General features: G+C 33.8%; 43 protein-coding genes and 1 pseudogene (1 of these 44 only partly in view). 26 read left to right on the top strand and 18 right to left on the bottom strand.

The annotated features are described in order from the left end of the window. Nucleotides 1-503: ISL3 family transposase (locus tag ACQKIM_RS08985; RefSeq protein WP_427542186.1), on the top strand; the 503-nt coding region annotated here is incomplete at its 5' end. Nucleotides 504-549: 46 nt separating this feature from the next. Here the strand turns inward: ACQKIM_RS08985 and ACQKIM_RS08980 are convergent. Then, entirely contained in the window at nt 550-681 is a 132-nt protein-coding gene (locus ACQKIM_RS08980; protein WP_427542183.1) for a hypothetical protein, read from the bottom strand. A 428-nt stretch (nt 682-1,109) separates the two neighbouring features. On the opposite strand from ACQKIM_RS08980, the gene ACQKIM_RS08975 reads away from it, so the two are divergent. The 4 genes from ACQKIM_RS08975 (at nt 1,110) to ACQKIM_RS08960 (ending at nt 4,156) form a co-directional block, all read left to right on the top strand. After that, nucleotides 1,110-1,877 (top strand): class I SAM-dependent methyltransferase, encoded by a 768-nt coding sequence (locus tag ACQKIM_RS08975; RefSeq protein WP_427542180.1) that lies wholly within the window; start codon nt 1,110-1,112, stop codon nt 1,875-1,877. A 714-nt stretch (nt 1,878-2,591) separates the two neighbouring features. After that, complete coding sequence (locus ACQKIM_RS08970) at nt 2,592-3,074, top strand: RNA polymerase sigma factor (RefSeq protein WP_427542177.1); 483 nt, start codon at nt 2,592-2,594, stop codon at nt 3,072-3,074. A 4-nt stretch (nt 3,075-3,078) separates the two neighbouring features. Beyond that, nucleotides 3,079-3,741 carry a zf-HC2 domain-containing protein gene (locus tag ACQKIM_RS08965; protein ID WP_427542174.1) on the top strand — a complete coding sequence of 221 codons (663 nt, stop codon included), beginning with the start codon at nt 3,079-3,081 and terminating at the stop codon, nt 3,739-3,741. Between the two features lie 259 nt (nt 3,742-4,000). After that, nucleotides 4,001-4,156: a hypothetical protein gene (locus ACQKIM_RS08960; protein ID WP_162832712.1), complete on the top strand. Its 156-nt coding sequence runs from the start codon at nt 4,001-4,003 to the stop codon at nt 4,154-4,156. 71 nt (nt 4,157-4,227) lie between these two features. Here ACQKIM_RS08960 and ACQKIM_RS08955 read toward each other — a convergent pair. Continuing rightward, nucleotides 4,228-4,403: pseudogene (locus ACQKIM_RS08955) on the bottom strand (IS1595 family transposase); the annotation flags it as partial. Nucleotides 4,404-4,698: 295 nt separating this feature from the next. Here ACQKIM_RS08955 and ACQKIM_RS08950 point away from each other — a divergent pair. The 5 genes from ACQKIM_RS08950 (at nt 4,699) to ACQKIM_RS08930 (ending at nt 9,366) form a co-directional block, all read left to right on the top strand. Next, nucleotides 4,699-5,586 (top strand): AraC family transcriptional regulator, encoded by an 888-nt coding sequence (locus ACQKIM_RS08950; RefSeq protein WP_427542171.1) that lies wholly within the window; start codon nt 4,699-4,701, stop codon nt 5,584-5,586. Nucleotides 5,587-5,881: 295 nt separating this feature from the next. Continuing rightward, a complete protein-coding gene (locus ACQKIM_RS08945; RefSeq protein ID WP_427542168.1) occupies nt 5,882-6,244 on the top strand; it encodes a hypothetical protein in 363 nt (120 codons plus the stop codon). A 727-nt stretch (nt 6,245-6,971) separates the two neighbouring features. Continuing rightward, a complete protein-coding gene (locus tag ACQKIM_RS08940) occupies nt 6,972-7,532 on the top strand; it encodes a GNAT family N-acetyltransferase (RefSeq protein ID WP_427542165.1) in 561 nt (186 codons plus the stop codon). Nucleotides 7,533-8,189: 657 nt separating this feature from the next. After that, nucleotides 8,190-8,690 carry a DUF4275 family protein gene (locus ACQKIM_RS08935; RefSeq protein WP_427542162.1) on the top strand — a complete coding sequence of 167 codons (501 nt, stop codon included), beginning with the start codon at nt 8,190-8,192 and terminating at the stop codon, nt 8,688-8,690. Nucleotides 8,691-8,844: 154 nt separating this feature from the next. Beyond that, complete coding sequence (locus ACQKIM_RS08930) at nt 8,845-9,366, top strand: general stress protein (protein WP_427542195.1); 522 nt, start codon at nt 8,845-8,847, stop codon at nt 9,364-9,366. A 418-nt stretch (nt 9,367-9,784) separates the two neighbouring features. On the opposite strand, the gene ACQKIM_RS08925 is transcribed toward ACQKIM_RS08930, so the two are convergent. From ACQKIM_RS08925 to ACQKIM_RS08900, 6 genes are read right to left on the bottom strand one after another with little or no spacing between them, the layout of a single operon-like run. Next, a complete protein-coding gene (locus ACQKIM_RS08925; RefSeq protein ID WP_427542159.1) occupies nt 9,785-10,939 on the bottom strand; it encodes a hypothetical protein in 1,155 nt (384 codons plus the stop codon). After that, complete coding sequence (locus tag ACQKIM_RS08920) at nt 10,929-12,260, bottom strand: F390 synthetase-related protein (RefSeq protein WP_427542192.1); 1,332 nt, start codon at nt 12,258-12,260, stop codon at nt 10,929-10,931. Before ACQKIM_RS08920 ends, ACQKIM_RS08925 begins: the two co-directional genes overlap by 11 nt. A 22-nt stretch (nt 12,261-12,282) precedes the next feature. Further along, complete coding sequence (locus ACQKIM_RS08915; RefSeq protein WP_427542156.1) at nt 12,283-13,119, bottom strand: MBL fold metallo-hydrolase; 837 nt, start codon at nt 13,117-13,119, stop codon at nt 12,283-12,285. Further along, the gene (locus ACQKIM_RS08910; protein ID WP_427542153.1) at nt 13,112-14,110 is read right to left on the bottom strand and encodes an NAD-dependent epimerase/dehydratase family protein; all 999 of its coding nucleotides are present in this window, start codon (nt 14,108-14,110) and stop codon (nt 13,112-13,114) included. The genes ACQKIM_RS08915 and ACQKIM_RS08910 overlap by 8 nt, the downstream gene beginning before the upstream one ends. Further along, on the bottom strand, nt 14,111-15,271 hold the full coding sequence (locus tag ACQKIM_RS08905; protein WP_427542150.1) for an ATP-grasp domain-containing protein: 1,161 nt from the start codon (nt 15,269-15,271) through the stop codon (nt 14,111-14,113). Beyond that, nucleotides 15,261-16,259, bottom strand: a complete 999-nt coding sequence (locus ACQKIM_RS08900; RefSeq protein WP_427542147.1) for a beta-ketoacyl-ACP synthase III — start codon at nt 16,257-16,259, stop codon at nt 15,261-15,263. Before ACQKIM_RS08900 ends, ACQKIM_RS08905 begins: the two co-directional genes overlap by 11 nt. A gap of 392 nt (nt 16,260-16,651) precedes the next feature. Here ACQKIM_RS08900 and ACQKIM_RS08895 point away from each other — a divergent pair, with 392 nt between their 5' ends. The 4 genes from ACQKIM_RS08895 to ACQKIM_RS08880 all read left to right on the top strand — a co-directional run bounded on the left by ACQKIM_RS08895 (nt 16,652) and on the right by ACQKIM_RS08880 (nt 19,573). Then, entirely contained in the window at nt 16,652-16,852 is a 201-nt protein-coding gene (locus ACQKIM_RS08895; protein ID WP_427542144.1) for a hypothetical protein, read from the top strand. Nucleotides 16,853-17,097: 245 nt separating this feature from the next. After that, entirely contained in the window at nt 17,098-17,571 is a 474-nt protein-coding gene (locus ACQKIM_RS08890) for a GNAT family N-acetyltransferase (protein WP_427542141.1), read from the top strand. A 182-nt stretch (nt 17,572-17,753) separates the two neighbouring features. After that, entirely contained in the window at nt 17,754-18,236 is a 483-nt protein-coding gene (locus ACQKIM_RS08885) for a hypothetical protein (RefSeq protein WP_427542138.1), read from the top strand. Nucleotides 18,237-18,847: 611 nt separating this feature from the next. Further along, complete coding sequence (locus ACQKIM_RS08880; RefSeq protein WP_427542135.1) at nt 18,848-19,573, top strand: metallophosphoesterase family protein; 726 nt, start codon at nt 18,848-18,850, stop codon at nt 19,571-19,573. Nucleotides 19,574-19,614: 41 nt separating this feature from the next. On the opposite strand, the gene ACQKIM_RS08875 is transcribed toward ACQKIM_RS08880, so the two are convergent. Together ACQKIM_RS08875 and ACQKIM_RS08870 are read right to left on the bottom strand one after the other, a co-directional pair. Beyond that, nucleotides 19,615-19,917: a hypothetical protein gene (locus tag ACQKIM_RS08875; protein ID WP_427542132.1), complete on the bottom strand. Its 303-nt coding sequence runs from the start codon at nt 19,915-19,917 to the stop codon at nt 19,615-19,617. Between the two features lie 151 nt (nt 19,918-20,068). After that, the gene (locus ACQKIM_RS08870; protein ID WP_427542129.1) at nt 20,069-21,073 is read right to left on the bottom strand and encodes a hypothetical protein; all 1,005 of its coding nucleotides are present in this window, start codon (nt 21,071-21,073) and stop codon (nt 20,069-20,071) included. Nucleotides 21,074-21,475: 402 nt separating this feature from the next. Between ACQKIM_RS08870 and ACQKIM_RS08865 the strand changes: the two genes are divergently transcribed. The 5 genes from ACQKIM_RS08865 (at nt 21,476) to ACQKIM_RS08845 (ending at nt 25,434) form a co-directional block, all read left to right on the top strand. Continuing rightward, nucleotides 21,476-21,838 carry a BlaI/MecI/CopY family transcriptional regulator gene (locus ACQKIM_RS08865; RefSeq protein WP_427542126.1) on the top strand — a complete coding sequence of 121 codons (363 nt, stop codon included), beginning with the start codon at nt 21,476-21,478 and terminating at the stop codon, nt 21,836-21,838. A 10-nt stretch (nt 21,839-21,848) separates the two neighbouring features. Beyond that, on the top strand, nt 21,849-23,138 hold the full coding sequence (locus tag ACQKIM_RS08860) for a M56 family metallopeptidase (RefSeq protein WP_427542123.1): 1,290 nt from the start codon (nt 21,849-21,851) through the stop codon (nt 23,136-23,138). Nucleotides 23,139-23,557: 419 nt separating this feature from the next. Further along, entirely contained in the window at nt 23,558-23,971 is a 414-nt protein-coding gene (locus ACQKIM_RS08855) for a YugN family protein (protein ID WP_427542120.1), read from the top strand. Nucleotides 23,972-24,137: 166 nt separating this feature from the next. Continuing rightward, the gene (locus ACQKIM_RS08850; protein WP_427542117.1) at nt 24,138-24,308 is read left to right on the top strand and encodes a hypothetical protein; all 171 of its coding nucleotides are present in this window, start codon (nt 24,138-24,140) and stop codon (nt 24,306-24,308) included. A 55-nt stretch (nt 24,309-24,363) separates the two neighbouring features. Next, nucleotides 24,364-25,434, top strand: coding sequence for a PQQ-dependent sugar dehydrogenase (locus ACQKIM_RS08845; RefSeq protein WP_427542115.1), 1,071 nt, complete (start codon nt 24,364-24,366; stop codon nt 25,432-25,434). A 96-nt stretch (nt 25,435-25,530) separates the two neighbouring features. On the opposite strand, the gene ACQKIM_RS08840 is transcribed toward ACQKIM_RS08845, so the two are convergent. The 8 genes from ACQKIM_RS08840 to ACQKIM_RS08805 form a co-directional block, all read right to left on the bottom strand. Beyond that, a complete protein-coding gene (locus ACQKIM_RS08840) occupies nt 25,531-26,223 on the bottom strand; it encodes a hypothetical protein (protein ID WP_427542112.1) in 693 nt (230 codons plus the stop codon). A gap of 278 nt (nt 26,224-26,501) precedes the next feature. Next, the gene (locus tag ACQKIM_RS08835) at nt 26,502-27,362 is read right to left on the bottom strand and encodes a DUF6612 family protein (protein WP_427542110.1); all 861 of its coding nucleotides are present in this window, start codon (nt 27,360-27,362) and stop codon (nt 26,502-26,504) included. Nucleotides 27,363-27,759: 397 nt separating this feature from the next. Next, nucleotides 27,760-28,044: a cytochrome aa3 quinol oxidase subunit IV gene (gene qoxD / locus ACQKIM_RS08830; protein WP_004226585.1), complete on the bottom strand. Its 285-nt coding sequence runs from the start codon at nt 28,042-28,044 to the stop codon at nt 27,760-27,762. After that, nucleotides 28,044-28,643 carry a cytochrome aa3 quinol oxidase subunit III gene (gene qoxC / locus ACQKIM_RS08825; RefSeq protein ID WP_313373117.1) on the bottom strand — a complete coding sequence of 200 codons (600 nt, stop codon included), beginning with the start codon at nt 28,641-28,643 and terminating at the stop codon, nt 28,044-28,046. Before qoxC ends, qoxD begins: the two co-directional genes overlap by 1 nt. 1 nt (nt 28,644) lies before the next feature. Next, nucleotides 28,645-30,588: a cytochrome aa3 quinol oxidase subunit I gene (gene qoxB, locus ACQKIM_RS08820; RefSeq protein WP_427542105.1), complete on the bottom strand. Its 1,944-nt coding sequence runs from the start codon at nt 30,586-30,588 to the stop codon at nt 28,645-28,647. A gap of 27 nt (nt 30,589-30,615) precedes the next feature. After that, a complete protein-coding gene (qoxA, locus tag ACQKIM_RS08815) occupies nt 30,616-31,548 on the bottom strand; it encodes a cytochrome aa3 quinol oxidase subunit II (protein ID WP_427542102.1) in 933 nt (310 codons plus the stop codon). A 787-nt stretch (nt 31,549-32,335) separates the two neighbouring features. Continuing rightward, nucleotides 32,336-33,178 (bottom strand): DUF2785 domain-containing protein, encoded by an 843-nt coding sequence (locus ACQKIM_RS08810; protein ID WP_427542099.1) that lies wholly within the window; start codon nt 33,176-33,178, stop codon nt 32,336-32,338. Nucleotides 33,179-33,428: 250 nt separating this feature from the next. Beyond that, nucleotides 33,429-33,893, bottom strand: a complete 465-nt coding sequence (locus tag ACQKIM_RS08805; RefSeq protein ID WP_427542096.1) for a hypothetical protein — start codon at nt 33,891-33,893, stop codon at nt 33,429-33,431. Nucleotides 33,894-34,236: 343 nt separating this feature from the next. Here ACQKIM_RS08805 and ACQKIM_RS08800 point away from each other — a divergent pair, with 343 nt between their 5' ends. The 7 genes from ACQKIM_RS08800 to ACQKIM_RS08770 form a co-directional block, all read left to right on the top strand. Further along, entirely contained in the window at nt 34,237-35,226 is a 990-nt protein-coding gene (locus ACQKIM_RS08800) for a CDC27 family protein (RefSeq protein WP_427542093.1), read from the top strand. 112 nt (nt 35,227-35,338) lie between these two features. Continuing rightward, nucleotides 35,339-36,628, top strand: a complete 1,290-nt coding sequence (gene tig, locus ACQKIM_RS08795) for a trigger factor (protein ID WP_427542090.1) — start codon at nt 35,339-35,341, stop codon at nt 36,626-36,628. 685 nt (nt 36,629-37,313) lie between these two features. Then, nucleotides 37,314-38,585, top strand: coding sequence for an ATP-dependent protease ATP-binding subunit ClpX (clpX, locus tag ACQKIM_RS08790; protein WP_427542087.1), 1,272 nt, complete (start codon nt 37,314-37,316; stop codon nt 38,583-38,585). A 234-nt stretch (nt 38,586-38,819) separates the two neighbouring features. Beyond that, nucleotides 38,820-41,144 (top strand): endopeptidase La, encoded by a 2,325-nt coding sequence (gene lon / locus ACQKIM_RS08785; protein ID WP_427542084.1) that lies wholly within the window; start codon nt 38,820-38,822, stop codon nt 41,142-41,144. 4 nt (nt 41,145-41,148) lie between these two features. Continuing rightward, on the top strand, nt 41,149-41,730 hold the full coding sequence (gene yihA / locus ACQKIM_RS08780; protein ID WP_427542081.1) for a ribosome biogenesis GTP-binding protein YihA/YsxC: 582 nt from the start codon (nt 41,149-41,151) through the stop codon (nt 41,728-41,730). Nucleotides 41,731-42,096: 366 nt separating this feature from the next. Further along, nucleotides 42,097-42,270, top strand: a complete 174-nt coding sequence (locus tag ACQKIM_RS08775) for a YjfB family protein (RefSeq protein WP_283869002.1) — start codon at nt 42,097-42,099, stop codon at nt 42,268-42,270. Between the two features lie 165 nt (nt 42,271-42,435). Continuing rightward, nucleotides 42,436-43,190, top strand: partial view of a hypothetical protein gene (locus tag ACQKIM_RS08770; protein ID WP_427542078.1) — the 5' portion only. The gene runs 922 nt beyond the window's last position; the window shows 755 of its 1,677 coding nt (coding positions 1-755); its start codon is at nt 42,436-42,438; its stop codon lies off the right edge, out of view.

The raw sequence follows: 43,190 nt of genomic DNA, 5'->3' as shown, positions 1-43,190 counted from the left end.
GTTACGTAACTGAAGCGCTTCAAGCAGTACGAAAATCCGTTCAAAAGCAGCTAGCACCGTATGCTAAAAAGGACCTTAAGCAACACTTCCGAATTATTGGTAAACGACGTGATCAATTGAAGAATGATGAAAAAAATAGCCTACACCGACTGCTTCAATACGCTGAAATCCTACATCAAGTCTACAGTTGGAAAGAAACCTTTATCGAATGGTACGACTGTAGCTCCACGTATGAACTAGCGAAAAAAGGCTTCGAACGTTGGTTGACGCAAGGTACTACAATCAAGCATCCAGCCGTGGAATCCTGTCTGTTAACGATGCGCAATTGGCAAGAAGAAATCTGTAATTATCATCAATTACGCTTTACTAATGCAGCAGTAGAAGGGAAAAATAATCTCATTAAAGCGCTGCAAAGACGCCATTTTTTCACGCGCAATCTGCAGCACTATAAAGAGACAATTTTACTAGAATGCAACGCCGAATGGATTCAGTATGGCTCTTAGTCAAGCACATGTTTTGGTGAAGAGCCATAAAAAACAGACAACTTTGTTAGTTATCTGTCTCACGATCTGAATTGGACTGTTTAGCTTGTTCAATGACTTCCTCAAAGGCTGCTTTAATTTCCTCAATCGTATAACCAGCTTCCAGTAATTCTTGAGTTGTTTGTTCTAGTTTGTTCATTTTGAAATCCTCATTTATATTTTATCTATCTCCAACATTAATAATATTGAAGTTTACTAGGAATATCAAAAGAGCCGTATTTTTAGGGGCGTATAGTAAGGCTGTAGAGCGTTCCGATAGGAAGTTGAGTAAATCATCTTATATAGAAGAAACTCCTAATAAAGAGCGTCCAGTGCCTTTCTATAATTGGCTTAATGAACGTGATTGGCGTACACAAATAAATAGTAGACCAAACATAGATAATTGGCTGGAGTGGTAAATGGAAATAGTTATCCATATAAAAATTAAATGAGGTATTATTAAACTAGGAAGCAGTTTAATTAAATAAGATATAACTATATTTGAACTATTAATTTCAATTGTTCTATAAGGGCATTTCATTTTCTTGTATTAATAGTGTGGTAACAATATATTCGGAGGAAAATAAATTGGATAAACGATTTATATTTAATGAGGATGTAGGGAATTACGATAAATGGAGACCAACATATTGTGATGAATTATTTAAAGATATTTTGAATTATTCTCAAGTAGAGTATGGCAAAAAAATTATTGAAATTGGAATTGGCACAGGTCAAGCGACAAAACCTTTTCTGGATAAAGGCTGTGAATTAAAGGCAGTCGAATTAGGAAAAAACCTTGCAGACTATACTAAGTTAAAGTTTCGAGAATATGAAAATTTCAGGGTACATAATTCAGCATTTGAAGACTTTGTGTGTCCATATGAGAGTATAGACTTAATTTATTCAGCTACTGCATTTCATTGGGTTCCAGAAGAAAAAGGTTACCCTCGAGTCTCCAAATTATTAAAAAAAGATGGTACACTGGCATTATTTTGGAACAGACCATTTGTATCACGAGAAAACGATGAATTGCATAAGCAAATTCAAGGAATATACCAAAAATATAGACCTTCCAATACTAAAATAATAGAAAATGACACGAAGAAATATAACAACAGGTTTAAGACCATTGAATCTTATGGATTTAAGGATGTAGTGTTTAAGTTATATCATTTAACTCGAATATTTTCTTCGAATGACTACATTGCATTATTAAATACTTATTCTGACCATAGAAGTCTGCCTTATAATACAAAAATAATGTTAGAAAAAGAGATTAGAGAAGCGATTATAGATTTTGGGGATAAATTAAAGGTATACGATACGATTGATTTATATTTAGCAAGAAAATGATTTTTTCTTATTAAACTAACCAGGTGCTTTAATTAAATCATCCTTAAAAAGACCACTCCGTGAAGGGTGGTCTTAAAAGTAAGGTAAACAAAAGGTAAACATTATAGCTGCAAACCATTGATATATCAAGGTTTTAGTATGTCCTCCTGGGACGTCTAAAGGTTCAGATAGAACAAGTTTGAACCAAGTGAAAAGCGCTTCAAATCCTTTAGTATCAAGGGTTTGAAGCGCTTTTCCTTTTTTTGAGAATGCGTTTAAAAAAGGATAGAAAATGAAAAGTTTCTACACATTTTCTACACAAAAAAGGTATTACTAAATTGTTTCGTGACTGTTATTGAACTAAGCCGCAAAAGGTTAAGTGTAACTATTTGCATACAATTAGCCGAGCAGACTTCAAGGCAACCCATATTTCATTAATTTTTATTAATCAATTCTTTTTTAATCATTTAAATAGTGTTCCTAGAAAGGGCAGTTTAACGATGATAATTTATAATGTAGGATTATAAAAAAGTTTGATCATTTGTATTAAAGTTTTAGTCGTTTGAAAAGTAATAAATGTATTTATAAATGTTAGTTAATTTATTCAACAAACGGGCCATTTAATTGAATAAGTGAATATCTGCATCTGTTATAAAATTTTTTTAAAATGTTGTAACGAAATTAATAATTTTGTGATACATAGGTGAATGGCCAGACGGAAAAGGGAGGGTGGCAGTGGATAAGGACAATATATACCAAAATTATGGGGATTTTATTTTTAAATACTTGTTAACTTTGACAAACAACCTTGATTTAGCAGAAGAGCTAACTCAAGAAACATTTTATCAAGCGATTAAATCCATTAATAACTTTCACAATAATGGTAAAGCCAAGTTTTCCACATGGCTCTGTGCAATCGCTAAAAACATATGGCTGCAAGAATTAAACCATAAAAATAAAAACCAACAATTGAAGGACTCACTAAAAAGTAAACGCACAACATTTTACGACTTGGAAGATGAGTATATAAAAAACGAGGATAAAGTTATGTTTTTTAAAAAGGCTCATCAACTCAGTGAGGATAAACGAGAAATACTTTATTTAAGATTGTTGGGTGACTTATCGTTCAAAGAAATTGGTTCAATTTTTGAAAGGACGGAAAACTGGGCAAGAGTGACTTTTTATAGAGCAAAACTTGAAATCAGAAAGGATGAGTAGGGTTATGAAACATAGCGTATTTAAGGATTTGGCTCCTGCTTATATTGATAAATTAACAAGTGAAGAAACAAACGAACAGATAGAAAAACATATGGATCAATGTGAAGAATGCCGAAATTATTTAAATAAAATGAAGGGAGATTTATTTTCAGAAGATGAAAATGAGAGAAGAAAAGATAAAAGGAACATTGATTATTTTAAAAAGGTACGCTCCAAAAATAGAAAAAAGATCTTAGTTATCGTATCATCACTACTAGCAATGTTTCTTGCTCTGATAACTGCTTATTACTTTGTATTTGTGAATATGTGGCAAGCGAGTTCCAGTAATGTTGAAACAAACATTCAGAGTCAGGGCACGATGGCTACGCTCTTATTCAAAGCAAAAAAGGACAATCATTATATAATTTTAACAGATGCAAAAACAGATGAGGGATATACACATACTATATTTGTGTATGAAAAAAGGAACGATTTCTCTACCCCAGCAAAACTCCTAAAAGATGGGAGTGGCATTTCTTTCACATTTGCAGATGAAAACACATTATTACTGTACAATGGGAAGAAGAAGAAACTAACGGATGAAGATAAGGTAACTATACAATATAAAGATAAAACCGATGTAATACCCATAAAAGATTTATATGATAAAGGTAACGATGCTGAATGATTTAAAAATGGGATAGAAGTTATACTGCAAACGGGCGCATTTCTTTAATAAGGAATGTGAAGAATTTATCGGGCACAGAAATGTCCAAAGTGCTGCTACGATCTTTAAATTTAAATGTTGTTTTTATCTAGTAAATATGAACCCTCACAATCATTTTTCCTTATTTTTACAAAGGTCTTTTTGTGGTATTAATATATATTTGAAACTAAATGGTTAAAGTAGTCGTATAAGGTATTATAGATTAGAGGAGGTCGGAAAAATGGATTATACTAAAATCTATAATGAGGAACTGATTGCCTTAGTAAAAGAGAAAATAAAGTCCGTCGGTGAAATTAAAGCGGTGAAGTTTGTGAGAGAACAAACAGATATGTCCTTAATACAGGCAAAAAAATTTGTAGATTTTTGTAAAGAATAGACATAAAAATTAGAGTCACTAAACTGTGGCTCTAATTTTTATTAAAAGTATCTTCAATAGTCATTGAACTACTAAATAATAAACTTCGACAGACGTAAACTACGATATGTTTCTGTCATTTTTTTGTGCTTTCATTGCTATGACTATCTACAAATAAAAACTGCGCTAAGTAATTATCGAGGTATTTAGAATCAACACCTTTAAAAAGATTTATCCAATGTTTTAAACGTGAATGTAGTCCGTTCACAATAAAAAATGGTTTAAAAAAAGAAAAAGAGATTTTATTAAACGAGAAAATTGTTAGTATATATACTGCCTAAAATAGATATAGAAATATATGAGAAAACGCTATTAATAATAAAAAATAGTTATTCAACAATCTGGCGCGATTCTGTAATAAGGATTAGCGCTCGTTTTCATTAAAGGGTCATTTAATGGAATAATATAAATTATTACTTATAGGTACCCTACATAATTGTGCACGAAATATCGGATGGGTACATTCAACTCCTGCTATTCTTTTGATAAAGGAGGTCACATAAATGGATTTGCTTAAAAACATGAATGGAGCATTAAAGTATATTGAAGAAAATCTTACTAATGAAATTGACTTCAAAGAAGTAGCTAGGATAGCTTTCTGCTCCGAATATCATTTTAAAAGGATGTTTTCCTTCCTTGCAGGTATTTCCCTATCGGAATACATTCGTCGCAGACGGCTTACTCTTGCAGCATTTGAGCTTATAGATAGTAGCGTAAAGGTTATTGATATTGCAATGAAATACGGGTATAACTCACCAGATTCTTTTACACGAGCTTTTCAAAATTTGCATGGTATAACACCTTCAGAAGCTAGAAATAATGGCCATTCACTTAAAGCTTACCCACAAATGACCTTCCAGTTATCAATCAAAGGAGGAAATGAAATGAACTATCGTATTGAAGAAAAAGAAGCATTTCGCATTGTTGGTATTAAAAAAAAAGTGCCTATTATTTTCAGGGGGGTTAATCAAGAAATTGCTTCAATGTGGGAAAGTTTAGATGATGAAACGATAAATAAACTAAAAAAACTTTCTAATGTTACGCCTTTAGGACTAATTAGTGCCTCCACGAACTTTTCTGAAGGCAGAATGGAGGAAAAAGGAAGGCTTGATCACTATATTGGAGTAGCCACAACAAAAGAGTGTCAAAATAACCTTGCGCAACTTGAAGTTCCTGCCTCAACTTGGGCTATTTTCGAAGCAATCGGACCATTTCCAGATACGCTACAAGATGTGTGGGGGCGCATTTATTCAGAATGGTTTCCATCCTCAAATTATGAACAAATAGAAGGTCCAGAAATTCTATGGAATGAAGATAAAAATGTAACCTCACGAACTTTCAAAAGCGAAATATGGATACCAGTTTTAAAAAGTAATAATAAATCTAATTGAAAATTTTGAATCATTAAGTGAATTATTTTATCGTTTAACTTTTAGACAAGAAGAAGCCACATTTTGTTTACTTCTTGATATTAGTTGAGAGAAAGGTTCTTATTCTACAATCGGGCACGATTCTGTAATAAGGATTGGCGCTCGTTTTCATTAAAGGGCCAGATTGTTGAATAACAACTTTTCATGAAAGATTACCAAACGACGCTTTGGGAACCTCTTGGATAATTTATATAAATATTCATTGGAATATAGGATAATAGAGATATATAAAGACAAAACGAGGAGATGTGTTAATATGCCTTATATTCACGAGTTTGGAATAGTTGCTTGTATAGAAAAAGACAAAGAGTATATTGATTATGAACCTGAAAAATATGATTGTATAAGTGTGGATGGCGACCTTATTGACGAACTATATTCTAAGGACTTTGGTAAAAAAATCGATAAACTAAAAACATTCGCACACAATACAAATAGACCATATAACAACCTTGCCAATTTTGGAATAACCTTGATACCACCAAGTTCTCATAAACAATTTTTAACTATTGTTAGTGAAGCAAACGACGAATACAAATCAGAAGAACTTGAAGAATTAATGAAAAAAATTGCTGAAGCAATAAAAGAAGATAAATGGATGATTCATTTTGGTGTTTAATTGTACAAACACGTAAACCTAAGAGGTGATTGTTCAAAGTAGTTATCGCTTCTTGTACTAACGGTGCAGTATACAATCCCATTCAAAATAACGTTCCCAAATAAAAGTTTGGAAATACATCAAAAAGCCACAAAATGTTGTTAGATCAACGTTTTGTGTTTTTTCTAATGAACATTATTTAAACAGCGTTTTATGCAAGGGGGCAAACAATTGATACATCAACAATTAAACAATTATGGTTTGCTGTTTAGTGTACATAAAGTCGTGCATATGCGTTGTTAATATGCAATTTTGGTGCTCCTTATTACAATAAAACATTCATGTGCTTCGTGCTCCTAACCCATGCATTTTTTCAGACAATAAGGGCTGCGAATAAAATATGGCATTTCTTGTTGTCCTGAATAGAATAGGCACGTTCAAGTTTGTTTAATTCAAAGAAAAAACTTTCAATTGCCCAACGAGATTTAAAGAGCGGATGTTTAATCGTTCCATATTGTGCAGGGTAGGTTATCGAAGAAATAGCTAAAGATTTACTTGTTAAATAATTGGATTGAAAAAGTTGCTAAATTTATATACAATTCAACTATATCATAAGTAAAGGGAGATGAACTCTTGATGGCATGTATTGTGTTAGAAGTTTTAAAAGGATCAATGAAGCAAAAAATTAGCAAGGGTTCAGTAGAATAACCCTTACTGCTGTTCCCTGCGTATTAATTGGGGGATAAAAATGATAGAGCATTATATTGAAAATTTTCTAACAGGTGATAAAATCGTTTTACGTAAAATTACAAAAAATGATTATGAAAATTTCTATGGAATTGAAGATGTGGTGGAAAGTCGATTATTAATGAATGACGGGATTCCATTTCCACCAACTAAAAGTGACCATGAAAAGTTTCTAAGTGAAGTAAATCCTGAAAAAGATGAATATATATTCGGGATTGAGCTGAAAGAAGAGAAAATCTTTATTGGGACGATATCTGTTTACTCAGTGAATTGGAAAAACAGCTCTTGTCATGTTGGCGTTTCCATTGGGACCGCATACCAAGGGAAAGGCTATGGAACAGATTCGATGAAGGTATTGATCGACTTTATATTCAATTATATGAATTTAAATAAAGTGAAACTTCAGGTATTTAGTTTTAATAAAAGAGCAGTTGCTTCTTATGAAAAATGTGGGTTTTCTTTGGAAGGGACTTTAAAAGAAGAACTATTTAGATTTGGCAGATTTTACGATATTTATTATATGGGATTGCTTAGAAAAGATTGGGTTACTTTACAGAGTTAAATATTGTTTAGTAAGCAAGTAATAACTTAATAACAAACATTATTAAAGTGTCCTCTTTTGAGGATGCTTTTTCTTTTGCACAAAAGTAGGTGAAACGCCATTATTCACTAATACAACGGATATGGATAAATTGTTAGAATCGTTAACTAGTGATATTAGTAAAAAAAAATTTGTCATGGTCAACGTTGAAATTATAATCAATTAAGCAGTGTATCAATACGCAGAAGCTGATGGGGAGCTTTGCTATGAATATTAAAGAAAGTGTACTGGCAGTTGCTAAGCATTAAGAGCCGTATTTGTAGGGGAATATAGTAAGGCTGTAGAACGTTTAAATAGTAAGTTGATAAAGTATATGGTGAACCATCATTAGATAATTGGCTGGAATGATAAATGGAAATAGTTATCCAAATGAAAGTGTTATGAAGTATTATTAAATTACAAAGTAGATTAGTGGAAGTATGGTCTGATAGGAGTCATAAGATATGAAGCGATTAGTATTTAGTTGATTTTATTGGCTATGTGTTTTTTAACTACAGACTCACCAGGTTAGCGTGTTATCGAATTATTAAAATAACAAAGCAGGGGAGTTGAAGAAGCAATAAAAAAGTTCGATTTTTATAAAAAACAGATTTCTATAATTCGTTATTGGAGGAAAAGATGATTAGAGATAAAATTGATAAAATCTTAGACTGTTTACCAGAGGAAGAATTAGAAAATGTTTATTGGTCAATAGTTTTTATCCAAGAAGATTATAAATTTAAACAAAACTTACATGAAAAAGGTGTAGTCATAGAATTAGTTAATGAACCAGAGAAAATTATTGATTTATGGGATAAGACATTCGCACAAAATATTAGTAAAGAATTAAAAGAGGAAATATATTATGAACAGTTTAAATGGCATATTTTCAGTTATGAGAAGCAAGAATGCTTAGAAAAAGAAGTTGCCAGAAAAGCATTTGATACTTTATCTAAAGAAGAATTTTATGTAATGTTTCAAGGTTCACCAATAATATTCCTTTATACAAATGCTAATGAAGTGATATCAAGGGATTTTGATACTCAACAAGATGTATATATATTTGATAAAAACTTTACTTGGACATATGTTCATACACATGAATCAATGTGTGGTCCATATCTTTATAAGATAAATTGAAATTAAGATTTACAGTGGCGGGAACAATTTTGAATGTTATTACTGACTAACTAAGGGCATAGTTTTCTTATTGTGCTAATGAGGGCTTTACTTAAATAAACCATACAAGATTATTCCGTGATAGGGAGTTTTATAAAGAGGGAGGTATAAAAAAATCAGTAAGAAAAAGTTGGAAAAGAGACTGTCTTATTTATATTCAGGAGAATTATCTGCGACAATTTTGTTTATTTTTGTTAGTTATTATGTTGATAGGGCTTTTCCTAATTTGCAATTATATTCACTGTATTCTTTTTGGATATCATTTTTTCTTTTAGAATTTCTTTTACTGCAAGGGACTATTTATTGGTATTCGAAATTAAAGCGATTAAGAATTGAAAATATGTCTATGACACCTGTATGGATAGTTAGACTTTTAAAACGCTTAAAATTAATTAATATTATCTTAGTTTTTGTTTCAATTGTTATGTTCGTAATTGATTTCGTGCAATTTTATTCTTCGCTACCTATAAAAGGACTGATAACTACAGTTTTTATTTATATTTTTGCAGTTTTGGAATTTATCAATTACTTTTACATTCAACTTTCATATGACAATATCTCTGATATTAAATATTTGTTGAAAACAAAAAAACTAAAGCAATCCTGTATACGTAAAGATTTTCAAAGAATTTTATAAGTTAAGATATATACTAACCAATTTACTATTTGACTAACAAAGGCTTCGTATAGAGGCTGAGCTAAGTGGTAAAAAAGTCCGAAAAGCAATGGATAAAGCAAATCGAGAGAATATTCAAAAGACGATTGTGCTTGGTGAAAGTGAATTGACCAAAAAAAGGAAATTTTTCTTTATTTTGAAGAGATTCATTTTGACGAAAATATATAAGAGTAACATGTAACTTTTGGTCTTCATAGAATCACGATTAATGAAGAGGAAATAAAACTTTTCTCCTTTTACTTAATTGTTTATGTAATTTAATCTGTACCATGTATGTTTGTATGCTTTAGAAATGAAAATGTTCTGGAGTTAGTTTGAAATTGCCGAGGTTGTGTAAATCACACAACCTCGGCAATTTCATTTTTCTAGTTTTTAGATTTTATAATTCTAGCCTTTCAACTAAAGGTATTCCAATTTTCTTAAGCAAGAATGATAATAGTTTCCAATAACACCTTTTATAGAAGGGAAGATGGTTGACGTAGAGGGCTGTATATTCAGGTATTCCTACACCGCTTCTAGCCTTTTTAAAGTGACCAGCGCCTGCACTTTGATGATATAAAAATTTATTGTCTAGAGCTAATGTTGTGTTTAAGTGTCTCAGAATTCTATAGAGCTGATACTTCGGGAATAATGAAAGATTGTAACCGTAAATCGGATTTGTCATCATATTGCTTAACACAAAGGTTCCAGAAATAGCTTCTAATTGACCGTTAATTTTTACTCCTTGAAAAATGAACAAATTCTTTTTCAGCATCTTTTCAATGAATGTATAGGTGAATTGTGGGTTTAAATCAGAGTACTTTTCTATATATAATTGATGATAAAGCTCAACGATTCGTTCAATATCTGCTGTTGCTAATTCTTTATTAGAAACAATCGTCATATCCTTGGTTAAACATTTCTCATCATGTTTTCGTTTTTTTCTTTCACTTTTAGTAGGTATATTTAGTCTTTCGTTCGTAGATATGTAAATATAGCGACTAGGTAATAAAACAAACCCCTCTTTTTCAAACCCCTCCATCATATTTTTATGACAAATTTCATTTATAGATCGAAAGCCAAGTTGGTGTTTGGGAAAATGTTTAATCAGCAACTCCCTTAATATAAAAATTTCCTCTGCTGTTAAAGACGTTATTAGGTTTGTGGAAAGGCAATAATTGTTAATATAAACGATTTTATTCATTTCCATTTTCTTTGCTATATAGCCAAATTGATTAATAATAGCTTTAAGAACAACTCTTAACGGTTTTGAAGAAATAAAGCGCAATTCTTCCTTTGCATAGGAAATATAATGCGTATATGGTGAACAAACATATGAATTTTCGTAGGTGCTGTCATTGATTGTACAGGGTATTAATTTACGTCCAATTGCTGCAAAAAAAATGTCTGTTTCTACGTTTTGGATATAAGCTGCTGTGTCAGTAATCATATCTTCGAAATACTCTTGTAAAAATGCTCCGTTTTCATAGAAATGCCAATCTAATTCATGCATATTATTGTTGTTAAATAGAGTGCCTTTATCATCATTCAGCATTTTGAACAACCTCTTTAACTGCCATTTTATTTTCAATCCGTTTCAGTTTTGTTAATTGGTCTTGTTCTTCATATGGATTGAAAGTGATAAAAGGGCAGTGGTAGTTTTCTTGTAAATAGACCATTAAATTTGCTTGAATGCTTTGTTCAGTTTCTTGTCGTCGCTCTTCATCAAACACTAAACATTGGACCTCGATTTTATTTTCGCTATGTTGAATAACTCTATATTCTTTTAGGTTTTCCGAAGCGGTAATACAAGCTCGTCGAATAAAATCAGGAAAAACGTATGCTAGATGATCATGGTGTCTATCTTTTAAAATAAATAAGTCATCCATACGTCCCTCAATTTGTTCAATCGCCAACATTGAAGAGCCACAAGGGCAAGGCTCGGATTTTATTGTGAGAATATCGTTTAAACGATAACGAATAATGGGCTGTGTACGTCTTCTAAAATCAGTGATAATCGGAAAAAATTTCGTTTTCTCCGAATTTAAGAATTCTTTTTCGATATAAACGATATCTTCATTTAAATGAATCGTTCCATGTGAGCAAGAACATCCCAGGAAACCCTCTGTACATTGATAGACCTGATGAACCTTTTGATTAAATATATTTTCAATGAATACTTGGTCTAAAGGGTCCAAAACTTCTGCCATTGTAATAATTTTGATAGGTTGTATGGCTAGTTTATTTTCTTTTACAGCTTGAGCCAAGCGTCTAACCATTGAAGGAGGTGCTGCAATAATCGTTGGTTGATCGGCATTTAATCTTTTTATATGGGATTCAAAGCTATCTAGTAAATCAAAAAATGAAAATTCTATTTTTTTATTATTTACAGACTCATACAAATTGCTGTTTGCACGTAGAAAGAAGGCAATTTTCTCTTTGTTTTTAAAACCATTAGGCAGCAATTTTGCTAAAATCGTCCCTGCCCAGGCTGTTTGTTCTTCTTCTGAAACTAAGAAAATTCCTCTATTTCCAGACGTTCCAGATGATAATCCTACAGTAATATTACCGATTTTTGGGGAAAAATCTCGATTTTCTTCAGCATTTAAAGCAACCCCGAAAGCCTCTTCTTTTAAAACGCCTTTTGTATTAAGGGCATTGAAGTGATCCATCATTATTTGTTTATCCATAAAAGGATAGTGAGTTATGTCATTATATGCTTTTAACTCCAACTGTCTATAATAGGGTGAATGTTTATTTATCCATAAAAGGTGTTTTTGTAATTGCTTGCTCTGCCATTGTCGAAAGGACTGTGGTGAGTATTTTTGTATGCGTTTCACTTTTAAATAGTTTTGTAGAATTTTAATGACCTTTATCATTTTTAACCTCTTCGCCTATTTATTGAAATGGTTCTTCGCAATGAGTAGGAATAATTTTAATTTTTTTGTCCAATGAATGCAATTGCACCATTTTTTCAAAGTTTTCTTTGTATTCTTTAGCGTTATCCATAATTATATAGGCTAATTTACTAGGAGGACGATTCTCCCTATAGCCAACACTTCTCCAAACAGCATCCGCGATTAAAAAAATGGTTTCCTTTTTGTCACTTTCAAAAATCAAGCCAAATTGCCCTTTTGCATGCCCTGATAAATTAATGGCAATACAACTCCCATCACCAAATATATCAAAAAGAGGTTTTTGAAAAATGTCAATAATTGTGTTGATGGATGGATTACCGATTTGAGTTATTTTTGAATCTTCTATAAAAGAAACGCGTTCTTCAAAATCAGCAGGTAATAGATTGGGGATATAGGCAGATAATACAGCACCTATATCTTTTTTATTTTTCACTGAAAGATAGGCTTCTTTAGAGCAGATAAATTGACTGTTAGGAAAATCTTTTAATCCACACATATGATCGGCATGGAAATGGCTCAAAAAAATATATTGAATATCATCCGCAAAAATGTTTTCTTGCGCTAGTTGTGCTAGGATGCTGTCTTCGGGCTTTATATAGACAGGCGTGATCTTAGCATATATGGAATAAGGGAATCTTTTCGTTTCTTCATAAAAACGCTCTGTATACCCAGTGTCAAATAAAATATAGCCTTTATTCGGATGTTTTAATAGAGCAACCATAGCAGGAAATTTCATCTCATAGGATGCTTCTCCTTTTAAAGCTATTTTTGCATTATGCGTACAGTACCCTGTATGAAATAATTTATAGCTAATCATTTTGAGTTTTCCACCATTCTGCGAATAGATGAATCCCTTCTTCAACAGAAATGCGCGGTTCATAGCCTAAATCTGTTTTAGCGGCATCTATATTTAAAGTTTGAGAGTGAGCTAATACTGTCACCGTATAAGGTGTGATGATAGGTTCCTTTTTAATCTGGAAGAATCGATATACTTTTTCAAAAAAACTAGCAACTAGTAATATATTTTTGTATTTCAATTCTTTTTTCCTCATAGGCTGATTCAGCATATTAAAGACTTTTTCTAGAATTTCGCCTAAATACACTGGCTCACCATTTGTGATGTTATATTTTTTACCAAAGGTTTTTTCATCCGAATCTAGACAAAGACATAAGACATCTACAACATTTTCAACATATGTAATATCTGTTAATACCTTTCCCTCGTTTATAAAGGGTACGCCAGATTTTTGATTGGCCTTGATTAATCTAGGAATTATGGCATTATCACCAGGACCAAATAACGCGCGAGGTCTTATGGTAATGGTAGCCAATCCTTTTCTAAAAGCTTCGTCTACAACCTCTTCTGCTTTTCTTTTTGTGTCAGCATAAAAGTTAATTGCAGGATTAGGCAATAAACTATCTTCTTTAACATCTATTTTTGATCGATCTTGCAAATTAAAATAAATACTTGGTGTGGAAACATGAACAAATCTTTTTACATTGTGCAAAAGGGCAGCATCAACCATGTTTTGTGTTCCTACTACATTAGAGGTATAGAAATGTTCGTATTTACCCCAAACCGAGGAAAGTGCCCCACAGTGAATAACAACATCTTGGTTCTGCATAGCATTGAAAATCCCTTTTCTATCCTCTAAAGAAAGGGAAATAAATCGGACATCTTTAGGAAGTGTTTTTCCAATTGTGTTATTGCGTCCAATAGCAGTCACATTAAACCCTTTAGCAACGAGCCTTTTTACAACATGCTGTCCTAAAAAGCCTGTTGCCCCTGTAACCAAAATATTACTCATTTAAAAATTCCCCTCCTCTCCATTCCATTCGATATCCAAGGTACTCATTTGATAACTAGAGATTTTTCTTCTCTTCGCTTCCTTTAATAAATAAAAAAAACTACTTATTTGGCCAAAGAACGGCTTCCTATCTTTTGAATTCCATACAATATCCTTCGCTTTCGCCATTTTACGAATTTGTTTAAAGAAATTTTTCGAGAGCAATGTTTGTAGCATGGCTAAGCCTAACATGGTTGTCTCTGTCCCAATAATATAGGAAGCAGTGTTATTTTCGTGCTTTTGAAGAGGAAAGAGACAAATACCGCTAGTTGTTCTAGGGTTGCATTCTATTGGGTAAAATTCTCCCTTGTTCGTCATAATTAAATCAAATGCAATTTGGCCAGTATATTGGTATTTTTCAATGTAAAGCTTCATGAATTCTTCCAATTTAGCATTACGAAAAGGCTCAAAATAAATGGTAGCACCAAGCCCAACCTGATCATTTGTTTGATAAGCGCTATAGTATTTCAAAAAGCCTTTGTCTGCTATAGCATACGTACAAATTTGTATACCCTCGATTTTTTCTTGGATAATCCAAATCGTTTTTTTTACATATAGATATTCAATTATTTCATGATCTTTCTTAAAAGCAACTTCAGTTCCAAATCTTGAATAAGCTGGCTTACATACATATTCATGGCTTAAGTTAATGTGGTTAGCTTTTAGAATACTGGCAATCTCTGCTTTAGAGTGAATAGTAGTTGTATCGATTACTACAGTAAAAGGGGCAGTTATATATTTACTAAAAAAACCACTTAACGTGTTGATAAACAAGCCTTTATGGTGAAAGACGTTAATTTTTTCTAACGGTTCGCAAAAGACCCGACAATATTGAGAAAGCTGTTCATAGCCATAGGCAATATGAAACACTTCTTCACAGGTTGGTATTAATAAATCAATGTTGTTTTCTTGAATGATTTTAATTAAATCTTGAATATAGGCATCACGATTTCTTTTAGGTGAACAAACATGAATGTTTTTTTCAAATAGGTTAGAGTGCATACATAAGTGCTGAGGTAAACTTTCAACCATAAATAAGGTCTTGCCTTGCTGCTTTAACAAACGGGCAAAATAATAAGTGGCAGGTGCTCGCCCACCAGTAAGTAGAATATTAGTATTCAAATACAACTCCTCCGATAGAAAGTCCTGCCGATGTTCCAATAAGCATAATTTTATTTCCGCGTTGGATTTTATTTTGCACAATGGCTTCATGTAAAGCTATTGGAATACTTGAGGCAATCGTGTTTCCATGATTATGAATAATGTTCATGAACTTAGCCTCTTCAATTCCCAATTTATTTCTTAAAATTCTCATTGCCATACCGCTTGCCTGGTGTGGGACAACTAAATCGATATCATCCATTGTACAATTAGATGTAGCTAATAATTTCTCCATAAAAGCACCAATATTTTTGGAAGATAATTTAAAAACGGATTTCCCATTCATATCAAATAAAAAGTCGGTTTCATGTGCCTTAGGATTAGTAGGATGTAATTTTGTGCCTCCACCTCTAATTTCGGTATTATGTGCTCCTTCACTAAATGTTTCCATATGACCAGATAGTACTTTAGAAGTTTCATTTTCAGGTGTTTTTGTGATGACGACAGCAGCAGCGCCATCTCCAAATAAAATGGCATTTTCTTTAGCGTCCCAATTTAATCCTACTGAGGCAATATCGCTAGATACTAGAAGCACGTTTCTATATCTTTCACAATGTATTAAATAGGAAATCGTATCCAATCCTGTGACGAAGCTTAAACATGTAGAGTTAATATCAAAACAAGGAATTTTAGAATCACTTAAACCTAATTGCTTTTGAACGAGTGCCGCGTTACATGGAATAGGCTGTTCCATTGTTCCGCTAACACTTACAATACAATCAATATCTTTTTTATGTAAACCCGAAGCTTTAATCGCTTCCATTGCTGCATAAGTCGCCATTTCAGAAGCTGTTTCATTTACAATGAAAGACCGCATAACAACACCTGATTTTTGTTCTACCCAACCTGCTTTTACCCCTAATAATTCATCTATTTCACGCGCATATACTTTTTTACTTGGTAAATATTTTCCTGTACCTAAGATTTTCACGTGTCTTATTTGAGACATAAATATTTCCTCCCCTCTTAAGTAAAAAAGTTTACGCTACAAACCAAGAAGAGTAAAACCCATTTTACTGGTAATATTTACGGAATCGATAATTAAGGGAGATGTGCGGTATAACTAAACGAAGGGAATTAAGTTCGTATGGTGAAAAGATGCTCATAAGAAATATAAGTATAAAGGGAGGATTTTAGCATGCATTTATTTTGGCAAGCTTCATTTTTATTTGTAACATTTTTTTGTGTGTTCTTAGGATTTCTTTTAGATTAGAAGAGTGATATCGAAGCAGAAAAAGATTAGCTTCTTTTTATTCTTCCTACCTAAGATTACTTTATAAATTAGTATAGTTTATATGAAAAATGGAAAGAAATATGTGTAAATTGTAGGAGTTGATAGCTATGGAATTTTATAAAGATGTAGAAATTTACTGTTACAGCTGTCGTAAAAAGACTATATTTACATGTAAAGATATGAATGGAAAAAAAGGCGTAGACAGTCACTGTAGTGAATGTTCAGTTATTTGGTTTGAATGGCAAAACCGAGCAGTGGAGAGAGAAATGGAAAAGTGGGTTGAATATAACCAAAAACTTGTAAATTAACTTATTTCTATTTTCGATATTCATTAGAGGCTGCCATAAAAGTTCATTTCGATGGACAGCCCCTTGTATATTTAATTAAACGTATAAATATCAACAAAACAATGTACATCTTAGTCCGGATATGGTCTATATAAAGCTTTTATTCACGAACATTATTTAAAATTTCGTAAATACAAGTAATAGGAGGTAAGCAACATAGTTCCCTGCTATAATGTACATAAAAGGGATATTTTGGGGGTCTAACGTTGGTCATTAATATTTGTACCGCAACAAACGAGGATTATTTTGCTTTGAATAATCTTGTAAAAGAAGGGCATGAAGAACATGTAATTGAAGAACCAACTGTTTTCAAAAGTGTCGGATCTGTTATGCCTGAATCTTATTTCAAAGAACTGCTTAAAGATAACAACAGTAATATTTTTGTAGCAAAGAACAATGAATTAGTTATAGGTTTTGCTGTAATCAGCATTGAATCTTCTCCAACCTTTCCATCTTTGGTTCAGCGTAAATATGCTTATATACATGATTTTGGTGTAAAAAAGGAAATTCAAAAGCAAGGTATTGGAAAATTGCTATTTGAAAGTTGTAAAGAATGGGCAAAAGCAAGAGGAGCTTTATCTATCGAATTAAATGTTTGGGACTTCAATACAAATGCAATTGAATTCTATAAACATTTAGGAATGGAAAGTGTAAGTAGAAAAATGAAGATAAATGTTTAATTTGAATTAGAAAGTTCAGCTGATTTTGACTCATAGATTAACAATTTGTTTCACTGAATATTTTACCAATGAATAAAAGCAAGTCTTCCAATTGTCCTAACTTGAAGTATGGATGCTGCAAAGCGTGGAAAGTTGTGAATGATTGATTTTTCATAATTTAATTAATTAAAAGGAGTTTATTTATGGTTATATTAAAGGACCATTCTAGCAAACCCAGTTGTGAAGTTGAAATAAAATTAAAATTAGTTAATGATGGGAGTGTAAAATTTCGTATTGATTTTCGCACTGGTCCTGCTTTTCCAGAGATACATACAGAAATCTCTTGCTTAAAAAGAGATTTTCTAAAATTATTAGATGATCTAAAACAAATTGATCATACACATCTAAGTATGCTTGAGCCCCATGATCCAGGTTTGTGTATTTATCATATTCCTGAATATGGTACCTATTATTATCCTGAGTATGGACTGTTCCAAGTTCCTGAACATGAAAGAGAGGAAAATGAGCCTCGTTTTAAATTAATTTTTGTATTAGATGCAAAGGAAAAGAATAATTATGGTTTAAGAGAATGTGGTCCAGCGTTATGTCTAATAGTAAAAATGGAACAAATTAATCAGTTTGTAGATAGCTTGAAATTGGAAGTAACTAATTTTTCAAATATATAAATATACATTTTAAAAGTGAGTATAATATTTATTATAAAGTTATTAAACTTCTGATACTTAGAAAATAATAAATCAATGAATTTATCTTTATTCAGCAGAATACTCCCACCTCTATAGGTGGCGAGATGAATGCGATTTTTTTCCTATTCAGTGGGCGTACAAACGCCCGCTGAATCAAGATAAAGCCCCTAGCGGATGTCACGGATTTTGAAGAGGAGCTTTTCGAGCGAGCTCAAAAAAAATCCGGACGCAATTACGCTGGGGCGTAATTGATTTTTGTTCAGTATTTGTTTAGTACGATGTAGTATGCTATTTATGTAATCTTGTCAAAGTCTTATTTCTAGAAATAGCAGAGGGGACTAGGTATTTCATTCATTTTGAACCTAGTCCTTTTTGTTGTTTCATTTTATGAATTGTGATTTCGTTAATTTTGTTGGATCAGGTACTTATTGTATGAGTGCCTGATTCATTTGTATAGAGTCATTCTAATCCATTAGTGGGAAGGAAATATGAAGTAATGTAGTACTGATAAATGGAAGATTTTGTTATGATATAAGAAAGAGTGAGCCATAAGAAAAACTACCAATCCAACACAATAAGGTGGGGTATTTATGAAAATAGCAGTTTTATCAGATATTCATGGCAATAAAGATGCATTAAAGGCGGTATTAGCGGATATACAATACCGAAATATTGATTGTATCTATAATTTGGGGGATATTCTGTATGGGCCACTTTTCCCGTTAGAAACATATGACTTACTAAAGACGATGGACATAAAAAGTGTTAGTGGTAATTGCGATCGTATGTTGTTACAAGCATCATCAGATAATCCAACTGCGCAATATGTAATAGATATATTGGAAAATGAGCATAAAAATTGGTTAAACAATCTGCCATTTTCCATTCAGACAGAAGATTTTTATTTCTGTCATGCCTCTCCAGAAAGTGACGAACAGTATTTATTGCATGATATAACGCTCAACGGTGCAATTTTTAAGCGGTCACAGGATATAATGAATCTAGTCAAGGAAATTCCACAAAATATCATATTTTGTGGTCATTCTCATTTACCAGCCATTGTTTATTTACCAAATGGCAAAGTTATAGTTAATCCTGGAAGTGTCGGTTTGCCTGCATATGAGGAAGATGAACCCTTCTATTATAAAATGGAATCGGGGACACCCTTTGCTAATTATACAATTGTGGAAAAATGTGATGGTAGATGGATTTTTGAGCAGATAAATATTACTTATGATGTGACAGATGCTATAAGGCAAAGTGAAAAACTAAATAGACCTGATTGGGCACGAGCATTAAAATTTGGACATGTTTAGAAAATCAAGCTGCAAATTCATTATTTGCAGCTTGAGCGGTGCTAATTAGATTTTAAAGTACGGTCTTTTTCTATAAGTGCTTTGAACAGATTTTTCTTTTGAATAAAGAGAATAACGGAAGCTTGAATCGTCATGGCTACTATTAGCAAGATAAAGTGTGAATTGTGATAGAAGAAGAAGGACATAAAATAAAAAATCGGTGCTGATGATAAGTATGAAATATATTGATTTTTAGTGACCACATAGATAATAGTAGAAAGGCAAGTTGTTACTAGTAGAAGCTCAAGTACAATTCCAATGGAAGCGCTATCCATGTAATATTGTAATTCATCAATAATCGCCATATTTAAACCCCCTTATAAAGTAATTAAATTGTAACATATTAACAATTATGGGTGTGCTATTTTGTGGGAATTTTCTATAAAAAATACTCCTATTAGCTAAACACGATTTGTCTACCTAATAGGAGTATACTGTTTTCGTTGAATTACCTGATTAGATTTCTTCTTGAAAATAAATTTTATAATACTTGCGATTTGTGGCTTCATCATAGCCTACTTCGATTAGCTCATCTACCTGCTCGATATTTTGTACATTGACCTGAATTTCAATATTGGAATCAAGCTTTATTTTACGTTTATATTTCTTTTCGGCTTTTTCAAGTGCACTTTCAGAAATGATCGTTTCATAGGGTTTTACAGAATTTATAATTATATCTCTTTGTGTGGAATCGGTCTTATCGAATACCGTTTCGATATATTCATTAACTTGAAATTCATCTTCATTTCTAAAGTAATCTAGCGTTTTATTTAATAACCCCAGCTTTTCTGTATTTGAAAAATTGTCCTCTTTAAGAATATACTTTTTACATTCTGTTAACGCCAAATTCGTTTTGTGATAATGCTCATCCGCTGCCTTAATCTTTAAAAAGCGTTCCTGCCAATAGACAACATCCTCTTTTCTCTTCGTTTTCATAAATACAGCAGGTACTTGCTCCTCACCCATATCCACGATGATGACCATATTATTGATTTTCTTTACATTAATGCCGTCAATACCATGGATAATCATTTTGTTTTGATCGTTCTTAACATCTAAAAACATTTCTTTCTCATCAATTTTGACAATGGCAACAATTTTTTTTGCTTCATTCATGAAGAAGCAATTGTCAAACAAGCCGATAAATAATTCACCGCTTTTAATATTAGGATGCTGAGAGACACTATGTAAATGTGTGGCAATGTTTTTGGATTGCTCAAGAAAGCTTTTTTCCTCTTTGAAAATAGCACTTACATATGTAAATACCTCATTTAAGGCAATATCAGTTTCATGAAAAAATTCATATTGCTGCTCTAAATCGATTTTGCTAAATGCTAGTTGTGTAAAAGCTGCTTCTAGCATGACCTCGGGTTGTGTAAATGCTTCCTCACCTAGCACAAGTGAGTCACTTATAAAATGGATGATATACTGTGCTAATTTACTTTCACTGACTTCTAGCATATTTCTTCACCTTCTATTTATTCAATGTAGATAATATACCTAAAGAAAGTTAAACAAGCAAATGGATTATAATTACAATGTATTAAAAGCAACAAAAAAACTGATGTTTCGGGATTTAGCTATAGCTTAAGAATTAAATATCCAAAAGTGTAGGAAAAGGTTAAAAAGAATTGGGATCAAACCTTTGGATATACGAGGTAAATAAAAATGATTATAGATCAGGCGATTAACCGCATTGTTCTATAGTCTTTTTGTTTTTTTGAAATAAATGGGACTATACTAAAAATCATTATCAATGTGGACTTAAGAGGATAGATAGAAAAGATTGACTTACATTTGACTATTGTGATAGTCTGAAAGTGTCGACAGACTATTGCAATAGTCAAAAAAGGAGTAATGCATATGCAAGTAAAACTTTTTGATTCTGAATTAAAGGTAATGGATGTTTTATGGAGGGAAAAAGAGCAATTAACAGCAAGTCAAATTGTAAAAATTTTAAAAGAGGAAGTAGGGTGGAATCGTAATACAACATATACAGTCATTAAAAAATGTATAGAAAAAGGGGTTATTGAACGACAAGAGCCTAATTTTATTTGCAAAGCTCTTATTTCAAAGGAAGAGGTTCAAGAGCAGGAGACATCAGAGTTGATTAGTAAGCTTTTTGATGGCTCACCAGAGCAATTTTTTTCTGCGTTTATTCATCATAAGGGACTTACTAAAGATCAAATAACTGAATTGAAAAAAATAGTGGATGAATACGAATGAGGTGATGAATTTGGATTTAGTCCGTATGAGCCTAACAGCAAGTGTAATGATAGTGATTATATTAGTTCTCCGTAAAATGATGATTAATAAGCTTCCTAAAAGAACTTTTCATATTTTATGGCTTGGAGTGCTTTTTATCTTACTAAATCCCTTTACTATCACATCACCAATAAGTGTGGAATCACTTTGGGATTTAATTATAAAGAATGTTGGTACTACCCAGCAATATTTTATGTATGAGATAGATAAAGAACCTCAACTGGTAAATAAATCCTATTCACTTGGGCTCCATCATTGGATATGGTTAGCGGGAGTTTTAGTAATTGCAGGATATTTCACAATCCAATATAGGGCGAGTATTCGTATTTTTCATACAGCACTTCCATTGAATAATAATCCTGTATTAGATCAAATGCTGAATAAACAAAGCACTAAACGCCAAATTGAATTTTTTTACAGTGATCAGCTTTTTACACCAATTACCTGTGGGCTACTAAAGCCAAAAATTATTTTCCCAAAGAATTTTGACTTTAATAATGAGCAAAAATTAAATTTTGTACTAACACATGAGATCGTTCATATAAAACGCTTTGATACATTATGGAAGCTGCTGTTGCTGTTTGCTTTATGCTTGCACTGGTTTAATCCATTTGTTTGGATCATGTATAGATTTGCAATTCGTGATATAGAGCTTTCCTGTGACGAACATGTTTTAATGAAATTTGGATATAACAAACGCAAAGAATATGCACTGACATTAATACAGGCTATTCAGCCAACTAGTCAGCTTCACTCATTCTATAACGCATTTAATATGCATTCAACAAAAGAAAGGATTGAATCTATTATGAAATATAAGAAGGCAACGCTTACCACTACGTTAATGGGGCTTGCATTTGCTGTTGGAGTTACGACTGTCTTTGCAACAACAGCTCCAAGTAAAGATATTTCCTCAAAGCCCTCTGATTCAGCATTGGTAGCACAAAACACACCTAAGCTAATAGAAGAGAACAACATAGAAGCTAGCGATAAAAGTAAGAAACAGGATCAAGTAGGTGAAGCTAATGAAGCTTTAAGGAATCAAGAACAGGAAACACCTATGCTTCAACCTGATGCAGAGGCAAGAGTTGATGCGAATGGAACTGTCACGATAACAGATTTACGAAATGGAGAAGAAATGGTGACAACAATAAATGCCATTCGTCAACAGGGAGGATATTATTACCTAAAGGATCGAAATGGTCAGGAAAGCGGTTTGAAATTGAAATTAGATGAGGATTTATTAATTTTTGAAAAATAATAATAGAGATACAAATTATAAATATTAGGGCTAAATAGTCGTCTCGAAACTTCGAATTCTTACAAGGTTTCGAGACTTTTTATAGGGTATTTTAGCGGTCATATTCATAGTCATAAGGTACATCCTTGCTCCCACAGCCTGCAAGAAGAAACGAGAGAGAAAGTAATAGAATCATACTAACTACAAATTTTTTCATTTCAGTTAACACTCCTTTACATAAATGCTTATTTAAAAAGGCAGATTGTTTTTCACTTTACAATTATAGTGTAATTGGATTGACTTCATAAGTACATATTTATCCCATATCAATTACTCCAAGGCGAAATTGATTTTGATGTCGACCACTTTTTACTAGTAGAGTTTGTAATTCTTCTTTTTGGGATAGACTTTTAGCGAGTAATAGGAAGGAGGGTTCAAAATTGTTACAATTTGATTCAAAGATAGTGGGAAAAGAAATTGGCTTTGGCTATTTACGTGATAAAATAGAGGGTCGTGGATTTACCATTGGTGGTAACTGGGAGTATTATAAAGGAAGCTTTGATACGGTATTGTGGAAAGAGGGCGGAGAGACAATTTATTTACGTGTGCCTTTTATTGTAACAGAAGGAGAGCTGGATAACGAAGATGCCAAAATACGCTTTCAAAGCCCATTTGTCATCAAGCATGTAGCAAATGTTGGCTTAGATTATGATGAGGGCTCTTTATTGGATGCTTCAGGAGTAAGCCAATTTCAGACACCGATAGACAAGGATGCGCACATTCATGATAAAAGTAGATGGATAAGTGCTGGTGAACAGGTTGTGGAAAAAAGAGTGCTTCCATACTTTCATTAATATAGGGGATGGACTTAGATATATAATAATATCTCTTAGCATCGTTTTAAGTCTTTTATCCTTCATTAAATTTAGTACGTAATAATCAAAAAAGAAAATTTAATTGTCAGAAAAAATTACCAATATTATAATAGAGCTAATTAATACTACTAAATGAGGTGAGTTAATGGGAAAAGCAGCTAGTGATGATTTTCTTCAATCATATCAAAAATTGCAGCAAGAACGGCTCATCGATCGAAAAGAAGAATATTTAGAGGTGCTGGAAAAAACAAAGGCTAAAGGCGAGATATTAGATTTTGATTCCTTAGTAGATATAGTAGAAGAGACGTCTAAATGACGTCTTTTTATTTTGAAAGCTACTGCCAGTAATAAAATATAAAGGGGTGAACGATATGAAAAAAGCGATTTTATTATTGTTACTACTACTGCTGCTTGTTCTTGGAGGGTGTTCCAAAACGAAGCAGCAAGATGAAAAACCTGAAAATGCTAAAGCCTTAACAACTTCAAATCTTGACATTATTGCTGACAATCTACAGATACCTTGGTCTATTCAAAAAAGTGGTGATGTTTTTTATTTATCTGAGAGGCCAGGGAATATTGTAAAAGTTGAAGCTGGTAAGGTAGAAAGACAACATGTAGAACTTAGTAAAGAGCTTTCTACTGCTTCAGAGGCTGGGCTATTAGGATTTGTTCTTGCTCCAGATTTTCCTGAATCGAAAAGGGCATATGCCTATTATACGTATGTTGAGAATTCTAAACAGTTTAATCGGATTATCACGTTAACACTACAGGATAACAAATGGAAGGAAGAGAGTTTGTTAGTTGATCGTATAAATAGTGGTACGTATCATCATGGAGGTAGATTAAAAATTGGTCCAGATGGCAAGCTTTATGCAACAGTTGGCGATGCAACGGAGCCTATGCTAGCACAGAACTTAGCCACACTTGAAGGCAAAATTCTGCGCTTACATTTAGACGGATCTATTCCAGATGATAATCCTTTTCCTAATTCCTATATTTATAGCTTCGGTCATCGCAATCCTCAAGGCTTGACATGGACATCAGATGGCAAGATGTATGCGAGTGAGCATGGAAACTCTGCTAATGATGAGCTCAACATTATACAAAAAGGACAAAATTATGGTTGGCCAATTATAGAAGGCCGTGAGGAACGACAAGGAATGGTTGCTCCAATCATTACATCTGGTCTTAATACAACTTGGGCTCCTTCAGGAATGGATAATAATAATGAAAAATTGTATGTGGCAGCATTAAGAGGAATGGCAATATTTGAATTTACTAAGGAAACACTCGAAAAAAGAGAGCTAGTTTCAGGTCTTGGCCGCATTCGAGATCTTTATGTAGACGATCAATTTCTTTATTTCATTAGCAATAATACGGATGGGCGCGGAAATCCATTGACGAATGATGATAAGCTCTATCGAATTCCATTAGATAATTGAATTATTGGCAGATATAAAGATGGAGAGAATATTGCAGATTAAGTAAATGTTCCTACATTGAAAAAAAGGTGCTTAAAAATTAGGCACCTTTTTATGCTATGACATGCTGCTGAGTATATTTGCTTTATGTATAATTGGTTTTTTTAATTTTAATTTCGTTTCAATATCATTCACAAAGATCTCAAAATAAAACTTAAGTTCCTCAAAACCCGCGTGAGTATGCTTTTTTACATAATGGACATAGTCATTACTCAAGGATTTTACTACATGGGCAGCGACGGAATTAGATATATCCTGAAAATATTCTGTCAGACATTGATGCAAGGAGGATTGCTTTATTTGTTCTTCTAGCTCTGGAAATTCGGCAAGTAAATAATCCTTAACTAGAATTTCTAGTGCCATTCGATAGCCAGTCGTTGCTAGTTCAATTTGATCCAAATTTTCTGCCAATGCAGCTTGTCTATAAATATTAGCAAATTGCGGAGAAAATTCAGCGATAATCATTGGCACCGCTTTATTTGTCATCTCTGGATATACAGAATGAAAAGTAATGCTGTTATTTGAAGTTTTACGGAAATGTGTAGTAACAAAGCTTTTCTTGCAACCTACACACGAATGTGAAAGAAAATTCATATCATAATGTAAATCATAAGATAGCTTTTTTGCATCAATAGTTGATGGAATCATCCAGACATAGCAATGTGGACATTGCTTCGGTATTGAATAAGTAACACCATCGAAATAAGCGATGTCCAATGTTGTAGAAATTGCTTGAAATTCTATAGCCATAATTCACACTCCCTCTCCCTCTCAGTAAATTATAGCAATATCTTTTGCTTAATCACATGGTAATAATTATCTGTATTAGCTCCAAGAGGTACAAATAATCTCTGGCACTTCATAAAAAAATGTTACTGAGCTAGGGCAAGATTATTTAAAATTAGTAAATTAACAACTAAATTGGGATAATAGCCTCTATTCGATACTCATTATGCTCTATGTTGAGAAAATATTATAAATAACAGAAAGCTCAGTTTCCTTAATGGAGGAAACTGGCTTTAGGGGAATTATTGTGCGATATCTCTGGCATTGTCAATAATGCTTTGTGGGATATCAATTGATTTAAGGTGGTTAAAATCAGTGTATGTCACAATAGACTTTGTTTTCATAGACAATTCCTGATCTTCAATTTTCATGATTAAATCAAAGTTCATATCCATTTTATTTGTGTCGAATGTTTCTTTATCGATGTATAGTACATAGTTAATTTTATCAATTGTTAAGTTATCAAGAGGGTTTTCCTCAAGACCAAGCCCTTGCATTGACTTGTTAATCTCAGAATCGATAAGTTCTTTAAATTGATCGCCCTTTGCGTCTAAAGTTAAGATATATGCATCATCTGTTTGCTCAAATTTAAAATCTTTGATAAATTTTTTAAGCTGTTCTAATTGTTCTTTTGCGTCTGCAGAAGAAGCAGTTTGCTCTAAAATTGAGTCAAATTCTTCACTTGGCATTTTCAACCAACTATCTGTAGTTTCATCCTTCATGAAAAAGCCTTGGTCCTGCTTCATGTACATTTCAATTGGCATTTCAGTATTCTGCTCACCATCACCAAACATATCTGGCATTGTCATTGAACCCGATAAATGCATTGCAAGTGGGTCGCTAATTACATCCATCTCCATATTTGAATCAATGGAAAATTCCATAGCTTCTTCGCCTGACCCTACTTTTGTTTCTTGGGTCAACTCCATTTTGGCACTAGCACTTTTAACGTCTGCTTGGCGATCTACCGCTTTGTCATACACTTGCTCTAAAGTAAGTTTACTTGTTTTAGTTGTGTCTTTCGTTGGGGAAGCACTATTATTACAAGCTGCTAGCGTTAATGCTAGTGCTCCAACACTTAAAACTTTAAAAAATTTGTTCATTACTTTCATCTCCTATTCTTGGTTAAAAAACAATATCTACTAGTATACATAACTATAAAAGGAAAAGATTCGTTATTTTAAATAAAATTTCAATTCAATATTAAAATAATAGTAATTGCCCAATTTATACCTTTATTTTTATGTCTTCTTGCACATTAAGTAACAATAAGGGATAGTACATGAATAATAAGTGCAGGATGTAGTTCTGATACATAGTTAGAGGTATTAGAACTACAGACAATGAATGAGTTGAGTCTACTTTAGATGTTGAAAGATTAGTTTTGATTATATTTTTTAACTTTGTATTTAATGGAGATGTTCATTTAATTGAAGTAAAAGTTAATTTTTTCAAAAAGAAAAAGCCGAGAAAATGATATCATTTTCTCGACTTTTTTTATCAGTTATAGCCCCAGATCATGGCAAATAATGTACCAATGATTGTGACAACACCTACGAATACAGAATATAAAATCGTTGTATATAAAGTTTTCTTATCTTCGGATTCACCAATGTGCATGAATAATACTAATTGTACAGTCGCTTGTGCAAGAGCAGTTACTAGTAAAATGCCAAATGCCATATTAAGTGACATATCGAATTTAACAACTGCTAACGCTACAATTGTTAGTAATAGTGAGAAGCCGAAGCCCATCACATGTTGTTTTGGGAATAATTCCTTCATCAGCTAATCAGTCCTTTCAAGTAGACGAAGCTGAAGATGAAAATCCAAACAACGTCTAGGAAGTGCCAGTACAGTGAGAAGATAAACGCTTTGTTAGCCGTTTGTGGGTTTAAGCCCCGTTTTGCTACTTGGATTAAAATGGCAACACCCCAGAAGAAACCGAATGTTACGTGGGCACCATGTGTACCAAGTAAAGTCATTAATGATGATAAGAATGCGCTTGTTTGGATTGTTGCACCTTCATGAACATATGTCACAAACTCATCAATCTCAATACCTAAGAAGCCAAGACCTAATAACAGTGTAATGATGAAAAATGTCATCATTGCTTTTTTATTACCAATACGCATTGCATGAACACCAAGACCAATTGTGAAACTACTTGTTAATAATAAGAATGTTTCCCATAATACTGGTGTTAATTCAAAAATTTCAGCGCCATTTGGACCGCTACCTGTGCGTGTATGAAGTGTGAAATATACAGTGAAAAGTGTAGCGAATAACACGATTTCGGCGCCAAGGAAAATCCAGAAACCAAAAATTTTCAGGCGATTTTCCTCTGTACTATATTCTAATGGAAGTGAAGAATCGATTTTCATATTATTTATCACCTCTCAAGCTTTTCTCAGTAGCCATAACTTCCTCAACTGAAATGTAACGACCATGATCTTTTTCAAATGAACGATGAATCATAAAGCCAAATACACCAATCATACTAATGATGGCTGGAATCCATAGGTTAAATACAGCAAAGAATGCTGCAAGGAAGAAGAATCCGCTCATCCAGAATGGAGTGCCAGTGTTGTTCGGCATATGAATTTTATCAATTTTACCAGCCGTAATATCACGACCTTCTTTTTTCGCAAACCAGAACTCATCTAAACGAGTTACAGTTGGTACTACTGCAAAGTTGTACTCTGGAACTGGAGAATGAGTAGCCCATTCTAATGTACGACCATCCCAAACATCTGCTTTTTCATTGCGAGGCATATGCTTCCAGCTGTAGTAGATATTGTACACGATTAACGCAAAGCCTACAGCAAGACCAAGTCCACCGATGAACGATAGCATGTTCAATGGACCGTAGCCAGTTGATTCAGAGTAAGTATACATACGACGAGCATAACCATCTAAACCTAAAATGAATAATGGGAAGAATGTTACGTTGAAACATACTGCAATAAACCAGAAAGCAGCTTTCCCTAATTTTTCATTTAAACGGAAACCGAACATTTTTGGCCACCAGTAGTGGTAACCAGCAAGTACACCAAATACTGTTCCTGGAATTAATACATAGTGGAAGTGGGCAACTAAGAACATCGTATTATGATATTGATAGTCGGCACTTGCCATTGCTAGCATAACCCCTGTAACCCCACCAATTGTGAAGATCGGAATAAAGCCAAGTGCATAAAGCATTGGAGTTGTGAATTGAATCTTCCCGTGCCTCATTGTCAGCAGCCAGTTAAAGATTTTAACCCCAGTAGGAACTGCGATTGCCATTGTTGTAATAGAGAATACACTGTTTACCATGACACCGTGACCCATTGTATAGAAGTGGTGGGCCCAAACTAGGAATGATAACAATGAAATAACAACCATACTCATAACCATTGATTTGTAACCGTATAAGTTTTTACGTGCAAAGGTTGCAATGATTTCTGAGAAAATACCGAAAGCTGGCAAGATAACGATGTACACTTCAGGATGTCCCCAAACCCAGAATAGGTTGGCCCAAAGCATGTCCATACCACCATTTTGCATGGCAAAGAACTGTGTACCAAATTGACGGTCAAGCATCATTAATGCAAGTGCTACAGTTAACACTGGGAATGCAAATACGATAATAACGTTTGTAATTAAAATTGACCAAGTGAACATTGGCATTTTCATCAATGTCATACCAGGTGCACGCATTTTAATAATCGTCGTGATGAAGTTTACCCCGGTCATTAACGTACCAATACCTGATAATTGTAGAGCTAAAGAATAGTAGTTGTTCCCAACAGTAGGACTAAACTCTGTCCCTGACAGCGGGAAGTAGGCAGTCCAACCTGCATCTGGAGAACCACCAATGATGAATGATAGGTTTAATAAACCTGCACCAGCTGCAAATAACCAGAAGCTAACTGCATTTAGACGTGGAAAGGCTACGTCACGTGCACCGATTTGCAGTGGGATAACAATATTCATTAAACCAATTACGAATGGCATGGCCATAAATAAAATCATTAATAAACCGTGTGTTGTAAATATTTCATTATAGTGTTGTGCATCTAGAAGGCCGTTGTCTGGAACCGCCGTTTGTGCACGCATTAACAATGCATCAATACCACCGCGGAAAAGCATTAAAAGCGCTACAGCGATATACATAATACCGATTTTTTTATGGTCAACAGTTGAAAGCCAGTTTTTATAGAAATAGCCCCATTTTTTGAAATAAGTAAGGCCAGCAAAGATAACAACTGCTCCAACGACGATACTAATAGCTGCCGCTAAAATCATCGGTTCTTGCATTGGATGGAAAACTTCTTCCATACTCATTGGATGCGCTCCTTTCAGTTTTAAAAATTAATGTGAATGTGTTGCATTAGAATTTTCTTGTGAATCTGTTGAATGGTTCTCATGGTTCATCTCAGAGTGATCCATTTCATCGTCAGACATGTTCATATGTTCACTATGTTCCATAGGAGCAGGGCTAAATTCTAAGTGTGTTGATGAATAGCTTGAACGACCAACATGCTCAGCTTTTAATAGCTCATCAAATTTCTCTTCTGTTAATGGTTTCTCATTTGCCTTTACATCTGAAACCCATTTATCAAAATCTTCCTGTGTCATTGATTGTGCTTCGAATTCCATTTCAGCAAATCCACGACCACTAAAGTTGGAGTTACGTCCCATAAATGAACCAACCTCGTCAGCTGCTAAGTGAATAGTAGTCAACATGTCGCTCATTGCATATTTTTGACCCGCTAATTGAGGTATCCAAAAACTTGTAATTGGTCCGAAAGAGTACAATTTAAATTCAATTGGACGATCAATCGGAAGATTTACGTAGTTTACTGTCTCAATTCCTTGCTCTGGATAGCTAAAATGCCATTTCCAGTTAGAAGATGAGGCATAAATTACAAGCGGCTCTTGATTGTCATAACCTTCTGGCTTGGCTTCTACTGTACTTGTTGTTCTAACAGTAACGATTGCTAAAAACGCTACAATAATAATTGGAATAACTGTCCATGTAATTTCAAGTAAATGACTGCCTTCTTCATGAGGCGGCTCATAATTAGCAGGTGCTTTTGAAGCACGATATTTTGTTAGCATAAATATTAAAAGTACATATACGACTAATAATATAAAGGCCATTGTGATAATGGATAAAATAATTGTGTCTGATAATGTTTTAGCATTTGGTCCTTTTGGATCTAAAATTGTTAGCGGTTCACATCCAGCAAGAATGGCAAGGGCACTAAATGCTAAGAACATTAAGCTAAACTTCTTTTTCATGTTTGACTCCTTTCTATAGAACGGCTATTCATAAATTTCATGTAAAAGTTCACATTTATAAATAGATGAGTAAATAAGGTCACCTCTTTTATTTGGTGTACCAATCAAAGTCCTAAAAGTACTTACAATGGCATGGTTCATTATGAAACATTGAGTCTAGTGTTTGATTGGTCTAGTGCAAGCGTTTGCAAAGCCATAAATCTGTGCAATCGAATTAAAGACAATGTGCCATAATCGATCAACACAAATGTCGTTGTTGCACATTGGATTATACGCCCCGTTTTACAGAAAAAAAATTATTTTGTTATAAATTTAATAGTAAGAAGGGGGTGAATATGAACATTTTTTGAACAAAAAACATTATTTTAATATTGGTATTTTAAGACTTAGTAAAATAAACACTGTTGAAACGTTGAAAATACTGAGTTTGTGATATTTACCTAAGTAAATGATTTTTTTTGTGAAAATATCATTTCACATTTTGGACGTCATTTTGTAATAAAATATGCGCGGAATCAAAGAGGGTGAAACATTTTGATTGCGTTTTGTAGAAAAAAGGAGTACATCAAAAGTTGATTTGAGGATAAAAAAGGATAAATTTTCAATGTAAGGAATGATTATAAAGGTGGAATTTGGAATGGAATAATAATTATGTTGAAATAATTATATAACTTCATGAATATACAAATATTGGGATGTTTATATTTTGCTCGAAAAGTAAAATATGTGCTAAAAAAGATAGCAATTCTTAGAGAAATCTAAGATTGCTATCTGAAATTCTGAGGAATTAGGCACCAAGCTTTAGCCATTTTGCAACTTGTCCATAAATGGCATTTTGTAGCTGAGGAGATCGATTATTCATTTTTAATGCAAAGTATAAGGTTTTCATGATATTTAAAGTGCATGTACGCCCGCTAAAAAAGCTTTCATTATATCCTTGTGTTACTAAATGCATTTCAAATTTATCGAAAGCTTGCTGAACGAATTCTATTAATGCTTCTTCAGAGTAGTTTTGATCTAGCAAAGCTTCAATGATAGTAACTAAGCGTTCCTCCTCGTCGTTTACATAGACAGTATTTTTCCAAGAAACGAGCTTTAATGCATGTAAGATTGATGGTGCATGCTGTAAATCGAACTTAGGATGTTTAATCGTCATGGTCGCTAAATCGGCACCATGTGCGATACTGTGAGCCCATCCCTTGTCTTGAACAAATCCTCGTGTATCTTTCTCTAATAATAAATACCGTCCTATCTTTTGAAAATAAAGTTGCAGTCGATTGGCGTCTAGTATTTGTAGTGTAGCATCCTTAGACAGTATCCCAGCAATCAGTAATGCGGAAAATGATCGTGTAAAGACACTATCTTTCATTTCTTCCCCTATGTTCAAAAATAAGTAGTTGTCACTAGTAGCTGTGTCAAATAAAGATTGTAGCTGCTGTGTAGTCAGTAAATTATCACTCAGTAATTCAATAAAAGTGCGGTATATTAATTGGTCCCGTAATTCAGCATCTGGTGAACCAATATTGACTAACATTTCTTGTAACAACCAATCGCCATTTTTTATCATAAATTCTTGACGTGTGGTAAGTGTCATAGTAGAAAAAGACTTCAATGCATCTTTAATATTCATAGCTATTTCCCCCGGAGTTTAATAATCTTCCATAAAAGCATTTTATCATCATCACAACATTTTTGTTTGTAATAGCGCCTTTTACTGATAAGTTAATGAAATTGTAAAATTTTCTAGTGATATAGGAGCATATTTACAATGGGAATTCCAGAATCTATAGAAAGTTGATATGATAGAAACGCCACAAAAAGGATAAACTTATTCAAAGACACAAAAAAAGACATACCTATTTAAGTATGTCTGGCTCTAACTACAAGATTACAGCTGATTTAATGCCAATTGGCCAATCTGTAACTGTACGCTGATTTGTTTTTAATTCTACAAGAATATTTGCGTTTTTAATGGCATCTATTAACCATTCACTGTAATGAAGGTTAGGTTGTGGATGCTGTAAAATTTGCTGCATATCTTTTTTGTCGATACTAAGAAGTTTATAGTTGCATTCAATGTGTACACTTTGGGGAACAATAAAAAGTGACTCTCGTTGATGTCCAATTGAAATGGAGCCGGGAATGTAACCTTGGATACTTATAATATGTGTAATAGCTTCTTGTACGTATGAATCAACCTTTGTGCGAGTAAGAATTTCAAATTCGATCGGATAATCTCGTTGTGGACCATCCGCTGTAGAATATGAAATAACTTTTATTGATAGTGCCTCAAATGTTGGAGAGATACAATTTTCAAACTCACTAACTGTATCCATTAATTGCATGTATTCCACTCCTTGTGAAGAACTTATTTTAGTACATGCAGAAAAACAAAGGTCTGCAATGATTTATAAATAATAGTTATTATTAATTATAATACAATTTATTACAAAATATGAATGCAAAAGTAGAGAATTTTTTGTTAAAAATAAGCATTGATCGCGATTTAAGAAGTTGTAATAGCATAGTGGTGCATAAGCTTCTGGGAAAATGCGAGAATTCTGCACCTTGGAAAAGGCTATCGGTTTGCTTATGGATAGAGGGATACCATGTGTCATTTCAATTTCAAATTCTGGTGAAGAGTCGACCTTTTAAAGTGTAGTGAAATAGTAGTAAAGAGGTGAGGGAATGACAAAGCGAAAACGACATGTTATAAAACATGACAATATTGTTGTTTTTCCAGGTGCTGTTCAGACATTAATACGTGAAGGACATAAATATGCGGAAAATTTTCAATATAAAGAGGCAGTAGCCAGCTTTGAAAAAGCATTTTTATATGAAACAGGAGATGAATTAGCATTAAGTGCATATGCTTATGCTTTATATGAATTAAAGTCGTATAACAAAGCTAAAGATGTTTGTGAGCAATTGCTTGCAATGGGTACGACTTTGTACGTGGAAATAATGGAATTATATATTACGGTATGTATGCAGTTAAAGGAGTACCATCAAGTGGAATCGTTAATTACGACATTGCTTGAGGAAGATGTGCTTCCACTAGAACAGATTGAAAAATTTCAACGATTAAAAAGCATAAATCAAGAAGTGGCAAGAAAACTTCAACAAAAGGAAGATGCACAACAATTAATAGAAGACCAAGAATATGAACTACTGAAATTCAGTACGCTTACACCTGATGAACAATCTATCCGGTTACATCGTTTAATGGATACAAATGTGCGACAATTAAAAACAGCTTTAAAAGCTATTATCGAATGTACAACTATTCATCCGTTTGTTCAGAGCTTAGCGCTCATATTATTAGTTGAACAAGAAGTATCTATTGATATTACAGTGTCAAAATTTGAACAAACAATGGTGATAAATCCAATCAATTTGGTATTACCAAATCAGTTACCTCAGTACAGTGAAGTGAAAAAAATAATTGAAAATAAATTACAGCAAGACCCAACAACATTGGAAATGGTACAATATTTAATGGCAAAGCATGCCATTGTAACATATCCATTTGAATGGCACCCATTTGAAGCGGATGATATTGCCTATAGTTATATTGACTTTGTGCAATCTATGCTCGGAAAAGTACAAGAAATGGACTATGAACTCATCGAATTTTTACAAATGTTAGAAAAACTAACAGAACTACATGAGGTATGAAATAAGTTGAAACTATACGCATCTATGTTATACTAAAATGGTTGTCAAAATCGTAGTTACGAATGAATTGTCTAACATTTAAACTTGATTATTTATTTGGAGGTATTTATACATGTCAGCAAAATGGGAAAAACAAGAAGGTAATATCGGTACTCTTACAATTGAAGTACCTGCTGCAGAAGTAGACGCAGCAATGGACCAAGCATTCAAGAAAGTTGTAAAACAAATTAACGTACCAGGTTTCCGTAAAGGTAAAATGCCTCGTAAAATGTTTGAACAACGCTTTGGTATTGAATCTCTATACCAAGACGCTTTAGAAATCATTGTTCCAGATTCTTATGCAAAGGCTATCGATGAAGCTGGAATTATGCCAGTTGATTATCCAGAAATCTCTGGAACAGAAAACTTCGTACATGGTCAAGATTTCACATTCTCAGCCCAAGTAACAGTTAAACCAGAGCCAAAACTTGGTGACTACAAAGGTCTAGAAGTAGCTAAACTTCCAGTTGAAGTAACTGATGAAGAAGTAGATGCACAAATTCAAGACCAGTTAGCTCGTAAAGCTGAACTTGAAATAAAAGAAGACGAAGCAATCATTGAAGGTGATACTGCAGTGATCGATTTTGAAGGTTTCGTAGGTGAAGAAGCTTTTGAAGGTGGTAAAGGTGAAGACTATCCACTAGAAATCGGTTCAGGTTCTTTCATTCCTGGTTTTGAAGAGCAACTAACAGGTGTGAAAGCTGGCGAATCTAAAGATGTAGTTGTTACATTCCCAGAAGAATACCATGCGGCTGAATTAGCAGGTAAAGAAGCTACTTTCAAAGTAACAGTGAAAGAAGTTAAAACAAAAGTTCTTCCTGAGTTAAATGATGAATTCGCAAAAGAATTAGATCCAGAAGTGGAAAGCGTAGAAGCTTTACGCGCTAAAATTAAAGAACAAACTGCAGCACAAAAAGTAGCAGAATCTGATGCAGCTCTTCGTGATGAGCTAGTAGAAAAAGCTGCTGAAAATGCTGATTTTGAAGTACCAGCAGGTATGATTAACTCTGAAACTGATCGTATGTTACAAGAGTTTGGTCAACGTCTACAAACACAGGGTATGAACTTAGATCTATACTACCAATTCTCAGGTCAATCTGAAGAAGACTTACGTGGTCAAATGAAAGAAGAAGCAGAAAGTCGTGTACGTGTATCTTTAACACTTGAAGCTATTGCTGAAGCTGAAAAAATTGAAGCTACTGAAGCTGATATTGAAGCTGAGTTAGAAAAAATGGCTGCTCAATTTAACATGACAAAAGATCAAATTACAGGTGCATTAGGCGGCACAGCAGTTCTAGAAAATGACATTAAAATTCAAAAAACAGTTGAATTTTTAGTAGAAAACGCTAAAATTACTGAATAGGATTTTTTTGTAACTGGATAGATAAAAGAAAACAAGGTACGGCATTATACCGTGCCTTGTTTTATCACATATTCTTTCTTTAGTTGGAAAGCTAAGACCCCTTTAGGTATAGACACTAAATAATTTGATGATGTTAAACTAATCTCACCATAAGAAGAATCTGTCGGTTCTTCCACTTCTCTAAAATACATAGTATTGTTTGACTTTTCATACGGTGCTAAATTTTAACTTTATTCAGTAGAGCTGGAGCTTCACTGAACTTTCAAAATGAGGCTTAACGAACTAAGTTTTGAAACACCATAGACAACACACTTCCTCTTCTGAATAAGGTTAAGCCTAGGTGAATGGTATAGATTATAAAGGCTAAGTAACTAATTAAAGGTTTGTAGCTTTTTACTTTAAGGCTTTGCGATGTATCCATCATGAGTCAATAATAGTATGATTTCTAGTCACTGTTTTTTGGAATTACAGTAAAGCGTATGCATAGTAACTCGCTTTAAAATAAAATTATTTGGCTAAATATTTGATGGCTATGCAAAAAAATAGTAATATAACAAAACTAAATACGTCTTTCAGTAATTAAAAATCTATAGCATAATTGCCAGGCGTAAAATGATGCAGACAATTTATTTGATAAAGGTTCAATAATCTTGTAAGATTGTTGCTTGAATAGGGGTGAAACATATTGTTCAAATTTAATGATGAAAAAGGCAATTTAAAATGCTCATTCTGTGGAAAGCCACAAGAGCAAGTACGTAAATTAGTTGCAGGACCCGGTGTGTATATTTGTGATGAATGTATTGAGCTTTGTTCAGAAATCGTTGTAGAAGAACTAGGCGTTGAGGAAGAAATTGAATTCCAAGATATTCCAAAACCTAAAGAAATCTTAGCGATTTTAGATGAGTATGTAATTGGACAAGAACGTGCTAAAAAGGCTTTAGCAGTTGCGGTTTACAATCACTACAAACGCATCAATACAAATAGTAAAATTGATGATGTTGAATTAGCAAAATCGAACATTGTGTTAATCGGCCCAACTGGTAGCGGGAAAACATTATTAGCTCAGACATTAGCGCGTATCTTAAACGTTCCTTTCGCAATTGCAGATGCTACTTCTCTTACAGAAGCAGGGTATGTTGGTGAGGACGTTGAAAATATCTTACTAAAATTAATTCAATCAGCAGATTATGATATTGAGCGTGCAGAAAAAGGAATCATCTATATTGATGAAATTGATAAAGTTGCACGTAAATCTGAGAACCCATCTATTACACGAGATGTATCTGGTGAAGGGGTACAGCAGGCACTCCTTAAAATTTTAGAAGGAACTGTTGCAAGTGTTCCGCCACAAGGTGGACGTAAGCATCCACATCAAGAGTTTTTACAAATTGATACAACCAATATACTATTCATTGTAGGTGGAGCGTTTGATGGAATTGAATCCATTATTAAACGTCGTCAGGGTGAGAAAATAATCGGCTTTGGATCAGATCCAAACAAAGTAGACGTGGATGAAGGCTCCATTATGGCAAAGCTAATTCCAGAGGATTTATTAAAATTTGGGCTTATACCAGAATTCATCGGTCGATTACCGGTACTTGCAAGTCTAGAGCAATTAAACGAGACTGCACTTGTACAAATATTAACGGAGCCCAAAAATGCATTGGCAAAGCAATACCAAAAAATGCTTGAACTAGATGGTGTTGAGCTTGAGTTTGATGAAGGTGCCCTAACAGCTATTGCCAAAGAAGCAATTGAGCGTAAAACAGGTGCACGTGGACTTCGTTCAATTATTGAGTCAACAATGCTTGATGTAATGTACGAACTACCTTCACGTGAAGATGTGAAAAAATGTATCATTACTGCAAAAACAATTACGGATAAAGAAAGACCGAAATTGCTTCTTGAAGATGGCACTGAACTCGATGAAGGTAGCGACACGAAAACTTCAGCATAACAATCAGACGTGACTAAGTCTAATGGTTATGAGATAAAGAGTAATTTAGCTGACTTCGATTGTGCAATATTCGCACAGATCGACAGTCAGCTTTTTATTCATTCATACATAAAACCAATAATAATTAGTTGTAATTTTTGGCTCGTTTGATTAACTAGTGTGAATCGGCTATTTAGACACATACTAGTAGCGCGGGATGTGAACAAGAAAATTTTGACGGAGGTGAATACCCGCATGGTGACAATACAAAAAACAACAAATGTACCATTATTACCTTTACGTGGCCTTTTAGTATACCCGTCGATGGTGTTACATATTGATGTGGGTAGAAATCGTTCTGTAGCAGCGCTAGAGCAAGCGATGTTAGAGGACCAATTGATTTTGCTAGTAACACAAAAGGAAATGCATGATGAACAACCTGAAGAGCAAGATTTATATGCAATTGGTACAATGGCATACGTCAAGCAAATGCTAAAATTACCAAATGGAACGTTGCGTATATTGGTAGAAGGTGTAGCACGAGCTACTTGGAATAACTATCGAGCTTTGGAAAAATATACGGTTGTTGATGTAGAGATCAAGGAGGAATCGATTGATAAGGATGTTGAAACACAGGCTTTAATGCGTACGTTGTTAACATATTTCGAAAGATATGCTAAATCCTCAAATAAAATAACAACTGAAACCATTAATACAGTGGTTGACATTGAAGAACCAGGACGTTTGGCTGATATCATCGCATCACATTTGCCATTTAAGATTGCTGATAAACAAGAAGTGTTAGAAATGCTTAGTGTCAAAAAGCGCTTAGATCATTTAATTATTCGTTTACACGATGAGCAAGAAGTACTGGATCTTGAGAAGAAGATTAATACAAAAGTAAAGCAATCGATGGAACGTACACAAAAAGAATATTACTTACGCGAACAAATGAAAGCTATTCAAACAGAGCTAGGAGACCGTGAAGGAAAAACAGGTGAGGTAGCTGAATTACGCAAGAAAATCGAAGAAACAGGTATGCCAGAAACAACAAAAGAAGTAGCGCTTAAAGAGTTAGATCGTTATGAAAAGTTACCTGGGGCTAGTGCAGAGAGTGGTGTTATCCGTAACTACATTGATTGGCTTATTTCACTACCATGGACAAACTCGACTGAAGATCGTATGAATATTGCTCACGCAGAGCGTATTTTAAATCGTGACCATGATGGTTTAGAAAAAGTAAAAGAACGCGTATTAGAATATTTAGCTGTACGCCAATTGAAAAATTCTTTACGTGGTCCAATTTTATGTTTAGCAGGTCCTCCAGGTGTTGGGAAAACATCGTTAGCTCGATCAATAGCAGAAAGCTTGGATCGCAAATTTATTCGTATTTCATTGGGTGGGGTCCGTGATGAATCTGAAATTCGTGGTCACCGCCGTACGTATGTTGGAGCAATGCCGGGGCGTATTATCCAGGGTATGAAAAAGGCAGGCACAATTAATCCTGTTTTCTTATTAGATGAAATTGATAAAATGTCTAATGACTTTAGAGGAGATCCTGCAGCCGCAATGCTAGAGGTGCTAGATCCTGCACAAAACAATTCTTTTAGCGATCATTATATCGAAGAGCCATACGATTTATCGAATGTATTATTTATTGCAACAGCAAATGATCTAAGTACAATTCCAGGACCATTACTGGATCGTATGGAGATTATTTCTATTGCTGGCTATACAGAAATAGAAAAGGCTCAAATTACGAAAAATCACTTAATACCAAAGCAGCTTAAAGAGCATGGCTTGAAAAAAACACAAGTGGTTATAAAGGATGAAGCAGTACTCGATATTATTCGTTACTATACACGTGAAGCTGGAGTTCGTGGACTTGAGCGTCAGATTGCGACGCTTTGTCGTAAAATCGCTAAAATTATTGTTTCGGGTGAGAAAAAACGTGTAACTGTAAGCTCAAAATCATTAGAAGAGCTCTTAGGTAAACATCGCTTCCGTTATGGACAAGCAGAGAAGGAAAACCAAGTTGGTGTAGCAACTGGATTAGCCTATACAACGGTTGGCGGTGATACTTTGCAAATCGAGGTATCATTAACACCTGGTAAAGGAAAATTACAACTCACTGGGAAGCTTGGTGATGTAATGAAGGAATCCGCTCAAACAGCTTTGTCTTATGTTCGTACAAAGATGGGTGATCTAGAGGTGGATTCGGAATACTTTGAAACACATGATATTCACATCCATGTACCTGAAGGAGCTGTACCAAAAGATGGTCCATCTGCTGGTATTACGATGGCAACAGCAATTGTTTCGGCTATTTTACATCGTCCAATACGCCGTGAGGTTGGTATGACAGGTGAAATTACATTACGTGGTCGTGTACTGCCTATAGGCGGGTTAAAGGAAAAAACACTCAGTGCTCATCGCGCAGGTTTAACAACAATTATTTGTCCAAAGGATAATGAGCGAGATATTGAGGAGATTCCTGAAAGTGTACGCGAGCAACTTACATTTAAACTAGTGTCATCGGCTGATGAAGTATTAGCTTATGCACTGGACGGAGGTTTTTAGAAAAATGAAAGTCCATAACGTCGAAATGGTCATTAGTGCCGTAAGACCAGACCAATATCCAGAAGATGGACTGCCAGAATTTGCATTAGCCGGTCGTTCGAACGTAGGGAAATCCTCCTTCATTAATCGAATGATTGGTCGTAAAGCTTTAGCACGTATTTCATCTAAGCCAGGAAAAACACAAACGTTGAACTTTTATAAAATCGAAGAGCAATTGTTTTTTGTAGATGTTCCAGGCTATGGTTATGCAAAGGTTTCAAAAACAGAGCGTGAAGCATGGGGAAAAATGATAGAGCGCTACTTCACAGGACGCAAGGAATTAAAGGCAGTCGTACAAATTGTGGATTTACGTCATCCACCTACAGCAGATGATTGCCTGATGTATGATTTTTTAAAGCATTACAATATTCCTTGTATTGTCATTGCGACAAAAGCAGATAAAATTCCAAAAGGTAAATGGGATAAGCATAAAAAAGTAGTAAAAGAAACGCTCAATATGGAAAAGAATGATCCACTTATTGTGTTTTCTTCAGAGAAAGGAATTGGCTTTGAAGAGACTTGGCGTACGATTGAAAATTTAATGTAATCAATTTCGCCTTGGCGTAATTGCGTCCGGATTTTGAATTGTGCCCGCACAATTCATTCCTTTGAAAATCCGTGACATCCGCCGGAGGTTTTATCTTTATTCAGTAGGTGTTTGGACACCCACTGAAAAGGAACTAAAACCGCATTCATCTCACCACCTGTAGAGGTGGGAGTCTTCTGCTGAATGAAGATAAAAACAACATCTATTGCGTCTATTTTTTAGGACAGTAGATGTTTTTTATTTTCATTTATAAGGAAAGAAACAATAAAGGACGAAGGTTTTTGATGAGAAAGTTATGTAGAAAATTGGGAAAATCGCTTGATGAATGAAAGAATTGACCGATAAATTAAAGAGGAGGTGGACTGAATGGATATCGCAGCTTTATCAATTGCCATGAATCAAGCGACTTTAATGCAAAATGTATCTTTAGCTGTTACAAAACAGGCGATGGAGATGCAACAGCAGAATACAGAACAGTTAGTTGAAATGTTAGATGCTCCACATCCAACAGCCGGACATACAATTGACATTCAAGTATGATTAAAGGTAAGGTAGCTTGAAGATAGAAAGCTACCTCTATCTTTGTGTCTAATAGCTGCACTAATAAGAAAGCAGAATGCGATAAAATGTAACTTTTTGAAGACGTAAAACTACCAATAATACGATATACTATTTATTAATAACAAATTTTAAAGGAGGCGGAATTTGTTGAAGAAGATTCCATACATACTACTGATTTTGATATTCGCAGTTTTTGGATTTTCATCGAGTCAAACAGCCAATGCTGCTACTCAAATGGTGACAGGATCCTTTGTTGATGTAACATTTTCAGAATATGCAAATCCAAACGGAGTAATAGAAAAAAAACTAAGTAAAATCACTCTACAAAATGACAGCGGTCGTACAGTTACATACAATATTAATGACAATGCCCGCCTGTATATTAATAATACAGTCACTACCATTGATGGCTTTAAGATGGGAATGAAGGTAGAGGCGGATATTTCTCTTCGAAGTGTTGTTGAACTTCGTGGTTCATCTAATTCTACAAAGGATACTGAATCTACTTCTTCTTCAGTTGGCCAAAATACGAAAAAAGCAACTGTTACTGGAGTAGTTACAAGTATTGATCCTAATGGACTATTCATTATGTTTAAACCAGATATTGGGGAAGAAACAACCTACTATCTAAATAAAGATACAAGCTATCAAAAAAATTCCTCATCTGTGGATATTAGTGCCCTCTATGTAGGAGATCGAATTAAGCTTAGTCTTAAAAATTTAAATACGTCAATCGTCACTAAAATAGACATTAGTGAGACCGGTACATTAGTAGAAAATCTTTATAAAGGTGAAATACAAGTCGTAAATGTAAATACAAATAAATTAACTGTAAAAAATCAACATGCCTTTGCAAATTGGGATTTTGGTTCAGATACGACAACAGCTTTATCAACGAT

It is taken from the genome of Lysinibacillus sp. NPDC047702, assembly GCF_050272555.1.
Lineage (GTDB): Bacteria > Bacillota > Bacilli > Bacillales_A > Planococcaceae > Lysinibacillus.
Note: the sequence above shows the minus strand (reverse complement) of the source record. Positions and strands in the feature narration are given on the sequence as shown.

What these genes read in the sequence shown, in the direction of transcription:
- ACQKIM_RS08980 (WP_427542183.1), bottom strand. Translation starts at nt 681, where the DNA reads ATGAACAAACTAGAACAAACAACTCAAGAATTACTGGAAGCTGGTTAT.
- ACQKIM_RS08965 (WP_427542174.1), top strand. Translation starts at nt 3,079, where the DNA reads ATGAAACATAGCGTATTTAAGGATTTGGCTCCTGCTTATATTGATAAA.
- ACQKIM_RS08960 (WP_162832712.1), top strand. Translation starts at nt 4,001, where the DNA reads ATGGATTATACTAAAATCTATAATGAGGAACTGATTGCCTTAGTAAAA.
- ACQKIM_RS08950 (WP_427542171.1), top strand. Translation starts at nt 4,699, where the DNA reads ATGGATTTGCTTAAAAACATGAATGGAGCATTAAAGTATATTGAAGAA.
- ACQKIM_RS08945 (WP_427542168.1), top strand. Translation starts at nt 5,882, where the DNA reads ATGCCTTATATTCACGAGTTTGGAATAGTTGCTTGTATAGAAAAAGAC.
- ACQKIM_RS08940 (WP_427542165.1), top strand. Translation starts at nt 6,972, where the DNA reads ATGATAGAGCATTATATTGAAAATTTTCTAACAGGTGATAAAATCGTT.
- ACQKIM_RS08935 (WP_427542162.1), top strand. Translation starts at nt 8,190, where the DNA reads ATGATTAGAGATAAAATTGATAAAATCTTAGACTGTTTACCAGAGGAA.
- ACQKIM_RS08925 (WP_427542159.1), bottom strand. Translation starts at nt 10,939, where the DNA reads ATGCTGAATGATGATAAAGGCACTCTATTTAACAACAATAATATGCAT.
- ACQKIM_RS08915 (WP_427542156.1), bottom strand. Translation starts at nt 13,119, where the DNA reads ATGATTAGCTATAAATTATTTCATACAGGGTACTGTACGCATAATGCA.
- ACQKIM_RS08910 (WP_427542153.1), bottom strand. Translation starts at nt 14,110, where the DNA reads ATGAGTAATATTTTGGTTACAGGGGCAACAGGCTTTTTAGGACAGCAT.
- ACQKIM_RS08900 (WP_427542147.1), bottom strand. Translation starts at nt 16,259, where the DNA reads ATGTCTCAAATAAGACACGTGAAAATCTTAGGTACAGGAAAATATTTA.
- ACQKIM_RS08895 (WP_427542144.1), top strand. Translation starts at nt 16,652, where the DNA reads ATGGAATTTTATAAAGATGTAGAAATTTACTGTTACAGCTGTCGTAAA.
- ACQKIM_RS08885 (WP_427542138.1), top strand. Translation starts at nt 17,754, where the DNA reads ATGGTTATATTAAAGGACCATTCTAGCAAACCCAGTTGTGAAGTTGAA.
- ACQKIM_RS08880 (WP_427542135.1), top strand. Translation starts at nt 18,848, where the DNA reads ATGAAAATAGCAGTTTTATCAGATATTCATGGCAATAAAGATGCATTA.
- ACQKIM_RS08875 (WP_427542132.1), bottom strand. Translation starts at nt 19,917, where the DNA reads ATGGCGATTATTGATGAATTACAATATTACATGGATAGCGCTTCCATT.
- ACQKIM_RS08870 (WP_427542129.1), bottom strand. Translation starts at nt 21,073, where the DNA reads ATGCTAGAAGTCAGTGAAAGTAAATTAGCACAGTATATCATCCATTTT.
- ACQKIM_RS08865 (WP_427542126.1), top strand. Translation starts at nt 21,476, where the DNA reads ATGCAAGTAAAACTTTTTGATTCTGAATTAAAGGTAATGGATGTTTTA.
- ACQKIM_RS08850 (WP_427542117.1), top strand. Translation starts at nt 24,138, where the DNA reads ATGGGAAAAGCAGCTAGTGATGATTTTCTTCAATCATATCAAAAATTG.
- ACQKIM_RS08845 (WP_427542115.1), top strand. Translation starts at nt 24,364, where the DNA reads ATGAAAAAAGCGATTTTATTATTGTTACTACTACTGCTGCTTGTTCTT.
- ACQKIM_RS08840 (WP_427542112.1), bottom strand. Translation starts at nt 26,223, where the DNA reads ATGGCTATAGAATTTCAAGCAATTTCTACAACATTGGACATCGCTTAT.
- ACQKIM_RS08835 (WP_427542110.1), bottom strand. Translation starts at nt 27,362, where the DNA reads ATGAACAAATTTTTTAAAGTTTTAAGTGTTGGAGCACTAGCATTAACG.
- qoxD (WP_004226585.1), bottom strand. Translation starts at nt 28,044, where the DNA reads ATGAAGGAATTATTCCCAAAACAACATGTGATGGGCTTCGGCTTCTCA.
- qoxC (WP_313373117.1), bottom strand. Translation starts at nt 28,643, where the DNA reads ATGAAAATCGATTCTTCACTTCCATTAGAATATAGTACAGAGGAAAAT.
- qoxB (WP_427542105.1), bottom strand. Translation starts at nt 30,588, where the DNA reads ATGAGTATGGAAGAAGTTTTCCATCCAATGCAAGAACCGATGATTTTA.
- qoxA (WP_427542102.1), bottom strand. Translation starts at nt 31,548, where the DNA reads ATGAAAAAGAAGTTTAGCTTAATGTTCTTAGCATTTAGTGCCCTTGCC.
- ACQKIM_RS08810 (WP_427542099.1), bottom strand. Translation starts at nt 33,178, where the DNA reads ATGAATATTAAAGATGCATTGAAGTCTTTTTCTACTATGACACTTACC.
- ACQKIM_RS08805 (WP_427542096.1), bottom strand. Translation starts at nt 33,893, where the DNA reads ATGCAATTAATGGATACAGTTAGTGAGTTTGAAAATTGTATCTCTCCA.
- ACQKIM_RS08800 (WP_427542093.1), top strand. Translation starts at nt 34,237, where the DNA reads ATGACAAAGCGAAAACGACATGTTATAAAACATGACAATATTGTTGTT.
- tig (WP_427542090.1), top strand. Translation starts at nt 35,339, where the DNA reads ATGTCAGCAAAATGGGAAAAACAAGAAGGTAATATCGGTACTCTTACA.
- lon (WP_427542084.1), top strand. Translation starts at nt 38,820, where the DNA reads ATGGTGACAATACAAAAAACAACAAATGTACCATTATTACCTTTACGT.
- yihA (WP_427542081.1), top strand. Translation starts at nt 41,149, where the DNA reads ATGAAAGTCCATAACGTCGAAATGGTCATTAGTGCCGTAAGACCAGAC.
- ACQKIM_RS08775 (WP_283869002.1), top strand. Translation starts at nt 42,097, where the DNA reads ATGGATATCGCAGCTTTATCAATTGCCATGAATCAAGCGACTTTAATG.